43 protein-coding genes and 1 pseudogene (1 of these 44 running past the window's edge) are annotated in these 57,671 nt (G+C 37.2%); 24 read left to right on the forward strand and 20 right to left on the reverse strand.

Translation table 11 applies throughout. The annotated features are described in order from the left end of the window. A pseudogene (locus tag C7972_RS24050) lies at positions 1 to 206 on the reverse strand (hypothetical protein); the annotation flags it as partial. A gap of 130 nt (positions 207 to 336) precedes the next feature. Between C7972_RS24050 and C7972_RS03335 the strand changes: the two are divergent. The 5 genes from C7972_RS03335 to C7972_RS03355 all read left to right on the forward strand — a co-directional run bounded on the left by C7972_RS03335 (position 337) and on the right by C7972_RS03355 (position 3,610). Beyond that, entirely contained in the window at positions 337 to 1,011 is a 675-nt protein-coding gene (locus C7972_RS03335) for a hypothetical protein (RefSeq protein ID WP_110354821.1), read from the forward strand. Positions 1,012 to 1,138: 127 nt separating this feature from the next. Beyond that, positions 1,139 to 1,429, forward strand: a complete 291-nt coding sequence (locus C7972_RS03340; protein ID WP_181422806.1) for an AlpA family transcriptional regulator — start codon at positions 1,139 to 1,141, stop codon at positions 1,427 to 1,429. Positions 1,430 to 1,433: 4 nt separating this feature from the next. Then, a complete protein-coding gene (locus tag C7972_RS03345; protein ID WP_110354823.1) occupies positions 1,434 to 1,898 on the forward strand; it encodes a helix-turn-helix domain-containing protein in 465 nt (154 codons plus the stop codon). Positions 1,899 to 1,903: 5 nt separating this feature from the next. Continuing rightward, positions 1,904 to 2,566, forward strand: coding sequence for a hypothetical protein (locus C7972_RS03350; RefSeq protein ID WP_110354824.1), 663 nt, complete (start codon positions 1,904 to 1,906; stop codon positions 2,564 to 2,566). 462 nt (positions 2,567 to 3,028) lie between these two features. After that, a complete protein-coding gene (locus C7972_RS03355) occupies positions 3,029 to 3,610 on the forward strand; it encodes a BfmA/BtgA family mobilization protein (protein WP_146216258.1) in 582 nt (193 codons plus the stop codon). A 340-nt stretch (positions 3,611 to 3,950) separates the two neighbouring features. Here the strand turns inward: C7972_RS03355 and C7972_RS03360 are convergent, their stop codons facing one another. Beyond that, positions 3,951 to 4,937 (reverse strand): helix-turn-helix transcriptional regulator, encoded by a 987-nt coding sequence (locus C7972_RS03360; RefSeq protein ID WP_110354826.1) that lies wholly within the window; start codon positions 4,935 to 4,937, stop codon positions 3,951 to 3,953. Between the two features lie 270 nt (positions 4,938 to 5,207). On the opposite strand from C7972_RS03360, the gene C7972_RS03365 reads away from it, so the two are divergent. Beyond that, the gene (locus C7972_RS03365) at positions 5,208 to 6,017 is read left to right on the forward strand and encodes a hypothetical protein (RefSeq protein WP_110354827.1); all 810 of its coding nucleotides are present in this window, start codon (positions 5,208 to 5,210) and stop codon (positions 6,015 to 6,017) included. A 61-nt stretch (positions 6,018 to 6,078) separates the two neighbouring features. Continuing rightward, entirely contained in the window at positions 6,079 to 8,196 is a 2,118-nt protein-coding gene (locus tag C7972_RS03370; protein ID WP_110354828.1) for a plastocyanin/azurin family copper-binding protein, read from the forward strand. 38 nt (positions 8,197 to 8,234) lie between these two features. Here C7972_RS03370 and C7972_RS24135 read toward each other — a convergent pair whose 3' ends face one another. Next, a complete protein-coding gene (locus C7972_RS24135) occupies positions 8,235 to 8,438 on the reverse strand; it encodes a hypothetical protein (RefSeq protein ID WP_258364778.1) in 204 nt (67 codons plus the stop codon). Between C7972_RS24135 and C7972_RS03375 the strand changes: the two genes are divergently transcribed. The 5 genes from C7972_RS03375 (at position 8,353) to C7972_RS03395 (ending at position 16,307) form a co-directional block, all read left to right on the forward strand. Next, positions 8,353 to 9,525 carry a sugar MFS transporter gene (locus C7972_RS03375; RefSeq protein WP_258364775.1) on the forward strand — a complete coding sequence of 391 codons (1,173 nt, stop codon included), beginning with the start codon at positions 8,353 to 8,355 and terminating at the stop codon, positions 9,523 to 9,525. The two genes, C7972_RS24135 and C7972_RS03375, sit on opposite strands and share 86 nt — an antisense overlap. A gap of 58 nt (positions 9,526 to 9,583) precedes the next feature. Then, positions 9,584 to 10,432: a sugar phosphate isomerase/epimerase gene (locus tag C7972_RS03380; RefSeq protein ID WP_110354830.1), complete on the forward strand. Its 849-nt coding sequence runs from the start codon at positions 9,584 to 9,586 to the stop codon at positions 10,430 to 10,432. Between the two features lie 5 nt (positions 10,433 to 10,437). Continuing rightward, positions 10,438 to 11,412: a PmoA family protein gene (locus C7972_RS03385; protein ID WP_110354831.1), complete on the forward strand. Its 975-nt coding sequence runs from the start codon at positions 10,438 to 10,440 to the stop codon at positions 11,410 to 11,412. A gap of 120 nt (positions 11,413 to 11,532) precedes the next feature. Then, positions 11,533 to 14,724, forward strand: a complete 3,192-nt coding sequence (locus C7972_RS03390) for a TonB-dependent receptor (RefSeq protein ID WP_110354832.1) — start codon at positions 11,533 to 11,535, stop codon at positions 14,722 to 14,724. 14 nt (positions 14,725 to 14,738) lie between these two features. Further along, a complete protein-coding gene (locus C7972_RS03395; RefSeq protein ID WP_110354833.1) occupies positions 14,739 to 16,307 on the forward strand; it encodes a RagB/SusD family nutrient uptake outer membrane protein in 1,569 nt (522 codons plus the stop codon). A gap of 137 nt (positions 16,308 to 16,444) precedes the next feature. Here the strand turns inward: C7972_RS03395 and C7972_RS03400 are convergent, their stop codons facing one another. Genes C7972_RS03400 through C7972_RS03410 form a run of 3 tightly spaced genes read right to left on the reverse strand, consistent with a single transcriptional unit; the run spans position 16,445 to position 17,492 of the window. After that, a complete protein-coding gene (locus C7972_RS03400) occupies positions 16,445 to 16,762 on the reverse strand; it encodes a hypothetical protein (protein ID WP_258364762.1) in 318 nt (105 codons plus the stop codon). A 17-nt stretch (positions 16,763 to 16,779) separates the two neighbouring features. After that, positions 16,780 to 17,124: a hypothetical protein gene (locus C7972_RS03405; RefSeq protein ID WP_110354834.1), complete on the reverse strand. Its 345-nt coding sequence runs from the start codon at positions 17,122 to 17,124 to the stop codon at positions 16,780 to 16,782. Then, positions 17,121 to 17,492: a hypothetical protein gene (locus C7972_RS03410; protein WP_110354835.1), complete on the reverse strand. Its 372-nt coding sequence runs from the start codon at positions 17,490 to 17,492 to the stop codon at positions 17,121 to 17,123. Before C7972_RS03410 ends, C7972_RS03405 begins: the two co-directional genes overlap by 4 nt. Before the next feature lie 243 nt (positions 17,493 to 17,735). Here C7972_RS03410 and C7972_RS03415 point away from each other — a divergent pair, with 243 nt between their 5' ends. Beyond that, a complete protein-coding gene (locus tag C7972_RS03415) occupies positions 17,736 to 18,158 on the forward strand; it encodes a helix-turn-helix domain-containing protein (protein WP_110354836.1) in 423 nt (140 codons plus the stop codon). Between the two features lie 955 nt (positions 18,159 to 19,113). On the opposite strand, the gene C7972_RS03425 is transcribed toward C7972_RS03415, so the two are convergent. From C7972_RS03425 to C7972_RS03490, 13 genes are all read right to left on the reverse strand, one after another. Then, entirely contained in the window at positions 19,114 to 20,121 is a 1,008-nt protein-coding gene (locus C7972_RS03425; protein ID WP_110354838.1) for a cyclic GMP-AMP synthase DncV-like nucleotidyltransferase, read from the reverse strand. 38 nt (positions 20,122 to 20,159) lie between these two features. Further along, positions 20,160 to 21,140, reverse strand: coding sequence for a CBASS cGAMP-activated phospholipase (locus tag C7972_RS03430; protein ID WP_110354839.1), 981 nt, complete (start codon positions 21,138 to 21,140; stop codon positions 20,160 to 20,162). 133 nt (positions 21,141 to 21,273) lie between these two features. Next, the gene (locus C7972_RS03435; RefSeq protein WP_110354840.1) at positions 21,274 to 24,711 is read right to left on the reverse strand and encodes a DEAD/DEAH box helicase family protein; all 3,438 of its coding nucleotides are present in this window, start codon (positions 24,709 to 24,711) and stop codon (positions 21,274 to 21,276) included. Between the two features lie 5 nt (positions 24,712 to 24,716). Further along, positions 24,717 to 24,983, reverse strand: coding sequence for a hypothetical protein (locus C7972_RS03440; protein ID WP_110354841.1), 267 nt, complete (start codon positions 24,981 to 24,983; stop codon positions 24,717 to 24,719). A gap of 5 nt (positions 24,984 to 24,988) precedes the next feature. Beyond that, positions 24,989 to 26,149 (reverse strand): restriction endonuclease subunit S, encoded by a 1,161-nt coding sequence (locus C7972_RS03445; RefSeq protein ID WP_110354842.1) that lies wholly within the window; start codon positions 26,147 to 26,149, stop codon positions 24,989 to 24,991. Then, positions 26,146 to 27,621, reverse strand: a complete 1,476-nt coding sequence (locus C7972_RS03450; protein WP_110354843.1) for a class I SAM-dependent DNA methyltransferase — start codon at positions 27,619 to 27,621, stop codon at positions 26,146 to 26,148. Before C7972_RS03450 ends, C7972_RS03445 begins: the two co-directional genes overlap by 4 nt. Positions 27,622 to 27,643: 22 nt before the next feature. Beyond that, on the reverse strand, positions 27,644 to 28,816 hold the full coding sequence (locus C7972_RS03455; protein WP_110354844.1) for a hypothetical protein: 1,173 nt from the start codon (positions 28,814 to 28,816) through the stop codon (positions 27,644 to 27,646). Beyond that, positions 28,809 to 31,256, reverse strand: coding sequence for an N-6 DNA methylase (locus C7972_RS03460; RefSeq protein ID WP_110354845.1), 2,448 nt, complete (start codon positions 31,254 to 31,256; stop codon positions 28,809 to 28,811). The genes C7972_RS03455 and C7972_RS03460 overlap by 8 nt, the downstream gene beginning before the upstream one ends. A 62-nt stretch (positions 31,257 to 31,318) precedes the next feature. Further along, positions 31,319 to 32,356, reverse strand: a complete 1,038-nt coding sequence (locus tag C7972_RS03465; RefSeq protein WP_110354846.1) for a YafY family protein — start codon at positions 32,354 to 32,356, stop codon at positions 31,319 to 31,321. A 36-nt stretch (positions 32,357 to 32,392) separates the two neighbouring features. Continuing rightward, positions 32,393 to 33,181 carry a nucleotidyl transferase AbiEii/AbiGii toxin family protein gene (locus C7972_RS03470; protein ID WP_110354847.1) on the reverse strand — a complete coding sequence of 263 codons (789 nt, stop codon included), beginning with the start codon at positions 33,179 to 33,181 and terminating at the stop codon, positions 32,393 to 32,395. After that, positions 33,178 to 33,972: a type IV toxin-antitoxin system AbiEi family antitoxin gene (locus C7972_RS03475; RefSeq protein WP_110354848.1), complete on the reverse strand. Its 795-nt coding sequence runs from the start codon at positions 33,970 to 33,972 to the stop codon at positions 33,178 to 33,180. Before C7972_RS03475 ends, C7972_RS03470 begins: the two co-directional genes overlap by 4 nt. A 1,224-nt stretch (positions 33,973 to 35,196) precedes the next feature. Further along, positions 35,197 to 36,405, reverse strand: a complete 1,209-nt coding sequence (locus C7972_RS03480) for a site-specific integrase (RefSeq protein ID WP_110354849.1) — start codon at positions 36,403 to 36,405, stop codon at positions 35,197 to 35,199. A gap of 1,053 nt (positions 36,406 to 37,458) precedes the next feature. Further along, complete coding sequence (locus tag C7972_RS03490) at positions 37,459 to 38,388, reverse strand: helix-turn-helix transcriptional regulator (protein ID WP_146216259.1); 930 nt, start codon at positions 38,386 to 38,388, stop codon at positions 37,459 to 37,461. Between the two features lie 164 nt (positions 38,389 to 38,552). Between C7972_RS03490 and C7972_RS03495 the strand changes: the two genes are divergently transcribed. Then, complete coding sequence (locus C7972_RS03495; RefSeq protein WP_110355138.1) at positions 38,553 to 39,236, forward strand: hypothetical protein; 684 nt, start codon at positions 38,553 to 38,555, stop codon at positions 39,234 to 39,236. A 62-nt stretch (positions 39,237 to 39,298) separates the two neighbouring features. Here the strand turns inward: C7972_RS03495 and C7972_RS03500 are convergent, their stop codons facing one another. Next, positions 39,299 to 39,910, reverse strand: coding sequence for an RNA polymerase sigma factor (locus C7972_RS03500; protein WP_110354852.1), 612 nt, complete (start codon positions 39,908 to 39,910; stop codon positions 39,299 to 39,301). 113 nt (positions 39,911 to 40,023) lie between these two features. Here C7972_RS03500 and C7972_RS03505 point away from each other — a divergent pair, with 113 nt between their 5' ends. From C7972_RS03505 to C7972_RS03550, 10 genes are all read left to right on the forward strand, one after another. Further along, on the forward strand, positions 40,024 to 41,193 hold the full coding sequence (locus tag C7972_RS03505; protein WP_110354853.1) for a FecR family protein: 1,170 nt from the start codon (positions 40,024 to 40,026) through the stop codon (positions 41,191 to 41,193). A 166-nt stretch (positions 41,194 to 41,359) separates the two neighbouring features. Then, entirely contained in the window at positions 41,360 to 44,770 is a 3,411-nt protein-coding gene (locus C7972_RS03510; protein ID WP_181422808.1) for a TonB-dependent receptor, read from the forward strand. 13 nt (positions 44,771 to 44,783) lie between these two features. Then, positions 44,784 to 46,367, forward strand: coding sequence for a RagB/SusD family nutrient uptake outer membrane protein (locus C7972_RS03515; RefSeq protein ID WP_110354855.1), 1,584 nt, complete (start codon positions 44,784 to 44,786; stop codon positions 46,365 to 46,367). 404 nt (positions 46,368 to 46,771) lie between these two features. After that, entirely contained in the window at positions 46,772 to 48,337 is a 1,566-nt protein-coding gene (locus C7972_RS03520; protein ID WP_110354856.1) for an arylsulfatase, read from the forward strand. A 29-nt stretch (positions 48,338 to 48,366) separates the two neighbouring features. Further along, entirely contained in the window at positions 48,367 to 49,956 is a 1,590-nt protein-coding gene (locus C7972_RS03525; protein WP_110354857.1) for a sulfatase, read from the forward strand. 10 nt (positions 49,957 to 49,966) lie between these two features. Beyond that, positions 49,967 to 51,907 (forward strand): glycoside hydrolase family 97 protein, encoded by a 1,941-nt coding sequence (locus C7972_RS03530; protein WP_220020860.1) that lies wholly within the window; start codon positions 49,967 to 49,969, stop codon positions 51,905 to 51,907. A 404-nt stretch (positions 51,908 to 52,311) separates the two neighbouring features. After that, complete coding sequence (locus tag C7972_RS03535) at positions 52,312 to 54,219, forward strand: glycoside hydrolase family 97 protein (protein WP_220020861.1); 1,908 nt, start codon at positions 52,312 to 52,314, stop codon at positions 54,217 to 54,219. Positions 54,220 to 54,233: 14 nt separating this feature from the next. After that, positions 54,234 to 55,661 (forward strand): sulfatase, encoded by a 1,428-nt coding sequence (locus C7972_RS03540; RefSeq protein WP_181422809.1) that lies wholly within the window; start codon positions 54,234 to 54,236, stop codon positions 55,659 to 55,661. Positions 55,662 to 55,756: 95 nt separating this feature from the next. After that, positions 55,757 to 57,262 carry an arylsulfatase gene (locus tag C7972_RS03545; protein WP_110354861.1) on the forward strand — a complete coding sequence of 502 codons (1,506 nt, stop codon included), beginning with the start codon at positions 55,757 to 55,759 and terminating at the stop codon, positions 57,260 to 57,262. Positions 57,263 to 57,277: 15 nt separating this feature from the next. Further along, positions 57,278 to 57,671 carry the beginning of a sulfatase gene (locus tag C7972_RS03550; RefSeq protein ID WP_110354862.1) on the forward strand. It continues 1,133 nt past the right edge of the window, so 394 of the gene's 1,527 nt are visible here — the first part of the coding sequence; the start codon lies at positions 57,278 to 57,280; the stop codon falls past the right edge of the window.

The raw sequence follows: 57,671 nt of genomic DNA on the forward strand, positions 1-57,671 counted from the left end.
CGGGGCTCCATGAAGCCACTGGCTTTATACTTGCAATCCTTGTACTTGGATGGTATTTGTTTTTTCTCCTCCAAATATATCGTTAGACGGTTCTCGTATAAAACATGCTTTATAGGCTTCTTATCAAATCCAACAATATCAAAATAATCTAATATTCCTTCTGGTAATATTAAACTTAACAAGGATAACTCAGTGCCTTTATTCATCAATGTATTTTAAAGCACAAAGAAAATTATTTTTCTCTTTAGACCCAACTTTTGAGATTGATCCAACATTTCTTTTCCGTTCCATTTCTTCACTTTTGCTTATATTTATTGGTATGAAGATTGTATCCCAATGGAAAAATTCATCCAAAACGCCGGTAGGGCACTTGCCAGGGTACGGACCGCCACCAATGATTTTCTGAACGAACGGATCGGCGGCAATAGGGGAAACCTTATTTTTTTCCTTGTTTGCGTATATATCCTGTTCATACTTCTTGTTTCGGCCGTTATCAATTTTAGGTCGCTTATCGACCATTATGCGATATATCTTGGGTTGTTATTGGCCTTGGTTCTGGCCATACTTTGGGTGGCCGTTTTTTATGAGTCCGAATCCCATATGGCCAAGGACGGACATGGTTTTACAATGGAGCGGTTGAAAAGGTCAAGGATGAAGTTCCATCTTTTGGATCTGGACCCCGATGGGCGGAAGGAACTCGAACGCATACTCTTGGGCAGGAATGTCCTTACCAAGATCAATTTTACCATGGGCAACAAAAGTGGGGAATCTGCAAACCACCGTTTACTTTTTGTCCTGTTCGATGAGATCATTGTCGGGGGAATTACCGAGATTACCGGGGAACGGAAACTGGAATTCTTCCAATTTCTGCAAAACTCCTTTCTTATGAACGGTGAACCGATCAACCCCAATACCCTAAAGTCCAGTTTCTCCTCTTGGAAGGCCGATCAGGAAAAGACAAATTCCAAGAACCAACGGAAATTGGTAAAACAGATGCTGGGCAAAGCATAATTATAGCATAATCCTTCCCAAACCCCGATTATCGTATTGACATGTGCATATCTGTTGCCATATGTTTGTCCCGTACAAAAGAGCGATCGGCCGGTTGCACATTCTTCAAAATCCTAAAAATACGATAATGGAAAATCAACAGGATGTGGTAACACTACTTACAGAGATCAAGGGGCTATTGGCCCACAACAAAAAAACGCTCAATGTGGATGACCTGGCACGTTACACCGGTCTTTCAAAGAGCAAGATATATAAACTTACCCAACAGCGGCTCATCCCCATGGGGAACAATCCCCATATACGCCAGAAATTCTTCGACAAGGATACCATTGACGCCTGGCTCCTGGGGGAGCCCGATCTTTCCGATGAGACCTTGGAACATAGGTTCAATGAGTCTCTAATAAAGAATAGGAGGTAAACGGATGTCCATTGACATGGAACCCACGGAAAGGAATTTTCAGGGCATCTGGATACCCAGATCGATCTACCTGAACAAGGAGGTGAACTGGTATGCCAAGATCCTTTTCTTGGAGATACACAGCTTTACAGAAAATGGGAGGGAATGCTATATGTCCAACAGGTACATCGCCTCCTTCCTGCATATTTCCGAACGACAGGTCAGCAGGTACATTTCCGAACTGAAATCCCTGGGCTGGATAGAGGAGACCTCCTTCAACGGAAGGAAGCGATACCTGAGAAGTCTGCTCCGTTTTGGGTTTAAAATGGGCGACCCTGCCCCGACAAGAGTGTCCGGGCTGCCTAGACAAAAATGTCCAAGCAGCATGGACAAAAATGTCGAGTATACTAAACAAGTAACAAAACAAGGAAAAAAAGAATTTACCTTTTTAAAAGAAGGAAATAAAAATAGAAGTCCAATATTGGAATAATCGCTATGGAAAAGGGATGGTCGGAACAATTTCGGAGAAAGGAAACGCAACCAAGACCGTTATGCGCCCCAGAGCTTTTTAAAAAAGTTTTTTATAGGGCGGCACAGGAATTTTATGCCCGCATGGATCTCGATTTTGAAGTGGACGGGACCAACAAAAATTTCCTCGGGCATTTCTGCAGGTACTGGAACCGGGACCCTGCATTCGAACTTTTGGAAAATATCTCCCTGAGGAAGGGATTGATGGTCTTCGGTTCCTACGGCACCGGAAAGACATCGAGTTTTAAGATCATCCAGAACATGTCGAGACAATATGGCCTTCGGCCACTTTGGTTCCCATCCATCAGTGCCCAGGAAGTAGTGGACAAGTACAATGCCGAGAAGAACAAGGACGATGTCATAGACTACTATTCCAAGGGAACCTTCCTGTTCGATGACCTGGGATCGGAAACGGTGGCGAACAATGTATACCAATACGGAAAGGAGGATATATTCGTCAGGATCTTGCTCAACCGTTACCGCAATTTTGAGGACCTGGGGACAAAGACCCATATCACCACCAACCTGAACTCTTCCCAACTAGAGGACCGGTACGGGAGGCAGATATCGGACAGGTTCGTAAGGATGTTCAACCAGTTAAAGTTGGACGGCCCCAGTCGGAGAAAGTAGCTGGTGAAAAGAAAAATAGACTTAAAGTTCGTTGTTAAAGTTTAAAAGGGGATTATAGGCCATAAGAATAGAGACAAAAACGAAGCATATGATCCTACATAATTTTTCTTTGGTGCCTTCATTTTGGGGTATTCGAAAACCGGTAGCATAGCGTATAAGGTTTGAATAGCAAGAGGGTAACACGCCAAGGCGGTGTTACTGTTGCTAAATTATTGAATATCAATTATTTAAAATTAGCGTAAATGGATTTCACTGTGGCAAATTGACTAAAAATACCTGTAATCCATTGGATTCATTGACAAAAATTACTGTAGCCAAATTTTTTAAACATAAAACAGCACTTGTAAAATACTGATAATCAATGCGATAAAAATATTTCGCTAGTTGGTAAAAATAATTGGTATCGCAAATTTGCGTCATATGCCTGGCAAACCACAATGAATGCTGATAAAATTTACTGTAATGGAAAGAAATGTCAAGAGACAAAATACTTTTTCGGCTATTAGTATCAATAGAATAACAGCGGAACGTTTTAGGGAATATTCCAAGACCGTTGCAAAGTCTCATTCGGATACCATTGATACGATGATCGATTTTTTTGAGAAGGCCAATATTACCCCTAAGAGCCAGGTGATTATTAGCTTTATCAAGTATCAGGTTTATCTCGATGGCAGGTTCGATTATATTGAACAACTTTTAAGGGATCTGGAACGAAAATACCTTAAGCCTACACACGATATGCTTAAAAGTCTTTTCGACGGGGTAGCGCCCAAGAAGAAGGAAAAACAACAGCCTTTGCTTTTGGACCGGAACACCATTAAGATGACCAAGGCGGAATGGCGGATGGAGGAGGAAGTTGTTCCCATTGCCAAATACAATGAGGCTGTTAGGGGGAGGGATGAGGATAGAAAAAAGTTCAGGGAAGTATTGCGTAAAATTGCATTTGTGGAACCAACCTTTGGCAAGCACTATTTTAGAGTTGAAATGGAGGCCAATGAATTGGAAAGGTTAAAAAGAGAATATTTGGGCAGGTATATCTATTGAGCCACAGACAAGTGTAGGTGCGCCCTAATTCGATTTTATGTAACGCTTATCTTCCCGAACACTATAAAATCGAATCAGGGTCCATGCGCAGGTTAGTTATGGTTAGATTTGGGGTTAATAATTTTGTACTATTATTTTACAATTATCTGTTCAACTTCATTCTTAATGGACAATTCTAATACTCACTGTAAATTCTTATGTATGCCAGTTTACATCTACTATGTGAATTAATCCAGCGTATATGTAGCAAACAATTAAATATATCACCAAAACCAAAAAGGCTATAAATGTTCTTGTAAAGGGATTTGGGTATTAAAAAAGTCTAAGTTGGCCTAGTGATTTAGGGCAAGCTATATTGTTTATTAAATTGCTTTGGAGTACACCCATATTGCTTTTTAAATTGTGTGGCGAAATATTGACTTGATGTGAATCCGCAGTCATAAGCGACTTCTTGAATACTTAGTTGGTGGTCTTCATTAAGAAGTTTTGACGCTTTTTCTAGCCTTAAGTAATTTAGATATTCAACTGGAGTCATGTTTGTAATTTTTTTACAAAAATGAACAAATCTTGTTGTGCCAAGATTGCACTGATTTGCCATAGACTCTAATGTCCATGCTTTCTCAATATGGAATGGTAGTTCAGTCAAAAATAATTCCACAGTGCGTCTGCTTTCCATTAAAGTTTTGTCTAACGACACATTACCCTTTCTAAAAACGTTTAGAATACTCAACAATAGACTGTTAATAAGTATCACAAGCTCAGATTCTATATGTTCCAAATCGTTGCTGCTTACAACTTTTCCAATTTCATTGAAACATGATCTTATTTTAGAATCCGATTGCCAAATGACTTTTTCATTTTGTCTTAAGATTTTTGTAAGTTCTTTAAGGTCTTCACGAGAAATAACAATCCAATTCGGCCATTTCCATGCCTGGTGTGGGTTACGAACGTTAACATCAAGAATTAGCCAATAAAGTCGGCCTACACCAATATTTGGGTTTCCTAATTTATGAAGTTGCCATGGCCTCATTATTGTAAAATGGTTTGCCATAAGTTGTGCATTTTCAACATTTTCAGTTGAAATGGACATAGTTCCAGTCTCTAAATATGTAATTTCTATACCTTCATTTCTGTGCCAATCAAGACCCCAATTCTGTGGCATATGTGCATCCCAGTAGCCAACACTGTTAATACCTTTCAACATTTTAGTTGGTAGCGGCCTACCTGGATAATCCAAACGAACTAGGGACGATAGTTCAAGTTCACCTTTTTGCCACGCTTTCTTTAAAGGAGTACATGTGTCTGCTTTATAGTTTTTAAAGTCCATATGTTTAAAATTCTACATTGAAATATTTGAATGCATATAAATTAACATCTTAAAGTACCATGATTTATATAAATGTTAAAGCACATAAAATCAATAAGTTAGTTTGTTTTAATTTCGTGAATATAGTAAAATTAAGCTAATCGTATTTTTTTTTGTTTAAAATTATTCATTGTTTAATATTTAACAAGGGGAGTAAAAAATTATTGTATTCTTGTAATTGAGTAGTGATTATTATCATATTCATATTATTAAATAAATAGATAAAAAATAATGAATACGGGTAGTTTAAAGAAATTTGATTTCAATAAAAGATATAGGCTTTTTGTGCTAACTGAGAAGATTCCGATCCTAATAATGTGCTTTGTCAGTTTAACTTTTGGCACTCTTAGGGCACAGGATGACAAAGATGAGATAATCTTGGTGCCACAAAATCGGGCTATTGTTCAAAGGTGCTTTTTGGAGTTGGATGGTGTTAAGAAAACGTTCTGTGTGGCTGTTGGTGAACCAAATAAGGTCCATTATGCTTTAGACCTTTCAACTGGGGCAATTGTCAAGATTTGGAAGGGTGATTTCTTGGAAGCTACCACTATGTGGACAGGGAGAGGTCAGGAGCAGCTTGCGGAACCATTGGGGAATAAGATTTTGACAATCAAATCCAATTCTTCCATATTATTTGAAAATGGAAGTAAACACAAAAATGCAAATCAGTCATTAGAATATAAGGGATATACTTTGGATGTGAAAGGGAGTCCAACATTTAAATATGCCAATGACGGAATTGAAGTCGAGGACAGAATTTGGTCCACCGTGGAAGATACACAAAAATTGCATAGAGACATTCGATTTTCATTGAATTCCTCGAATGGTGAAAATATAAAATATAGGCTCGCTCAGGGGGCTTCAATTAGAAAAATTAAGAAGAATGTCTATAGTATAAATGATAAGAGCTATATCATAACAATTTCATCAAAACTTAAATCTGAGCCTGAAATTCAAAATACTTCCCATGGGCAAGATTTGGTTATTCCGCTGTCAAGTATAAAGAATAGTGATGTTTTGGAATACTACATAACATGGTGATTGTGGAATAACATTAGCTGTAAAAGTTGTCAATATAGAAATATACGTAAAGAAAATTGAAATGAAGAATATGAACTTTTTCGAGTTTAGATTTAAACAAAACATACATGCCATTTTAAGTGTTGGAGTTTATTTATGTTTTGCGCTAATTGTTTATGGTCAGGACCATAATCATATGCATCATGATTTGGGTGACGAGGAGGACAAATATTATAGAATTGCTACAGTAGCAATCCCCGATAGTATTAAACTCGAAGTTAGTGGAATGGCAGAATTACCAGATCAAAGGTTAGCAGTTTCTACCAGAATGGGCGAGCTCTGGATAATTGAGAATGCAACCATGGAAAATAATTCTAAACCTATTTTTAAATTGTTCGCTAGTGGGTTGCATACCCCTTTAGGTCTGGCATATAGAGATAAAGCATTCTTTGTGGCTCAGAGAGCGGAGCTTACGAAGATAACCGACACAAATGGCGATGATATCGCGGATAAATTTGAAACTATTACAACTTGGCCATTGTCCGGAAATTATTGTGAGTATAACCATGGCCCAATTCTGCCCCCTGATGGCAACTTCTATATAAATTTTAATTTGGGAGATAATGGCATGGGTGCCAGTAGCGAGCCATTTTATGGTGAAATGGGAAGTCATGCAGCTTGGCGCGGTTGGATGGTTCAGGTTACCCCAGAGGGTAAATTGAATCCTTACGCTGCGGGACTTAGATCGCCAGCTGGAATTGGAGTGAACTCTATTGGCGACGTATTTTATACAGAAAATCAAGGAGGATGGGTTGGCACGGGCTATCTTTCCCACGTTGAAAAGGGTGATTTTTTCGGTCATCCATCTAGCTTAAAATCGGCCAATCTTCCTGGTTCCCCTGTAAAAATTGATACTTCCCAAGTACCACGTGATAAACCATTACTTCATGAAATGGTGGATAGACTACCCGGCTTCAAAATGCCATCGGTTAGATTTCCACATGGAATTTTAGGAACGTCACTAACTGGTTTTGTACCTGATACTACGAATGGAAAGTTTGGGCCCTTTACCGATCAGCTCTTTGTCGGGGATGAAGGTCAGGCCAATATAATGCGTGTATTTCTTGAGAAGGTTAATGGAGCATACCAAGGTGCAGTATTCCCTTTCAAGAAAGGATTTGAATCAGGAATTTTAAGAATGAACTGGGCCTCGGATAATTCTATTTATGTAGGGATGTCGGACAGAGGTTGGCATTCATCTGGACCAAAAAGATATGGACTTCAAAGATTGGTTTGGACAGGAGAAATACCATTTGAAATCAAAACAATAAAGGCTCAATCTGATGGTTTTGAATTGGAGTTTACCATGCCAATTAATGAAAAAACCGCTATTGATCCCAATAACTATCAAATTACAAGTTTCGATTATGCTTACCAGCAAAAATATGGTAGTGATCTTTATGAAAAAAAAGAAGGAAAGATAAAGGCGGTTAAAATTTCCAATGGCGGTAAGAGTATAAGAATTGTTTTGGATGAACTTAGAAAAGGGTTCATTTATGAGATAAAATGTAGCGGAATTAAATCCACCCAAGGGAGTCCATTATTACATGATTTTGGCTTTTATAGTTTAAACAACGTTCCGATTGGAAATCCATTAACTCTTGATGATTCGGTCACACAATTCCATGATAAGGAGATTGAAGAAAAAACTGTAAAAAAAACACCCAAAAAACAGGTTGTCAAACAAGCCAATAATCAAAGGATATCGACAAAAACATCCTCGTTAAAAAAGAATCAAAATTCTGTTCCAGCCGATTGGGTTAATGGTCCTGATATGACTATAACTATAGGAGTGAAGCCTGGCTTAAAGTATGATTTGGAGAGTTTTAATATTAAACCGAATGCCAAGGTAAAATTGGAATTGGTAAATACGGATGACATGCAACATAATTTGGTCGGTACACTTCCGAAATCGGCAGATAAAGTTGGAAAAACGGCATTGAGCCTAGGTATTGACGGTACAGCAAAGAATTGGGTGCCTGATTTAAAAGAGGTTTTGTTTCATACAAAAATTGTTCAACCAGGTGCTACTGAGGTAATCTATTTCGTTGCTCCGGCAGCAGAAGGTGACTATGAATATGTTTGTACTTATCCCGGTCATTATATGAGTATGAGGGGGGTTATGAAAGTCTACAAATAATTTACAAATCAACAATAAGTAATACTAATCCAAGCTTTTTAGATATTGGGAATGGATACATATGTACTAAATAAATCAAGATTGTTTACAGCAGCCAGTGTCGCTTTGGTTGTAACGGCAATGACATTTGCCATTAGGGCCAATCTGTTGGGGCCATTGGGTGAGGAGTTTGGACTGTCACTTAGCGAAATAGGGGAGATTGCTTCTGCCGCATTTTGGGGTTTTACTGTGTCCATGCTCATAGGAGGTGCCATTTGTGATGTAGTAGGAATTCGTTTGATGTATTGGATAGCATTTTTAGGTCACATACTCGGGCTGATACTTACCATCCTATCTGTTGGTTATTGGTCCTTATTTCTATCCACATTGTTGGTGGGATTAGCGAATGGTTTTATTGAATCTGCGAGTTATACAATGGTAAGTAGTATGTATACCAATGAAAAAGCGAAAAAGATAAACGATTGGCATATTTGGTTTCCGATGGGGATAGTTATAGGGGGTGTAATTGCTTATGGATGTACGCTTTTGGATTTGGGTTGGAAAATACAAATGGCTGTAATGATTCCACCTACACTTGTGTATGGTTTTATGTTCTTAGGTCAAAAGTTTCCAAAATCCGAGAGAGTAACTATGGGCGTTAGCACTTCGGAGATGATCCGGGCATGCTTTGGGCCATTATTTATTTTTATGGTGTTTTGTATGTTGCTTACAGGAGCAACCGAATTGGGAACAAATCAATGGATCGCGGAGCTATTGTCCGCCGTTGGTGTTCCTTCAATTTTACTATTGGTATTCATTAATGGCATTATGGCAATTGGCAGGTACAATGCAGGGGCAATTTTAAAGAGAACGTCAAGTACTGGTTTGTTGTTTTTCTCAGCTGTTTTTTCCTTTATCGGACTTCAGTGGCTTGGTCTTGCCCAAGGATACGTTTCTTTCCTCGCGGCAGGTGTATTTGCAGTTGGGATATGTTTTTTCTGGCCTACAATGATCGGTTTTGTCTCTGAGAATATTCCTAAATCAGGACCACTGGGTTTATCTATTATGGGGTCGGTCGGATTACTTTCCACAGCTTTGATCATGCCAATATTTGGAAGAGTATATGAATCACAATTATCTAATGCTATACCACAAGGGGCAAATTATCAAGAAATGTTAAAAGCGGAAGTTGGGAGCTACAATCATAATATTTTAAATGAAGCAAAAGTAATTGCAGGGTCGGATACCTTAATGTATGCATCAATACTTCCTGCAATTCTAATTTTAGCTTTTGGCATATTGTTTTTCGTAAGGAAGAAACGTCGGACAATGGCTCCAAAACAAATCTGAACCAGTATTTGGGATTCTGATATCAACAAGAATAATTAATTAATAATCAATATAAATAATGGCAAAATTTAGAATTAGTTTAAATATGGAGTACTGCCGAAGTGCTGATAAAAGTTTTAGGGAAGGGGTTAAAATAGCCGCCGAATTAGGATATAAGTATATTGAGCCAATGGTCCATACCGGATGGGGCCTTTTGAGTGAGGTTGATTATTTTCATTCCTTTTCCATGGAAGAAGATACATTGCTTATGAAAGAGATATGTGATTCCCATGGTGTCAAAGTAAGTAGTATAAGTGGTCATAGTCCATTAATGAAACCGGAGGCAGCAGTATCAAGACTTACACGATCCATTATTTTGGCCGATGCATGCGGAGCCAGGTTCGTCAATAGTGATGAAATGATAAAGGATGATTGGATGGATGACAAGTTAGCGTTTGAGGCTATGAATTACACGTTGACAAAAGCAGAAATGGTTGCAAGAAGGCATAAAGTCTATTTATGTATTGAACCTCACGGTATTTATACCAAAACTGCGGAGGGGTTAATGCAGATTGTCAATTTGGTGAAATCACCATGGATTCAGGTAAATTGGGACACTGGAAACTCTTATTTGGCAGGTGTTGAAGACCCCTATGATGGGCTCATGCATGTACGGGACAGCGTTTACCATATCCATGCTAAAGATATAAGTATGGAACAAAGTGAGATGGAAAGAGGTAGTGTTACAGGTACACCTGTTGGGTGTGCATGTGGGGAAGGCATGGTGAATTGGGATAAGGTATTTGAAATTCTAGAACCAATTGACAGGGAAATATTTCTGAGTGTGGAATGTGGAAAGATCGATGAGGCTAAAAGAAGTATAAAGTTCTTGGAGAAGGTTCTAGGAAATAGACTTATTAAAGATTAATACTTATGAAACATTATAACTGCGTTCTTCTGTTTGGCATTTTAATGGTTGTGAGTTCGTGTGGTTTTGGTACGGCGGGCTCTGGTTCTGGTTCCAAAAAGAATAACCAGCCTACTTGGCAATGGGAACAAACAGACAAGTCCCTCACTTTACTAAATGGTGAAAATAGGGTCTTATGGAAGTTAAATTTCGATTCAGAGCAGGACAAGCCTTATTTTCATCCCTTACGAACTCCAAAGGGATATAACCTAACATTGGAAAGGCCAAAGGACCATCCTTGGCATAGGGGGCTATGGTTTTCCTGGAAGGATATTAACGGTGTTAACTATTGGGAGGAAGATCCAGAGATAGGTGTGGCTGAAGGCAGAAGTATAATCAAGGCTGTCAGTATTGAAAAACTTAAAAACTTCTCGGCCAAGATTATTTTAAATATTTCATATGAGGAAAAAGGGGTTCCGCAAATAACTGAAAAACGGGTTATTGAGATTAGTTCTCCCCAGGATAGGGAGGAGTATACTATCCAATTCCATCAAAGTTTTGAAATCTTAGAGGATCTACGTCTTTACCTTGAGAAACCTGCAAAGCACGGTGGTGTTGAATGGGGCGGGTATGCCGGTCTATCGTTTAGAGCCTCTGATTCTTTGGTAAATCACCAGTTTACCACATCCTCAGGATGGGTCAATAGCGATAATATTACGGGATACGGAGAAAAAGAACGCTGGATGGACATGACAGCAAAAGTAATGGGTTCGCAAGAGTATGTAGGATTGACCATATTTGATTCACCCGACAACCCTCGATTTCCATCTCCCTATTATGTTTGGTTTGCAAAGGGAGAGCATGCATTTTTTACACCTTCTTTATTGTTCGATGGACCGATGGATCTTAAAAAAGGGGAGTCATTATTACTTAACTATTTGGTTTTGGTACATGATGGAAAAAAATCAAATGAACAATTAAGTCAATTTGAAAAATTTTAAGTCCCATACGGGATCCAAGTAAAGGTGAATTTCCAAATAAACTTGGAAAAACCCTAGGCAGCTTTATAGTAATTTGAAGAATAAATAATCACTTGATAACCTTTTAAACAATATGAACTTATGGAAAAACTTCAAAAATGTCATGTCTTTGATGTGACCAAATTTAATTTAAACTTTAAACTGACTTTTGTTTTGGCAGTTTTCAGTTTATGCAATGGCCTAGCACATCCCAAGATAGAAGAAGGGATTATGGAAAATAAATTGTCCAAAGGAATTACAATTCATGATGATTTATTTGGAAATACTAAAACGCAGAATATAATTACAGGTACGGTAATTGACGAAAGTGGAAACCCCTTAGCTGGAGCATCAGTTGTAGTAAAGGGTACAATACAAGGAGTACAGACGGATTTTGATGGGAAATTCACCTTAAGCTATGAGGGGGATGCAACCATTTTGGTGGTGTCATATATCGGATATGGCACCAAAGAAATAACTGTCGATAACGCTACAGAGTTAAACATTCAGCTAATGCCAGAGGCATCTTCATTGGATGAGGTGGTAGTTGTGGGTTATGGGACCTCGAAAAAAAGTGAGATTACCGGCTCTGTGGGTATGATTACAAGTGAAGATATAGCTCAGCAGCCTAGTGTTAATCCACTTCAAAACCTTAGAGGTAAAATTGCTGGTGTAACTGTTTTTTCAAATTCCGGTGCTCCTGGAGGAAACAATAAAGTTTTGATTAGGGGGCAAGGGACCATCAATGCTTCCACACAGCCATTATACGTGGTGGATGGGGTGCAAACCGACAATATTGACTATTTAAACCCAAGCGATATTGTAAGTATGGAAGTTTTAAAAGACGCTTCTTCTGCAGCCATTTACGGAGCAAGGGGTGCAAACGGAGTAGTATTGATTACAACGCAAGGAGGATTGGAAGGTAAAGGCCTAATAGTGGAGTATAAATCCAACTTAAGTGTTGGAAGGTTGGCCAAAAAAAGAAACTCCAAATATAGAGCTATGAATTCATCAGAATTTATGGATGTTCAAAGAATTGCCGTTGAGAATGCTCCTTATTTCAGGGACTATGCACCTGGTGAAGAGCCTACCTTGGTTCTGAATAATGAACTTCTCTTTGATAGTAACGGTAACCCTTTATACGATACCAATTGGGAAAAAGAGGTGACAAGAACGGCCTTTTCCCAGGACCATCATATCAGTATTCGTTCCGGTAGTGAGAATTCCTCAACTGGTCTTTTTCTAAACTATACTGATCAGAATGGGATCATTCTAAACTCATATTTGAAAAGAGCTGATATGAAATTATCATATGATGTTGATCTGAACGATTGGCTATCAACAGGGCTTATACTTCGTTTAAACCATGTATGGGAGAATGTTCCGGAGGTTGAGGGTAGTGGTGTCGCAGCCATATCCCGAGCCATACATGAATTCCCTTCTATTTTCCCTATTAGATGGCCAGATGGCACTTATTCGAACTCGACCCAGACTCAAGGTACCAGCCTAATATTGGAAGGTGCGCCCAACCCTGTTTCAGTTCTTAATGAGGTAGAAAACCTGAATAATAGAACTAATATCAATGGGAATATTTTTGTCGACTTAAAACTTTCTCCTGAACTATCGTTCAGGTCCCAATTCGGACTGGTCAATAGGGGTTTAAAAAATAGGTATTATGGTCCAACCAATATTCTAACTATGGGCTTTCCGGATGGTAGGGCATCTATAACCAATCTGAATTCTACATTTTGGCAGAACGAAAACTTTTTGACCTATGACAAAGAATTCGAATCAGGTAATTTTAAAGCTATGTTAGGTGCCAGTTGGCAGGAATTTACACAAGATCAAAATAGTTCCTCAGTGACTGGATTTAAAAATAATTTTTTTAAGTACAACAATTTAGGTGTTGCTGAAATTACGAATCCGGCACAATCTGACTATACGGATTGGTCTATGAATTCCTATTTTTTTAGGGGTAATTATACACATAATGGGAAATACACAGCGACTATTACTGGTCGGATGGACGGTTCTTCCAGATTTGGTGACAATAATAAGTATGCATTTTTTCCTTCTGGTGGTGTGTCTTGGTTTGTTTCCGAAGAGGACTTTATGTCTGAGGTTAAGGCAATTAATATGTTGCGACTTAGAGCCTCTTATGGTGTTACCGGAAATACTGAAATAGGATCATACAATTCATTAGCTACCATAAGTTCAGGTACCAATTTAATAGGTGGAGAATTAAGGTCTACCAGTGAAGTTACTCGGTTGGCAAACCCTGACCTTAAGTGGGAAAGGAGTAGCCAGGTTAATTTAGGTCTTAATTTAAGGGCATTTAATGATGTATTATCTGTTGAGGCCGATTACTACTATAAATTGACCACAGATTTATTATTAGATAGACCTATACCTTCAACTACTGGTTTCACCTCAATTACGGATAATATAGGAGAAGTTTCCAATAGAGGGGTTGATTTATTGATTACCACAAGAAATTTGGAAACTCCGAACTTTTCATGGAATACTTCCTTTTCTGTTAATTATAATAAAAACAAGGTTGAAGCCTTAGGAGAGAATGATGAAGATATTTTTCCTGGTCCGTTTTGGGTTGGTGGAAGTCAGACCGTTTTGAGGGTAGGAGAGCCGGTTAGCTCATTTTGGGGCCAAGTGAGATTGGGAACTTATGGAACTGATGAGGCCGATGAAGCAGCGGCTTTAGGTAAATTGCCTGGTCAAATCAAGAGAAGTGATAATCAACAGATTATTGGCAAAGGATTACCTGATTATAGGGGTAGCTTAATTAACAAGTTTTCTTTTGGACGTTTTGATGCTATCGTGGATATGCAGTTTTCGTATGGAGCGGACATATTGCAACAATTTGTTACAACGGCTGAAGATCGACAGGCATTGACAAATGGCTTTAAAACACAGCTTTATGATAGCTGGACGCCTAACAATCAAGATACATCTGTTCCTATTATTAGACATACTGTAATTTCTGGTCAGGACTTGGCTGTGGATAGCCATTGGGTAGCAGACGGATCATACCTCAGGGCCAATTTAATTTCTTTGGGGTACAACTTCAACAATAACGTACTAGATGCTTTGGGATTGAAACACTTTAGAATGAACCTGAGTTTGGAAAACGCTTTTGTTATACAATCCAAAGATTTTAAAGGATATGATCCTGAATCAAATGGTCAGTGGGATAGTTCAAATTTTGGACAAAACATATTCTTTTATTCTTATCCAAAGGCACGAACCTTAACCATGGGCCTTGCCGTGAAATTCTAAAAAAGACAATAATCATGAAAAAAACAGCAATATTATTATCATCGTTTTTGATTCTTCTAATTTGTTCATGTGATAAATTTCTTGAAGAAAATCCTAAAAACCAGATTTCTGTCGATCAATATTTTAATGAACCGGATGACGTTAGGTCTGTTGTCAATTCACTTTATGGCATAGGAGCTTTACAGCGATATATTTCCGGTGATTTTCAAATTAATGCAATGTTGGGAGGCTATTTATCTGGCTTTTTTGAGAATGAACGTACCGAACGTCCAGGACCTTTTGAAGCGAATAACTTAACGTTGAACCCCAATAATATGGATGAGTATCTTTTTAATTATTGGAGGGATGCCTATGACGCTATTGCCAAGGCCAATACAGCTATTAAATATATTCCTGATGTACCAGGACTTTCGGCGGAAGAAGCAAATCTTCTCTTAGCGGAGGCGCGATTCTTTAGGGCATTCAATTATTTTGCTTTGGTGAGGGATTTTGGAGATGTTCCCTTGGTAACTGAACCATCGGAGAATTTGGATAATATATATGTGGCCCGTACTTCGTCCGATCTGGTATACGACTTTATAATCGAAGACCTGGAGTGGGCAATTGATAATGGTGGATTGTCCGATCTTCCATTTCATTCGAATGGCTATCGAATTACTGAAGGAGCCGTGGCTGTGACCTTAGCTAATGTACAGCTGCAGAAGGCTGGTTATCCACTACAAGGAGGGACCGAAAGTTATGCCAGGGCAGCTGAGGCGGCCAAGCTAATTATTACAAGTGGAAATTATTCACTTATTCCTAATGGGAATACTGCAGAGGAAAGCGCATATAATGTAATGCGTAATTCGGAGACTGAAAACGAATATATATTTTCCATAGAAGCCGATGAGCAGTATAGAAGGACAAATTATTTTCAACTTACATTGCCTAAATATGCTGCCGTTCCAGATGTAATTCCTGGTGATGTTTGGATCGTTTATAGACCATTGGATGAATATTTGAGGGTGTATGACCCCAGTTTAGACATTAGGATACAAAATCGTCAGATCTGGCACAACTCAATAGAGCGTAATGGGGAAGTTTATGATTTCAATGGGAACTGGGCTCCTTATACCTGGTATGATGAAGTTGCTTTGTTCGAAACCGGTAGGGGAGGCAAAAATATTAACATCAATCTTTATTCGGAAGTACTCTTAATTGCAGCGGAAGGAATAGCACAATCAGAAGGAGTAACTAGTGAAGCGGTTGGATATCTTGCCGATGTGAGAAGCCGTGGGTACTGGCAGACAGATCGAAATCAAATTGAATCTGAATTGGCAGCACTCACAAAGGAGCAATTTGTGGAAGAGGTATGGAAAGAAAGACTTAGAGAATTACCCTTGATTTTTAAGACTTGGTCGGACATTCAAAGAACAAGATTATATCCTATCACTTCAGAAACTAACCTAGGGGAGGTGAATTTTGTGAATGTAGTTGGTTCAGTAAATCCTTATGGAGCTACTTTTCAAGAAAAACATTTATTACTTCCAATAGCGACAAGGGTAAAAGACAGAAACCCAGAAATAACTGGAAATGGTTATTAGTCTGAGTTAATATTTTAAGTAGTTAGTTTATTTGTTGAGTTAGTTTAAGAACCGGTGTCTACATGGCATCGGTTTTTATTTGTATTTAAACCAACAGCAAAAAAAATTATGATTAAAAATGGGATTCTTAGTAATGATCACTTTAATTTGTTCTGAACAAATAGGCAATATGCTTGATCAAGAAATTCTCCCTCATCAAAAGGCAAAAGTTGATTTGCCAATTCCAGCGTTTTCCGAATATCCAGTCCGGGATCGTTAAAATCCCCTTCCACATGGCTGGCCAAAATGCAAACGTTTATCAAGGACTCTATGGTGCTGAACAGATCTGTATAGCCATCAAACTGAAGGAACGAAGCTTTAAATTTATTCTTGTGAATATCAGAGGTGTGCAATGTTGTTAGTTGATACTTTGCTGATTCTTTCAACATTTTTAATTGTTTCTTTTTTATTCCCATGGTCATAAGTTTTACGATTATGTTAAACCCTCCCTCAATTTATCTTTCCTATAATAGAGGTTGAGATCATCCAAGAGCGCCTCCTCCCCTTGTGGTAAAAGTCTATTGGCAATGGTTAGTATTTGACGGATGTATTCCTTTTCATATCTATCATTGATCTCATCACACAATTCAGGGTCGATTGTCTTCATAGCTAGGTAGAGCATGGCTCGGACGGTCAACATCAAATCCACATGATTTTCTACATAGAAAAGACTTACCTCAAACTTATTTTTAAAGAAGGTGTGGGGTTTTAAGGTAGGATGGTGGTCCATTGCCTGATGCTTTAAGCTATTGATCAGTTTTTCTTCGTTCGGGTTCATAGCTGGTGATCTTTAGGAGATTTTGTAGTGGTATTGTATAAATTGGTCAGCTTTTCGGTTAGGTAGTCCATAAAATCCATTTGACTATGTGGCAATATATTTAGGGCCAATTCAAGCACCCTGCAAACGCTGTCATGTTTGGTCACATTTTGATTGTTTGGGGACAAAAGCATTCCGTTCCCATCCAGAGCAAATACACATACTTCCAGAAGGCTCGCTATGTTCAATAGCAGATCAATGTTGTCCCTTACCTCTAAGGATATCGTATGATTTCCTAATGGATTACCAGGATCCTGTTTTAACAGCCCCAAAAGGTTTTGATAGCGTTTATGAATGTCCTTCAAGGTATTTAATTTTTTCTTTTTCATGGGCTGTTTATTAGGGTAGGTTCGAGGTTTCTATTTCCGTTAATGTTGATTAATTCTATTATGAGCAATTCCCTAGTGTCATAATTTTTAATTAATTCTTATGAAGTAACTCTATAATTACAATGTACCGAACCAAAACAGATTGTATATTACCAATTGAATTTGGTATTTTACCAATGGCATTTGGAGATTTTCCATTATCTTTATTAATCAAAAAAAGACAACAAAAAGTAAATTTCACACATGAGCACTGCAACAAAACCAAACCATATTGGAAGGAAGATTGGCCGAATAAGGGAATTACGAGGAATGAAGCAGGAAGCTTTGGCCATGGAGCTCGGCATTAGCCAACAAAGCGTTTCTTTAATGGAGCAAAGTGAAACTATTGATGAAGACAAACTGGAAAATGTAGCCAAAGCCTTAGGTGTAACCGCAGAGGTAATCAAGAATTTCTCTGAGGAATCTATGATTTACAACATTCAGAATAACTATGAAGGCTCTAACAAAGGAGCAAATTCTATAAGTGTATCTAACTTTAACTGTACATTCAATCCACTTGACAAATTATTGGATGCACATGAGGAAAACAAAAAACTCTACGAACGATTGTTAGCTGCTGAAAAGGAAAAAATAAGTTACTTGGAAAAATTGTTGGATAAAAAATAATACTATTTCTTATAGAGACTTATAAGTTTAAAACCATAAGTGATTTCACATTAGACGAATCTCTTATGGTTTTCTTGTTTTGTTTCGGAAATGATTTCCATAATTCTAAATAAGGATTGCTTGAGTATCCAAAGAAAAAGATAAGTAGGGGGAAATATTGAACTAGTCCTGAACCAGTTCTTGCGGGAGTTGAAAAACCCAAAAGTTTTCCAACCCCCTCGGAACCGCTGATAAAAGCATGTAGCATAGAAAAAAATGCCCCATACCTTTATCTTTCCCCACGCGCAGTTGGTTGCACTGAGTAAATATGGGGAACGCTTAAAATAGCCAACAAGTGTGGATTCTGCGGTTTTCCTTAACGAATATCTTTTGGAACACTACAAAAATTGCATTGGATCCAGGTGTAAAGTTTAAGGGTAAGTACTAGGGGACATTTTAAGGAAGACTTAATCTATCTATAGCACAACTAGCTTATAATTTTTGATGAATGAAGACCCCTAACCCTTAATTATAATTTAGCCTATGATCTATATGTGGATGCTCCCATTTACCGCTAATTAAGTATAGCTCGTAATAAATAAACCATTCCAATGCCCATGGGATTATAGTATCGTATAAATTATGTTTTCGAAAATTCCAATAAAAGTTATCTGTCTCACGATGAAATAAACATAGACTCATGTCATTCGAAAACATATGAATTTCATCATTATAAATAATTTCAGGGCTATTAATAAACACCCTTGGACTATATATACCGTCATAGACAATTTTAAATTCGTACTCAACTGAGTAAGGGGTTGGCTTAGTTTTGCCGATACAGATTAATTTATTATTCAAAATATGACAATTCAAAAAGCCATAATTTATTTCAATTAGCTTTTTCTCTCTTACTAGAATTACTCGAGAAGAGAGAAAAGATTGAGACCTATTGAATCTATTTTTATGAAATTTTCTACCAGCCATAATTTGTGTGAGGTTTATTTTTTACACCATTGCTGGATGAAATAGAACCATCTTTTTGTGTGAATGCAGTACCGCTTAAAACTTTTTCGGAAAGCTTTCTTAATGCAGATTCTTTTGCATCGATGTCTTCATCAGCACCAAATGGAAACTTGTCCCCCATATGCTTTCTCCATAATTTACTTGCTTTAAGTTGATTAGGCTCATCATTACAAGCCTTTTTTGCATCCTCTATAAAATCCTTTAAATTAGAAAGAAAGTTATTCTTTCTTGCATCGTCATAGCCTTCAAAAAGATCATCATAAGGTGTACTAGGTACGATACATTCAAACTTCTTAGTTAAGGATTCTTGAATTTTTATTAATGTATCTTTTAAGGAAATATCATCTCTATCATCAAATTGAATGTTTTCTGCCGCAAGAATGGACATGGCTAAACCACTTGGCATTTTATTCCTTTTAAAGTCTCCCCAAGCTTTCAAAGATTTGGTGGTTCTATGAAATTGTCCATTTGTATCTTTTTGATTAAAATACCATTGCACCACTTCTTTAGGGTCACTCTCTTGTAAGTCTTTATTTTTAACAGCTAGAAATGGATGATCCTTATCCTTTGGAAAATAATAAGCCGGAAAATCAATATGATAGTCGGATTGATAAATTACCCTTATACATTTACTTCGATGTTCTGGTGGTGTCATTGTGGCATCTTCAACAGCATTTTTAATCCAGGTTTGCAGTGTAGTGCCAGAAACACCAATTTCCCTTTTAAAATATACCCCATCGTCCAAATCACATTCATCATCCTTAGTTAATATTGTCGTTCCCATTTTATAGGAGCCTTGAATATAAAATTCAGGTTTGTACTCTGGGTGATTATCTTTAAAATACTTTCTGATTTTATTTCTAAGTACTTCTTTTGAGTTCATTAAACCCTCTTTTTTCTTTTTTTTGATGTTTAAATTCTTATCAAAATCCAAGAATAGTTTATTACAATTCGCCATTTTTTTTATTTTTTAAATTAATACCGGATTAGAATTTGTTATTTAGTTGAGAAAAATGAATTCAGGACTTCCTTACCTTCAAATTGAAATATTCGTGAGGCCTTCTCGGCTAATTTATTCAGCTTGTTAGGGCAAGTTTCATCCATAGCTACGTTGAAGTTTTGGTCAAAATCCAAATCAATTCTCTTATATAAAAAGCCTTCATTGAATTTTTTCAAAACGGAAATAGAATTATGGGCCAATTGAGATTGTCCTTGCATAAAGAGCTCAAGAATTCGCTTTTTTGACAGCCAGTATGTTACTGACCATAGTTTTTTATTTCTGGTTTCTGAATATTTATACTGACCAGTACCCAATGATAATAATTCAATATCAGCAAGCTCTTTTTCAAAGCGTGTTCTTGCTTCAATTATACCAAGCATACTAGGGTTGTTGGCGTAAACCCCACCATCAACTTTATTTGAAAAAGACTCTAATGTATTTGAATCTATCCTTTTGAAGGTGTTCGAATATGCGTTAAAATATGTAGGTGCTGCAGACGTTGCCATGGCAGCCATATAAATGGGTATATGCTTATCTATAATTAAATCTGTTGCGTGAGGGGTTTTTAATACTTGCGTAGCACCATCTATCAAACTATAAGTAGGAATTAGAACCTTGGTCTCTTTTATATCATCAATTCTCGGATCAGTATCCATTGAATGATACTTTTTAAAAATGTCTCTAATTAATTTTTCTAGAGGTTTGTTACAATAAAATGGTTTCTTAAATAAATTGTACCTCTTTTTTCCAAATATAGTATTTGCGTTTTTTTGGTATAGGTTCAAGATTTCTTTAGCCGGTATTCCTAGTGATAAGGCAAGCGCGATTATACCTCCAGTAGAAGTTCCACATATTAAATCGAAATGTTTATGAATTTGACCTTCACCAATTTCCTCCTCTATGCTAGTTAAAAATTTAGCAGGAAAGACTCCTTTCATACCCCCACCATCAATAGATAAAATTTTAAATTTTTTCATAAACCATTACAGTATTTAAGATTAATACTGCAAATATCACAACTAGATGTGCAATCTAATTGCACATCAAAAAATAATTAAAATTTTACCTTCTCGTAATTAAAAAAATGGACTGTAAGAAATACTAAAATAGCTATGCCATCATGGCATTACCGTTGATACGTTCTATAATGCTTATTACTTTATAGGCATCACGATCATTAAAAATACCCAAAAGACCTTGATCATTCATATCTGTAAATGGTGGTTCAAAAAGCAAACTTGGCTCAATAGTACCATTCTGGGTTAAATAGGAAATAATATTCTGTATAAAAGTTATTTGGTCTGCCCTTAAATTACCTGCTTGTAGAAACTCAGAAAAAGCCTCTTGGGCAGCTTTGACATCTAGCCCAATGATACCTCTAATAAATACACCTAATGGTTCTTCACCAAATTCCTTAACATAGTCCTTATATGTTCCTCTTTCTGTACCATCGAACAGAATAGATTCTAATAGCTTCAATTCTTTTGCAGTTATAGGCTCGTTGGTAAGTAATTTTGAAATTGTTAACTGATGCTTATTCTCTCTTACAAAACTCTCAACTCTTCTTCTGTATGCGTTTCCATAATTGGAGGATATATCAGGTTCTTTAATTGTCATGGTTATATCAGAATCTTGAAGATTTGAGTAAATAATTGCTCTGTTATTACTTTCAAGATATTGTATTAATTCTCTTAATTCTTCTCGAATACTCTCTAACTTTTTTTGAGAAATATCTTTGTAAAAATCTTGTCTTTTAATGTCTTCAATAAGCGGTTTTGCTCTAAGCACTACTGGAATTGTATACTTAAGACTTAACCCTTCAGCAATATCAATAAGGGTTTCTTCGTATTTCCTTTTTGTACTTGACATCATTAGGGTGGCAATTTGAAGCTTTAACATCATTAAGTCAAAACGCCTTGCCATTTCATTAATAGTTTCAGGTATTGGTAGCTCTGATAAATATTCCTCTATAATATGAGCATCATTGCTATCAAGAGTATTCCATCTTGCCCGATCATTAAATTCGTCTACATATTTCAAATTCATGGAAACTTGAAATCTTTTTCTATCCAATTGTTGAATAGTATTATGCAAGATATCAAGTAATGAATTAGCCAATTCTATATTTTCTGTTTCTCCATCCTCGGCAAGCAACCTACTTAAATGTAATCTCGATTCAAAAATCTGTTGTGTTATTGGCTTTCCAACTAAAGACTCTTTACCTTTTTTCTGAACTTCAAAGAAATCAAAATTGCCACATACATCAAAAATCAAGAATTCCTCTTTGGGCTGATTTGGTCCAAAAACATCATCGCATAGCCTTGTACCTCTACCAATCATTTGCCAGAATTTTGCATAGGATCGCACCACTTTGAAGAATACCAAATTTAATATCCTAACAGCATCTATCCCTGTGTCCATCATATCTACAGAAACCGCAATTTGGGGATTGTTCTCTTTATACCTATCACAAAATGAATCTATTAGGCTCTGTGCGTGAGACACCTCATTATGTATCATTGAGATAAAACCAGCAGGTAATTCAGGATATCTTTCTGTAAAACATTCTACGATAAATTTTGCATGATTCTGATTTACTGCAAAAATGATAGTTCTACCTAGTTTATCTCCGCCCTCTATTTTTAACCCATTTTGCATTAAAGCGTCCAAGACCTTGTTTACAGTATCTTTATTAAATAACCATTTATTCATGGCATTTGCCCTAATTTCTTCAGGGAATAACCCAGTAGTTTGATCTTGAAAAGTTGCTTCGTATTTCTCTTTTTCTTTTCTAGATAAATCTTTATATTTTATACCTTCTCTTAAAAAATCAGTAGTAATATCAATGTTTTTATAGGATTTTAAATATAAAGGAACAGCTTGGTTTAGTTCATAAAGGAATGTTGGATCCTCATTACTACAGCCAAAAAGTTCAAAAGTATTGTGGTCGATACCGTCTTTAGGAGTTGCCGTAAGTCCAACAATACTTGCATCAAAATAATCAAATATAGCTCTATACCGATTATAAACAGAACGATGTGCTTCGTCAATAATGATTAAATCGAAATGACCTACACCATAAAATCGTTCATCAGTAGTTCTAACATTATCAATCTTGTTCATCATACTTGGGTAAGTACTAAAAACCAATCTTGTAGTGTCATTCTCTTTTTCCTCGGTTAAATCTATAGAGGATAAATTTGGTAAATGCTCATTAAAACTATTTTTTGCTTGACGAACCAAAGCATTTCTATCGGCAAGAAACAACGCTCTTTTAACCCAATTATTTTTAAAAAGTACATCTACCAAAGCAGCTGCCGTTCTAGTTTTACCGCTACCGGTCGCCATAACCAATAAGGCTCTTCTCTTATTGCCACAAATTCCATTTTCACTATCTGTAACAAAAGTTTCTGCAACCCTATTTATTGCTTCAAACTGATACGGCCGGTTAACAATACTCGTATTAATCGTGGCGTTTCTTAAGTCCTTTATAGTGGACCTTTTTTGAATCATCCACTGTAATTCCTCTTTGGTGTAAAAACCGAAAACTCGACGTGGATAACTATAGAATTTATCATCCCATAATTTGCTTTCGTAACCATTGGTATAAAAAATAACAGGTCTTTGACCGTGCATTTGTTCTAAACAATTGGCATATAAGTAGGCCTGGTGTTTACCAATTTCAACATCTTTGGTGGTTCTTTTAGCTTCTACTAGTGCCAACGGCTTTCCGTTATCATCCCAAAGTACGTAATCTACGGAACCGTTACCTTTTGGATTATCAACTGTAATGGGCATGCCAATAACTGGGTATTCTATTTCTCTACCGATATTCAAATCACCCCAACCAGCTTCTTTTAAATCAACATCTATTATATGTTGTCTTGTTTCAGCTTCCGTAAACTCTAAGGAAATAGGCTTTAATCGAGCTTGCTTTTGCTCTTTAAGTTTAGCTACTGCAACCAACTTTTGCTGTTCAAAGTTTCGGAAAGAAATTTCACTTTCTTGAGCTTTAGCCAAAATAGCTTCTTTTTCCTTTTCAAGATTCGCAATTTGTTCTAGTAAAAGATTATGGGCTTTTTCTTGTTCTAATTGTTGTTCTGTTAATTGACGTTGTTTTTGACCTAATTTAGGAATAATGGCTTCATTAAAGGATCCTGGTAATTCTGGAAAAGATTTACTGTAATTTCTTGAAAACCATTTCAAGAAATCAAAGCAATATCGTATGCTAATTAGAGCATCTTTATTCGTCACACGCCGACCATAATGAGAGGCATTATTCCCAGTTTTTCTAACGATATGTAAACCGTTATTAAGTTGATAGGGTATGAGACTTTTAATTTTTTCATGTGTCATTAATTGTACAAGATCGGCATTAAAAGGCTTTTCTATATACTCCAAATCATACATTAGGTGCATACATTCCTCCAATACTAAACGGCAGTAACTGGCAGTTGATACAGGCTCTGTATAAACTCTGTCTTCTGCTTTTTTTAATTTATTATAGAGTGATATCCACTCGACTTGAAGAAACTGAAAGTTGCCCATCTATTTTACATATTTCTTAATCTTTCAATAAAATCACTAGTTAAATTATCATTAGGGATTACATTAAAATCACTATAAGTTCCTAAAGTACCCAGAAAGTTTTGAACCGAAGTGATATGCTCTTCAATAGTCTTATCTGCTAATGTTTCTAAAGGAGTAGCTTCTTCTCCAATAATAGTAGTAACATAAAGTTTATGATGACTGTTAAATAGTAAAATAACTGGATATTTTTCTCCGGATACTTTTGTGATGACTAAACTAATTTTTAACATATTTCTTAATTTTGGACCAACTCGCCTTTAAACGCCTTTTGTAAAAGACTATTAAACAATTCTTCTGATTTTTTTAAACTCTTTTGTGTGATAGATTTTTGCTGTTCAATAATGGATAATTGATTTATAAATTGATGTTGTAACTCAATTGGCGGGTCAATAATAGGAAAATCCTCAATGTGACCTTTGTTAAGTTGCCTTTTATCAATACCACCTACACATACATTTCTAATATGACCTCTATATTCCTTTGTTGTCAGTATATGCAAAACAAACTCATTTATAATTTCTTTTTTAAGCCTTATAAAATAAACGTGGCCATTTACATTTGCTTTATCATCCTCACCTAAATACATTGCAGCTCTACCCAAACTACTATTTTCCGTATTAATTCTACCCGTTTTTGTCATTAAAATGTCTCTGTGCTTTAGGCTGCTTTTCATCATTTTATCATGAGTCGCTTGATTTATAAAAGCTATATCTTCATGCACTAATCTATTCTTCCAAACATTTTGACTTCTAAAAAATGTAATACCTTCTTGAACATAAACTGCACTTCCGCCTTTCGGCGTATTCCCACTATGTATTTTTGTTGAAATTTCCTTTAATTTTTTAACTTTCCACCCTTTAGGATTACTTACAGGGTCCCCAAACATATCCAAAAATAGGGCATGTGAGAGATCACCATATTTTGCCAGAAGTGTTAGGTCTTTTTGTTTTATTGAATCTGCTGCATCCAGTATATTGGCAATTTTTTGTTGTTGAAATATTGGAGGTAACGGTATTTGTAGGCTTTCTAATATTGGTCTTGAAATGTGAGGAATAGTTGCTCCGGTACAATTTTCCCTTAAATACTTAAACTTTGATTGTAAAAACCTACCTACATAATCAACATTAACACCTTCAACTTTTGGAGTTAATTTAGCCAAAGTACTTCCAACAACACCTTTTAAATTATACCCTATAGTTCCTGCATTAGCGCCATCCCAGGCTATAAGGATATCATTTAAATCACACAAAACGTTTGAAGGACTTTTGACGGCAAATTTTAAAATATCATCATTTCTAAGGTCACCTATTTGAATATATCTAAGTCCAGTATCGTTGTCTGATTCTTTCGCTTTTTTGCCTTTGGAAATTTTAAATAGATTACTTAATTTTCTCATTTCAACAATACTTCTAAAGTTTGTAAAGCTGCATCTCTCTCTCTGTTCAGTTCCTTTATTTCCTCAATAATAGTTGCTGGTGGTGCATAAAACACTTCATCATATATTACTTCTTTGTATCGGCTAATAGATAAATCCCAATCATTAGCAATAATTTCCGCAACTGGAACAAGAAAGCTTTTATCCTTTCGTTTTCTTTTAGCTTCCCCAGTTAAATTGTAATAACGGTTTACAATATCTGGTATATCATTTTCTTTTGTTTCAGTTCGTTGATCATTTAAAGAATATCCATCAGATTGCATGTCATAAAACCAAACATTATCCGTTCCTGCCGTGCCTGTTTTAGTGAAAAACAGAACGGCAGTACTAACTCCCGCATAAGGCTTAAACACCCCACTTGGCATAGATATCACGGCATCTAATTTGTGTTTTTCTATTATCTCTTTTCTAATTTGCTTGTGTGCATTAGAGCTGCCAAATAGCACTCCATCCGGTACTATTACCGCGCATCTACCACCGGTTTTAAGCATACGTAACATCAAACCTAAAAATAGTAATTCTGTCTTTTTAGATTTTACGGTTTTCAGTATCGACGTTTCTACCCCATCATAATCTAAACTCCCTTTAAAGGGTGGGTTCGCTAATATTAATGAGAACTGGTCTCTTAAATCTCCATTGCTTTCACTCAAGGCATCTTTACTAATGAGTATTGGGTTTTCTATACCGTGTAATTGTAGGTTCATTGCGCCAATACGTAACATGGTACTATCAAACTCTACACCTGTAAACATATTACTATTGTAGTGCTCTCTAAAGGCTTTATTATGAAACCAATCGGGGTGTTTTTCATGTATATACTCTCCTGCTGCCACCAGGAATCCCGCAGTTCCTGCCGAAGGATCGCAGATGGAATCTTCTTTTTTAGGCTGTACCATATCGACAATCATTTTTATGATATGTCTTGGGGTTCTAAATTGCCCATTTCTTCCAGCAGTAGAAATTTTAGATAGTAGATATTCATACACATCTCCTTTAGTATCCCTATCGTCCATTTTGATTTTATCAATTAATTGTACAACTTGGTCTAGCAACCTAGGTGTAGGAATCATAAATGTAGCTCCGCTCATGTATTTAGCAAATACGCCGCTGGCATCACCTACCTGTTTCATATGCTCGAACACAGAAAGGTCATCTACTACCTGTTTCGTGAACAAATCGAACATTGCTTGTGGCTCTTTATTTTTGAAAGAATTCCAACGTAATTCAGACTGTTCTTTTGTAAATATTATGTTGCCAATAGGCTTTTTTATCATTGCTGATTTTCGCTCTTCTAGCAATTGAATTTCATCTAACCTACGTATAAAAAGTAGGTAAGTAAACTGCTCAATTACAGTTAATGGGTTAGATACTCCGCCAGTGGCAAAGCTGTCCCATATCTTATCTACTTGTGATTTAATATCTCCTGTAATCATTTATTCTATAGGTTTTGTACTCTTATAATTTAGTTACTTCTTGAGCCATTTGATTTTCTCTAACAACAAATTTTATTTTATCATTTCGAGACAATTTCAAATTTACAATGTCGTTCTTATGTATACTAACCTTTTTACCTTCTCTATTAATTTCGGCTGTCCCCCAACCATTATTAGCAATTTGTAATATTCTAGAAATTTCATATTTATTACCAAATTGGTCAAATTCTATATCCTCCCAAAAACTTTTGTTTAATGCCTTATTACTGTTTGTTTTTGAATATTCTGAAAACCATATTAAAACATCCATAAGTTTATAGGCTAAGCTGTATAGCAAATATGGAGATTTAATGATTTTCCTATAATCTTGATAATCCATATTCTGTGTAATGTCTACTTTAGAAGTATGTGAAGCTGCTCCAGTTACCAAAATAATAGATTTCACATTTTCAGATATAATTTTCGGAAAATGCGTTTTACTGCACTTTACCTTTGAGTGTCTAGCATCTTGTCCAGAAAGGAATAAACCCGATTCTGTTATATTAACTTGACTGCCTCCTTTTTGCACACATGCATCATGAAGCAAAGATAATTCATTGGCTTTCCTGAAAAAATGTTCTAAAACTATTCTTAATTTGGTAAAATAAAGTTCATCTTCAAAGTTTGCGAACCCGTTCTTTACTCCATTTAAAATTTGTAATAATGTCTTTTCAACTTCAGGTTCATAATCCTTTACGACTTTAAAAATTATCGGATTTTCATGTCTAATCTGAGTTTCTATTTGTTTTGAAGAAGCATCGACCAGCATCTGAAAAAGCTTATCCTCATCGTCACTTTTTCCTTTTTCAAAAACGTTTTTAAATGCATTGTTAAACTCCTCCGAAGCATATGCTTTTGCCTGCCCAGTTAAAACAAAATATTCAAATTTTTTTGGTAACTGAAGTATTCTATCCTTAGTTTGATGTACCCATTTTGTATCTTCAGAACCTGGGCTATCGTTTTCATTTTCAAAAAATTTAGCATCCAACAAAACAGAATCATATAAATGATGATTTCTTTCAAGCTCACCGCATCCTCCATTCATTGATTTAAAGGGCACAAGAGTAATATCATAATCTATTGCCGTTTTATGTAATGCAGACAACTCTTCATGTTGATCATCTATCCAAAGTATATTGTATTTCGTATTATTCATTTAATAATGGTATTATCGGAAAATTAAACTTAAAGGTAACTGGATAAATATCATTTTCATCCAAAATCAAATGCCAATCAGGATTTCCAAAATGACTAGCTATTCTATTAATGTCATATCCTCCCAATCCAGTACCCTTTTTATTATTAGCAGTACTAAATTTAGCTACAAACTTATTTTTGTCGAAATTTTTCGGAAAGGGAAGGCCATTGTTTTTAATTGTTAGTTCTAAAAAGTCCTCAAAAACTTTAGCCTCAATGGAAACTACATTTCCCGTTCTTTTTTCTTCAAAAGCATATTTTTCAGTATTTGATATAATGTTATCTAATAAAATTTTCATTAAAGTTAAATTACAACTTATTGCCTTATTACTAATTTCCATCCTGGTCAAAGGTTGGTAATCAATCTTGAATTTCAAACCAGTATCAGGGTAATTTTTAATCATACTATTAATCTGTTCTAATGAAGCAATGGAACTTTGATAATTGGTTAAAACAAGACCACCTTCCCCCTTCTCTAACATTGCACTTATATGATTAATATCGTCACGGATTTCTTCAAAAGTTTTAAGTAAATCAACTTTATAATGATTTCTAAACTTCTTTTTTACTTCCTCAAATGCTTCGGAGTTATTGCTATCAAAAAATCTTAAAAGACTTTTTGCATTAGATAAAATATTTTGACGGGGAGCACCGATTGAATGTTTTAAGGACGCAAATTCATCAAATTGATTAACTGTTTTCCCATGTAATAGAGCATTTCTTTCCTTTTCGAGATTATCTAATTTTTTAGATAATTCTTTTAAACCTTTTACCTTTCCTCGTTGTTCTTCAATTGTAGGTAATTCGACTTTAATATTTAAAAAATCACTTCTTTTAAGAGAAGGGATCACGCCTGAAACTCGAAATAAATCAACTTGCTCCGAAATAATCTCAGCATGCATCTCATTTATTAGATAATATTGATCAACTATATTTTGATCTACATTGAATGCTAAAATATCTGGTGTTATATAAATTGATTCTCCTTGAAAATCAAAATAAGTAGCCTTCAAAGTTTTAAACCGTAAAGAAATAAGAACACATGATTCTGAAATACGCTTGGAGTGTCCGGGTAAAACTTGCAATTCAATTTGATTCAAATTCAGAAAGTAATCCTGACTTTCGTTTTTGAGATTTCGAATTTTAACTAACTTTCCTAATTTCCCCTTCTCAGTTCTCTTACCTTGAATAGGCGTTATAATAGCTTTTAATGGCAATCCACTGAAATCTCTTGCAAAATAACGTTGTACACTTAAATTATACTCGAAATCTCTTACCTTAAAATTAGGAACAAAGCGTACAAATTTCGAGTCTAAATTATCATCAAGAATATCTAATAATCTTTCAAAATCTAGTTTGTTGCCTTTAACATTTTTTGAAATAATAAAATCCTTGGCATTTACCATTCGAATCTTTCCATGATTTTGAGAATTATGGCTTAAGATCACTATGCATGTTGGTATCGCTGTATGACTAAGTAATCCTGTGGGTAAAGAAATAATTGTATCAATCTTTTCTTGTTCGACTAGTCTTTTACGAAGTTCATATTCATTACCTCCTCGAAACAAAATACCTTCAGATAAAACTGCAATAACCTTTCCATCATTATGTATGCTTTCAAGTCCTCTATCTAATAAAAACTGTTCAAATGAAATATTTCTAAATCCATAACTTGGGTAATCTGTATTCTTCATTTTTAATCCATAAGGTGGATTGGAAACAATTAAATCATATTGTATCTCAGAAGGCCAATTCTCTATAGAATCTTCTAATTTGTATTCAACATTTCTTAAACTGTTAATTCTGAAATCTCTATTACTCAATAATCGTAACATACCAAGAGCCCATGTGGTTTTATTTAGTTCTTGGGCAAAATATTTTTGATCAGAATTTATATTGGCACTAAATGACGCTAAACCAGCAAATGGATTATATATTCTAGCATATTCAGGTACTGCTGCCAATTCCATAACAAGCTTAGTAATTTCAATTGGAAGCAAAAATTCACCAGATCGCTTACCTTGAGATTCACTTAGATGATATAGTAAATTTTCAAAAATCAATTCAAATTTGATTTCTAATTCTTTTTTATCAATTTGGATTAAATTATAATAAAAATCTTCAAAATTTTCTTCGTTAATATTTTGAATTATTGGCTCGTATATTTCAAATATTCTGGCATAATAACCCTCAATTTTCAACGAGTTTTTCAATCTAATAATAATATGATCCTTTTTAGTGCTAAAATCATCGATAATGTTATCGTTGTAAGCAGAAAGTAAAAACAATACTACGTGAAAATCATCAACAGGTATAGCTCCTCTAAGAATATTAAAACACTTCCAAATTTTATTGGAAATATACTTTACATCTTCATTTTCTTCATGACCAAAATCCATAATAATTTATTTAAGTTCTACCTTACAAAGTAAAAACTTAGATACGCAACTTAATTGCACACCTAGGTAGTATAATATTTATTCATTTCAATCGCGTGCTTTTTTATTTCATCCTTTACAATATCAGGAGAAATCACTTCCAAGTCCGAACCGAATGATAACAAGGTCTGATAAAGCTCTCTGTTAGGGATTACCAAAATAGTTATTGTCCTGTTTTCCGGATCTGACTTATCTACTTTTTGTGTTGCCCCGTGGATTGGTTTTGTAAGAACATAATTTATTCTTTCTAATGAAAACCTCAGTTTGATTTCAACGGGGTTTATGTCTTTATCCCTTGATACGCCAATAATCTCGTCAAAGTAGTCGCCCCAGTCAATTTCATTTTGTATAATGTCCAAGTTTAATTCGCTGAAGCCTAAGATTCGATCTAAAGCTAAGGTTGTCACTCCATTATACTTAACTCCCTCTTGGAATCCAAACAAGAACCATCTGTTATTATACTGCTTAAGATGGTAAGGATGAATAATTCTTTTTGAACTTTTACTTTCTTTGAATGACTGATATTCGATTTCTAAAACTTTTTTTCTAACCAATTGATTATAAATCTTACCAACTAATGGTTGACCGGTATAATCTCTATTGCTTTGATAACTAATTAACCCACTAAAATCTTCATGTACCAAATCGAATGCAGATTCAATTCTGGGGAATAGTTCATCTAGCCAATTAAATTCTTCACGATTGCGATATCTTGATAGAATTGATAAGGTCTCTGAAAGCTGTTCTTGATCTGATTTGTTAAGTAAGTGATTCCCAAGAGCGTACTCGGAACGTGAGTATTTAAAAATGGTTTTTTTTGTATCAAAAAGGCCTTTTTGAAATACCGGGAACTCTTCCATGTCATAATTCCTACCTATCCCTTCTTCAATTTTCTCTTTTATATATTTAATATCGTTCTGAATAGTTTTTCTTGAAACACTATCATCAAGTGCTTCGGTAATGTGCTCTATTAATTTTTCCAATGTCCATTTAGCTGCAGGACTTGAAAAACACTCATCCAAAATTGTAATACGTTTCTGAAAATTTTTATTTAATGGCATTATCTTATTTAATGATTCTTAATAGCTAAATGTTGATTATACCAATTTAATCAACTGGGTCTTTAGCCACTCAAAAGCAGCTCCTTGGTCATATTCAATTTCAGGTCGCAATAAAGCCTCCATATCTCCTGAAAAGTTGGGGTCAATTTCCTTTTGCTCCATATTCTGTAAAAACTCTTTTTGGGTAGGAGATTTGCCAACCGAAAAATTCATATACGCCTTAAAGCATTTAAGAATATGGCCATGGTCTAATTCCAGATGTGATCTGGAATAATCCAAATCGAACAAATCCCGGCCTTTACTGCGTTGGTATAAAGCGCGTAGCTTGGTGCCAAGAAGTTCATTGATGTTATAGGTTCTAATATTGGCGCTCCCTGTAAACCAATCGCTTTTAACCTCAAATGGGAACTCTACCCAGCGTAAAACATTAAAGTGCTCTTTACAATTAATTTCTAATTTGAGGCGTAACCGTATGTCCTCGTATTCAGAAGTAAATCTATAAAACGCTTTTGCTCCATGACCGCTGACTTTGGTGTTTCGGGGTTCTTCAAAAAATGTAATTACCTCACCAATTCGTTCCATAATTGGTTTGATGGGACCTTCCTTAATTTGAACCAAATCAATATCTTCAGAATATCTAGGTGCGGGGTGGAGGTATAGTTTGTGTAATGCCGTGCCACCTCTAAAAGCTAGATTCTCTCTTAGAAAATCATCGGAAAACAACTCTACCAGGGTTCTGCTAATGACCAAATCTTGTTCTACTTGTGAAAATGATTTCCATGGGGCATGTTCTTGCCACTCTGCTATGTAGGGTCTTGGAATCATATATCGCTCTCTAGTTTGATGTTTTCATCAACTTTCCAAAAATTAGTTACGGCTCCAGCACTTTTTTTGGATGATGGGTTGAGCAAGACAGGATAATATTTTACTGTTTTGAAATATTCAGTAAGTACTTGAATTAACTTCTCATTATCGTTTTCGAATCCATCAATGAAATATCCCAATCTTTGTAAAGTGCTTTTGTGCGGATACCAGGACAATAAATCTGATAAATTGGAGTAGGTGATACTGTCCATAAGCTCTTCTAGGACAGAGAGCATTCTATTCAATCCGCCCAATTTATTTTGATAGTGAATTAGGTCCACAGCGGTCAATACTGGATCTGAAATTTTGAAAATTCCAGCATCCGATTTTTTAGTAAGGATATTTTTTTCAGGCCAATTGGTGGTAGTAAAAAAACGTATATCCAATGCCCCTTTGTTTATGTCCAATAGGGTTGGCTTTGTAGTAATTATATAATCACGCTGAATTTGCTGATGACTTGCACCATGAAATTTTGCTGCGGAGTATAAACCGATATAATAGGGCCTTTCTAAGTATTTAAATAGCTTTTCGCTATATAATTGAATCGGCAGTTTGGTCTGTTTCGAGTACCTAGGGGGGATAATGAGAAAAAATTCCCTTCTTAGCGGAATAATATCCCCTTTTTTAGTTAAGTATGATAAATCCGTTGTTAGGTCCTCCTTATCTTTCTGGATCACCTCTTGGAGCTCATCCTTGGAAAAGGAGTATTCTTCAAGTGAGAGTTTTTCTTTTATGAAATCGGCGAGATACAATTATAGTAATTTTCCGAGAAAGTTAGTAATAATTACTAATTATCTCGCATTTTTACTAAAGTATTTTTAATTGAGTTGTTGAACTTCAATAACACTTCCAGACCTTTTTCTACAATATCAGTATCTAACTCTTTAAGATTGGCTAGGTAAAGGCCGGAGTCTAATAATCAGAAGTTGTTAATGAAGGGCCTGTGATGGCTATGTATTTAGCCTAAAATCTAAGATTTCAAAAATGTCTTTTTGTTTATAAAATTCCACCGTTTTTCACTTTTGCACTATTTTCATGTAACATGAAAAAGCGAAATAATTGAAAAGTGAACGTTAAGATAAAAGCAATTATAAGTAATATTCAAATGAAACTATGAAAATTTGCGCCAACACAAAAGAACGTGCGCAAATCTTAAATTGGTATGAAAAACATGTGCAATTGCCATTAATTACTTTATGCAATCGTAGGCTTTAAATTGAACTGGCCTTAAACCGCCATATCTAAAGTATCAACAAGGTAGAGTCTATTTTTGGCTAACCCTACACCAAAGCGGAAAGGGATATCAATGAATTGGATTCAACAAAAGCTAAATGGGAGACAAGGTTATCCAAGTCCCTGCGGAAGTTGTAAAACTTCTGGATTTTTCAATCTCCTCAGGACCGCTCATAAAAACATGGCACTATTACTTTGAAATTACTTAAATTAGATTGTTAAATAATTTATACTGAATGATAATTCATGTATTAAATATAAAATTGAATCTTAATGAATGATAAATCATTCACAAGTTGGCATGCAAATCGTGATTGGCTAATGACATCTGTTTCAACACCTTTTTGTTTGAGGCAATTGGTAAAACTATGCCGGGCAACAGAATTGCTTGAATTTTCAGGTTACAGTAATATGGACTTGAAAATAGCTTGAAGAGTTTTTAGTAAAATTGTCCGTGTTCATTCATTTTGACTGTTCATTGTCCATGAACATTATAAAAAAATGAACGGTTGTGATAGAATATCGCAAAAAGGATTTCATTTATGACGTTATTTCAATGCTATTTTTTTCTATTAATTGTTCGCTTTGAAAAGTTAGTGAGTATTTGCATTAGTAAGTTGCTTATTGTAAAAACATAGGATATTTTGCATTAACATTATTCTTATTGCAAATTTTCGCGATATTTTGCAATAGTAAAAAGTACCTGCATCCAATCATTTTAACTTGTCTTTTCGCTAATCTATTTATAACAACACCTCAAGCGCCTTATCCACAATCTCAGTATCCAGTTCTTTTAGATAGGCTTGTGTAACCGCTAGATTCTGATGCCCTAAGGATTCACTAATGACATCGGTGGCCACACCTTTTTGCTTAAGGCAATTGGCAAAACTATGCCGGGCCACATAACTGCTGACATTTTTCGTGATATTACATAGTTTGGCGATCTCTTTGAGCTCCTTATTGTAAATACCGAGCATTTTATGTTTCCTATCAGCAAGTTGGGTGGGGGTATAGTCTTCGCGAAACAATAAGGGGAATACATATTTGTTGCCATAGCCGTGAACGCGATAATAGTCCAAAATTTTCTTTACTGGGGGCATAATGGCTATGGAGAAGTTTCCTTTGGTCTTCGCTCTGGTGTAATAGATGACGTTAGCCTCAACATCTTTCCATTCCAAGCACATCATATCGGCAAAATTCATTCCTCTGGTATAGAAGCTAAAAACAAAATAGTTCTTACAATTTATTAAGTGCGGATGGTCTGACAAATCTAAATTGATGATGCGCATAATCTCTTCAAAATCCAAAGCACGTTTAAATCCTTTGCCTCTTAAGTTTGATATTTTATAGGTTTTAAAGGGATATAAGCTTTCTTTTATTACACCGCGCTCTATAGCTTTATTAAACAATGCCCTTATGGCCCTCATTTTAACACCAACGCCACCATCTGTACCACCTCGGGACCTAAGAAAGGCATCATATTTACTTAAAAAAGCAGGGTTTACCTCTCTAAAATTTAACTTCTTCATTTTATGAAAAATTTGAATGGAGGTTTTGGCATCTTTATAGGATTTTGCATTGCCGATGCGTCCAGCAAAGGTCATTTCTTGAATAATCTCATCAAAAAAAGCAAAAACATCATTGCTTACTGGGTTAAATGTAACTCTATATCTAGAATCAAATTCCTGTATACTGTAATCGGGATTTTCAATTTCCAAATCAGTTATAATTTGGTAAGCTCTTTCTTTGAACTTTACAAGTAGTCTGTTGAATTGGACATGGTTAGGATTTCTTTTATTGAAACTTCCTGTGGAATCTATCCATTCATCCAATTTTGCATTGAATGGTGTTTTGTAGTGCCTACATTGCCTTTCTTTTGTTACGCGCAAACAGACGGGATAGGTTCCATCCGATAACAATTTTTTCTTGAGAACGATTTTAAGTGTAATCATATTTTATAAATTTGGGGACAACATTTAAACTTTCAAACCCTTCTATATCCTATTGAATATGGTAGAAATGGGGACAACATAGGGACAACAAATGGGTTATTAAATGTAAAAATTGTATTTCTAAATACAAAACAAATTTTCATAAAACATTGATAATCAATACATAAGTTGCTAAATGGCACTACATGAAAGCACGTCTTTAGCGCCTGTTAATCAGAGGGTCCTTGGTTCGAGCCCAAGAGGGGGAGCAAAAAATAAAAGAGCTGCACGAAAGTGTGGCTCTTTTATTTATTACCCGTTTGGAGCGAGAAGTTTACCCTGAGCGGAGTCGAAGGGAGCCCAAGAGGGGGAGCAGATAAGCCCGGTAGAACACTAGTTTTACTGGGTTTTTTCGTTTTTAGATTTTAGTCTATCCCAAATTCATGATTAAAGTCAGCAAATAATCGTTCAATCTGGATTTCTGAAGTAGCCATACCCTACTTTATTCCTTTTTGTAAGTTATTTACATTTTTAGGCGATAATTTGATGTGATTATAAATTGGTTTTAATAAATTTGAAAACCACTTAATAAATAACCATAACCAATTGGAATCTAGCAAATTTGTACTATATACAGCGGATAATAAATATGTGGTTGAGTATCTACTAAAACAACTCATATTGAGTGATAGTATTACAGAGGCGCTTATTTTTGATAATCACGAAATAGCCATTGGGTTTAGGAAAATGTTGGCGACTGATTGCCAATTGCAATGTTCTATTAATACCTACATTGAGTAATGAGTTTGTGATAGGAAAATATTTTGTTTTTTAACTGGGCAAAATTCTCATCAAACCTTTCCTGTCCCTACCTCTAATTTTTGATTTCCTTGCACTCCAAAGTACTGTCTGTGCTAAGGATTTGGTCTTAATCAAAATGATACTATTATTTAGGCATTACATTGGATTAGGCCCAACTTCCAGAGATTTGAATTTTACTGGTTTGAACCCATGTTCGAATGATAAGTTTTTTGGTTTCCGAATTTTTCGCAAGAATAGCTTGTATGCATTCCACTACTGTCCATTCACCATTTGTACTAATTTCATTCGGCTTTTTATACCGATTTTGGTGTATATCCTATGCGTATGGTCCTTAACCGTCTGTAGACTAATAAACAATTCATCTGCTATTTGTTGGTTGGTCTTACCCAGGCAGATTTGTTCAATAACCTCCTTTTCACGATTCGAGATTTCATACATACTAAAAATTAATTCCTTTTTATCTTGATTGGGGTTTTCGGTATGGAAAGGGACAAATAACAAATGGGCATTGCGTTTCAGATAAAATAAGGGGGCAAAATTTGAAATAAAATACACCAATATCACCAGGCCAACAATCCATTGGCTTGAAAAGGCAAAGGGCAGTGCCCCCAGTCTTAATACAAGGGCCAAAAGCATTAAAATTACAAAGCGGGCCACTATTTTGTTATGTGTTCGTTTCTGCCTTTTTAAATAGTGCCATACAATCCCAGAAAATAGGAGCATATAACCAAGTTCCAAAACAGCAAATATGGCCATTTCAGTATAAATAACATGTGCTTCAATGATTACTGGAAGGTTGTCCTTAAAAAAGAAAATTCCGGAAACCATGATAATTACAATTGCCAAATAAACTAGATAAATACGAAATGCCCTGTTATCCAACTTTACGGCGACCAGCGTATATCCCATTTTAACCAACATGAACCAGGAAATAAGCAAAAAGGGCACGCCAAGTACAGGTAAAAAATTGGTTACCGTTTCCACGGTATCATCATCAACCTCAATTGAAGTGAGTATAACCCGCATAATGATCGGTGCCCATATGCCATAAAAGGCAAATGAAAAAGAGGTGACCAAAAAATAAAAATAGTTGCGGTGAAACTCGGTATTGTAGGTAGTGATGAATTGGTGGGCCACTAATATACTTGCCGATGTTATGGCGGCACAAAAAATAAATATCACTATGAAGGTTAAACTTAGCAAGTGCTGGATTGTTATAGGTTAAAAGTATGAAAATGCAGCTAATACCTACCCCTACCTTAGTAGTGATTTTAAATTCACTACTAAAGTTGGAACGCTTTTTAACAAGACACCCTTAAATTTATATGAATTTAAAATTGAAGCTCATGGAAGTCATAAAAGAAGGGAAAAAACCTGAAGCAACTATATCTGGAAGTTACGGTTATGGTTGGCAGCAAATGTGGAAACACTTTTTATATTTGTTTTTAGTGATGGTCATTGTGGGTATTGCCGAATCTCCTGCTTCCATTGTTCGGGATTCCGATGCCGATAATTCCCCAGTGATGATAGTTTTACAGATTTTGGCCGCAGCCTATTGGTTGCTTTTCTTTTCCGTGGTGAAGTATGGTGGCGATTTAATGTACCTCCGTGCCATTCGTAATGAAAAATTCGAAATCAGTGAAATGTTCAACGGCTTTAAAAAGAATTATACCAATATCATCCTTGCTAATTTGCTCACCTTTGCCATTGTAGGATTAGGGTTTGTTTTGTTAATTGTACCAGGAATTATTTTGGCCTGTAGGTTGGTATTCGTTTCCTATCTGGTCATGGATAAAAATATGGAGCCCGTTGCGGCTGTTGAAAAAAGCTGGGAAATGACCAGAGGGCACGGTTGGCAGATTTTTGGAATGGGATTGCTTGTAATTCCTATAGTAATTGGGGGACTCATTTGTTTTATTGTTGGTATTGTTTTCTCCATTATATGGATTTCCGCTGCTTTTGCCTCCATGTACCATGCGGTCGACCTGAAGGAAAAAGAACAATTGAATGAATTTGGCGCTGTGAATTAAAGTGCCTATACTGTGATCAAAATGTTCAACGAGAACTTTTGATAACGTGGGATTATTTTGAGCTATTCCTTTCCAGCAGATAGTTGATCGTTTTTTAGGGTCCTAAATAGTAGGAATAGTACCTGATGCATTTCCTCTCCTATTGATTGTCTTAGTATGGAAAAGGCTTTGGTGATATGTGCCTCGACCGATTTAACAGAAACTTGTTTATATTCGGCAATTTCCAAATTGGTGAGTCCATCATGTTTGCTCAACATAAATATTTCTTTGCATTTCGGAGGAAGGTTTTGGATGGCCCGTTTTACTAATTTTATTCTTCGTTCCAGGGCATATTCATCTTTATTTTCCACCATAGTGGTTAGCGCATCAATATATTTTTTCTCTAAGGGAACTACTAATTTCTGCTTTCTATATTCATCTATAAATTCATTGTAAACCGATTTATAAAGAAAACTACTAATTTCAAAATCCGGATTTAAACGATTTCGTTTCTTCCAGGTACGTATAAAAACATTTTGGACAATGTCTTCAGCAGCTTTCTCATCATTTATAAGACTATAGGCATAAAGACATAGCTTGTGATGATAGTTGTCCACCAGGAAGGTATACGCTTTAGAATCTCCTGATTTAAGAGCTTCAATCAATTGTAGGTTGTCAAAATATTCAAATGGCATATGGTAATTTGGTAATAATTGTCGGTTAATTTGGGCAATTTATAAAAAAAATGCATTTAAAAGTTAGGGTATTGTAAAATACATACGTATTAATTGTAAATAGTACGTTTCTAATGGGCAATAAAAAAGCAAAGGAACTAATTACCAAATTCCTAACACGTCAAGCCTCGGCAGCCGAGTTGGATATGTTAGCAGTATGGTTGCAGGATGCTGAAAACGAAAAATTGTTCATCGACTATATCAAAACAAATTACGCCATTGAACACGAAATGAGACAATTCGACGCCAATAATCTAAAGAATAGGTTACAGCAATTAATGGATGAAGAGATTAAGGCTGTCAGACTAAAGAAGATCCGTAAAATAATTAGTTATGCGGCAGCAGCAGTGGTCACCGGTTTATTGGTCACTGGTTATTTCCTTAGGGAAAATTTTTTCTCCAAGACAATAGAAACGAATACAAGAATAATTAGCAATAATGTTAATATTGGATCGGAAAAAGCCACTTTGACCTTGGAAGATGGCTCTCAAGTTGTATTGGAAAAAGGGAACACTTATCAAACACAAAATGCAAGTAGTAATGGAGAGGAAATAGTATATGGAGCAACTAATAGTACTGTGGCAGAAGTAGTTTATAATTTTTTGACCGTTCCAAGGGGAGGTCAGTTTCACTTAGTTTTATCCGATGGTACCGAAGTTTGGTTAAATTCCGAATCCCAACTTAAATATCCGGTGAATTTTATTAAAGGTCAAATCCGAAAAGTGGAGCTGGCATATGGTGAAGGATACTTTGCTGTTTCCCCGAGTACGGAACATGAAGGTTCAAAATTTGTGGTGTCCAATCAATCCCAAGAAATAGAGGTTTTGGGAACTGAATTCAATATGAAGGCATATAAGGAGGAAGCTAATATTTATACCACCTTGGTGGAGGGCAAGGTGGTAATTAGTACCGCAAATGGAAAACGCGAACTGCAACCCTCACAACAGGCAAACCTAAATCTTAATGATAACAGTATGGAAGTTGCTACTGTTAAAGTTTATCACGAGATTTCCTGGAAAGATGGTGTTTTTAGTTTTCGAAAAAAACCTTTAGTGGAGATCATGAAGGTGTTATCTCGCTGGTATGATATGGATGTTAATTTCGAAAACCCTGAATTGGAAAAAGCAGGGTTTAATGGGGTACTGGGAAAAGATCAAAGTATAGAGGATATATTGAATACAATAAAAAATTTCGGGGTCATCAAGGACTACGAAATAATTAATAAAACAATACTCTTAAAATAAAATTTTTTAAAAAAAGGGAACGAAGGAGAACATTTAGCGGTGCATCAACTTCGTCCCTTTAAAGCGTATTACTTAAACAAATGTTCAACCAATACTATGTAAATTTATGAAAATTAAATTAATTCAGTCCCGGTCGTTCGTCCGAATGCGGGTATTATTCATGATTATGAGAACCTTTATTTTTCTATTGTGCACAACCGTTTTTGGGATTACAACGGAAAAGTCATTTTCTCAAGAGAAAATAATTATAGACGCCAACAAGGTAGTCTCTGTAGATGAGGTCTTTGATATTATTCAAAACCAGACCAAGTATCGTTTTTTATATCCAGACGATTTGTTTGCAGATGCTCCTCAAGTGCAATTACAGAAAGGAGTGATTGGAGTAGATGAGCTTTTAAAGCAAAGTTTATCCAAGAGTGCTGTTGAATTTGAGCTGTCCAGAAAAAATCGTATCGTAATCCGTGAACGGCACATCAATTCCGTGTCAACAGAAGAAGTTTTGCTCCCACAGCAATATGAAGTTTCAGGAACAGTGACGGATCAGACGGGTCAACCCTTACCGGGTGCCAATATTGTTGAAAAAGGAACAGCCAACGGGGTAACAGCCGATTTTGACGGGAATTTTTCAATAGATGTTGCTAATGAAAACGTAACCTTAGTGGTTTCCTACATTGGCTATGCTACAAAAGAAGTTCCCATTAGGGGAGAGTTCAATCTTAATGTTGTGTTGGAGGAAAGTGCTGCTGGCCTTGAGGAGGTGGTAGTAGTAGGTTATGGTACACAAAGTAAAGATGCATTAACAGGTTCTGTTGCGCAAATAAAATCGGATGATTTTAATAAAAGACCTTTGACAAATGCAAGTCAAGCCTTGCAGGGTTTAGCTGCTGGAGTACATGTAAGTCAATTATCAGGTGAGCCTGGACAAGATGTAACACAAATTACCATAAGGGGTATTTCATCGTTTACAGGAAGTAATTCAGCCTTAGTACTAGTAGACGGTATTGAGGCTGACCTTAATGCGGTAAATCCTGACGATATAGATACGATTTCGGTTTTAAAAGATGCTTCTGCAACCGCCATTTATGGGTCTCGTGCAGCGAACGGAGTAATATTGGTAACTACCAAAAGAGGTAAAAAAGGAGAGGGACAACTTAACATTGATATGTACTCTGGATTTCAAACGGCTACAAGATTACCCCAACAAGTCTCGGATCCCCTGACCTATATAAATGTACATAATATGGCCTTCGAAGTACCAACTACCGGAGACCTCAATGGGCCTATAGGAGCCCCCTTTTTATCGGATGCGGCTTTAGCACGATATCAGGCATTTTTGGATGAAACCGGTTTTCAAGGAACAGATTGGATAGATGAAGTATTTAATACCGCACCCATAAATAGAATCAATGTTAGTGCAAGGGGTGGCTCAGAAAAATCAAATTATTTTGCTTCAGCATCTTACTTGGATCAAGAGGGTATTTCCATAGGGACCGGATCAAAACAAGGTACTTTTAGGTTAAATTTAGATTCGCAGATTACTGAAAAAATACAGATAGGTGCCACGGTTACCGGTAATTATAGAGAGAATATTAGACCTAATATCAGTTCTGGGGGAGGCCAATTATTTTTAGCCATTCGACGACACCCTACAGTACCCGTCCAATTGGATAACGGCGCTTGGACAGGGAATAAATTTGAGCAGGGAGGATTTGGAGCAGATTGGGATAATCCAATTGCCATTGCGAACGAAACTAAAAATACGGCTAAAGAGTTGAGAACTCTGGGAAATGTCTATATTCAATACGAGCCAATTAAAGATTTAAAAATAAAGGGCTTAGCTTCAGGTAATATGACCAATATTGACATTACAGCCGTAAATAATGCATACGACTATTGGCGTGTTAGGGATTATTTTGAAGATGGGACTTTTTCACGCGCAGGGGGTAATTTTAATAATAGCTTGAACAAGGAGCATACAACAAGTTTTAATACCCTTCTGCAAACAACAATAAACTACGATTTTGATATAAATCAAATTCACTATTTTGAAATTCTTGGAGGATATTCTGAAGAGTTGCAGAGATCAGAATCTTTGAATGCCGGTACTAGTCAGTATAATCAGCCTGGTATTGAGGTTATCGGCAATTTGAATCCAGAAAATGAAATAGCTGGAGGTAGTGCTAACCATATTGCTTTTAGGTCTTATTTTGGACGTTTAAATTACGATTTCGAGGGGAAATATTTATTGACCGCAAACTTTAGGGCAGATGCGACTTCTCGTTTTGCTCCAGAAAACCGATGGGGTTATTTTCCTTCTTTTTCTGCAGGTTGGATTCTTTCTAAAGAGAATTTTTTTAATACGGACGGGTTAATAAACTTTTTAAAGCTTAGAGGATCTTGGGGTGAGGTCGGTAATCAAGATACAGGAGGACTTTACCTGTACCAATCCTCAGTTGCACAAAATGCCGGATTAAGTTATGTTTTTGATAATCAGCAAGCACTCGGCGCCGGACCTACAAGTTTAGCTAATAGGGATGCCATTTGGGAAACTGCTGTTAAAAAAGACATAGCATTGGAAGGACGTCTATTTAAGAATAGATTGAATTTTAATTTTAATTATTTCTTTGAAACACGTAAAGATCAATTGTTGGGGTTTCCGGTGCCTGGATTGGCTGGGGGTTTGGGAAACCCAGTTGTTAATCTGGCAGAGGTTGATGCATGGGGCTGGGATTTTGCGCTAGGATATTCCAATAGCGTGGGAGATTTTAATTATAGCGTTAGTGGTAATTTATCCCACGCAGAAAATGAAGTGATAAAGATAGCCGGAGATGTGGACAGGATTATACGGGGTCCTGTTGGAACCCAACTTGTTGAAGTGGGATATCCTATTGATCAACCTTTTTTAATTGTAGCTGATGGTTTGTTTGAATCTCACGAGGAAGCACAGGCGGCGCCAATTACAGATGGTAGAGGTAATCAAACCGCAGGTGATATTAAATATATTGATCAGAATGGTGATGGGGTCATAAGCCAACAAGCAGCAGCAGATGATAAAGTGCCTGTTGGTAAGCCTTATCCTGATCTGGTCTACGGTTTTAATATTGATTTTAACTACAAAGGAATCGACTTGTCAATTCAGGCTAATGGCGTAGCGGGTGTCGATTATTGGGCTACTTATCATGCAGTTGAGCCATTTTCCTCCCAAGGAGGTATACCTAAACGTTACCTAGAGGAATCTGTTAGTTTTAATCCTAATGGAACATTGCCTAGAGTGGTATTTCAGGGAGTATATCACGGTAATGAAGGATTAAGGTTTCCTTCTACTTTCGATCTTTACCCTGGCGGTTATTTAAGAATTAAAAATATCCAAATTGGATATTCCTTTCCGCAGAGCGTGATTTCCACAATTGGGCTATCCAAGTTTAGGATTTATGCAAATGCTCAGAACCCATTTTTGATTACAAATTTGTTTGACGGGATTGACCCAGAAAGACCATTGGGTAATGGAGGGTCGGTTGATTTTAACCGCATTCCAACTACGAAAATCATTTCCTTAGGATTTAATATTGCACTTTAAAAAAGAACACAAGATGAACACAAAGTATATATATAAAACTATATTATTAAACCTTGCAATGGGTTTATTGTTATTGGGTTGTAATAATGATTTTTTAGATAGGAATGATTTAAATGGGCTGGCAGAAGGTAATTTCTTTAAAACAGAAAGTGATGCTACCCAGGCATTGAATGCTGTTTACGGGGTTTTACAGGAAAACACCTTTGCGCTTTATGCCCCTTTGTTAGGTTCGGCAACCGATGAGATTGTAAGGGGGCCAGGGAGTCAAGGTTTTTCTGATTTATCAGATGGTACGGAAGCTCCAGGTAATTCTGATACCGCTATCCAAAGACGTTGGAACCATTGTTATGAGGGGGTTTTTAGAGCCAACTACTTTATAGAAAATGTCCAGAACGTTGAAATGGATGAGGCATTAAAGAATAAAATGGTGGCGGAAGCCCGTTTTTTAAGAGGGTTTTTCCATGCCAATCTTGTACCATATTTTGGAGATGTGCCCTTGTTGCTTAATACTGTGTCCATAGACGAGGCAGTTAATATGGTTAGAACTCCAAAAGCAGATGTTATGGCTTCAGCCATTAGTGATATTCAATTTGGAATCGATAATTTGCCAACAACGGTATCAGAAAATGGTCGATTGACAAAAGGAGCAGCAGCTGGCTTTTTAGCTCGTGTTCTTTTGAATGAAAAAAATTATGATGCAACTATAAATGTGACGCAAGATATAATAAATGGGGTATATGGTTCTTACAGTTTATTTCCAAACTTTTCAACTCTTTTGTATGAGGAGAATGAAGGCAATTCTGAAATATTATTTGATATTCATTTTAGTAATGTAGAACCAAGCGTTGGTGAGTCTATTAATTGGCATTCAGTAACGCAGTCTTCAGCTCAAGGTTCTGCTACTTTTAAAGAATTAGTGGACGCTTTTGAAAGCACTAATGGACTTACGATAGATGATCCCAATAATACCTTATTCGATTCTGCAAATGAATATGCAAATAGGGATCCAAGACTTTGGGCGTCCATTCAATATCCAGGTGCAATTTACGGCATTAAGGATAATGATGGTAATTTCGTATATAACAGAGGTGTTTGGCCCGAATGGTTAACTGGCGATTCCAATGATTACCCTTGGTCCAACCGTTATCACATGAAAAAATATCTAAACCCTTTGACAGATCCTCCTAGACAGGATGGACTTACACTGCCTGATGGTACCAATTTTGTTGTAGTTCGTTATGCAGATGTTTTGTTAATGTATGCAGAAGCAAAAATAGAATCTGGATCCATAGATCAATCTGTTTTAGATGCTATTAACACTGTGAGGGCAAGGGCATATGGAACAATTAAAGAAGATACTTCCAATTACCCTGCAATAACAACTATGGATCAATCGGAATTAAGGGTTGTTTTGAGAAGGGAAAGGAGGGTAGAATTGGCATTTGAAGGATTGCGCTGGTTAGACTTGGTAAGATGGGGTACTCTAAAGGAAGCTAAGGCAGCAGTAGGCAAAGGATGGCAGGCTAATATTTGGCCTATACCAGAATCAGAGATAGAACGTGCAAAAGGGCTGACACAAAATGCGCCATGGAACTAATTCATATTCTTTAATCTGATGAAAATATTCAAAGCTCTGGGTATTAAAAATAGGAACTATACAATATTGTTTAACTAATTTATTCAAAAGGGCAGACCAAAGAATCTGCCCTTTTTTTACCTATTATGCTCTTTTGCATTTCTTTAACATGACCGGATATAGGGGTAACATAGGTAATAATAGATATTTTTCATTTAAAGAGATTTTGTTATAGTCATGAAAATTTCAACATTTAAGTCTTTAAAGTCATTCGTTCATGCAAAAAAGTACCATAAGAGGTACTTTTACTAGTGGCAGTATCAATATCCTTTGTCGAATTTTAAAAAATTTAAAAAATGCTTTTTTTGAGAAAAATCTTAGGATTCTTAAAAGCAAATTATACACCTTACTAAAGTATTTCACACATGAAAAGAGTATTCAATTTTATTACAATACTGTTCGTTTTCTCCCAACCCTCCGTCCATGCGCAAAGAAATAAGGCAACAACCCAAACCCCCAATATCATCTACATCCTTGCAGATGACCTGGGGTACGGCGATGTAAAAGCTTTTAACCCCGAAGGTAAAATTGCTACCCCTAACCTGGACGCCATGGCAGCCAATGGCGTTAAGTTTACCGACGCCCATACGTCATCGGCGGTATGTACTCCAACTCGATACGGCATACTGACCGGGCGATATAATTGGAGATCTTCCTTAAAGAGCTTTGTGTTGAGTGGTTATTCCAAATCCTTGATAAAACAAGAACGTACCACCATTGCCGAAATGCTAAAAACACAAGGCTACAATACAGCCTACGTAGGCAAATGGCACTTGGGCTGGGACTGGGATATTCAGGATCAGAATCCCAACTTAGAGCATAATAAACTTAATGCAAACCCAGAGGTGAACTTTGCCTCTCCTGTCAAAAATGGCCCCGCTACCCATGGGTTCGACTATTCCTTTGGTTTTTGTGGTTCCTTGGATATGGCGCCATATGTTTACGTGGAGAATGATATGCCTACTATGGTGCCGACCAAGACTACGGTATCGGTCGATGAAAAAGGCATTTGGAGAAAAGGACCTACCTCGGACGATTTTGTTCATGCAACCGTGCTTCAGGATCTGACGAATAAGGCCGTGCAGTATATAGATGAAAAGTCCAAGGGCAAATCGCCCTTCTTCTTATATTTTCCATTGCCTGCCCCCCACACCCCTATTTTACCTACCACGGAATTTTTAGGCAAGAGCAATACCAATATGTACGGCGATTTTGTGATGCAGGTGGATGATGTGGTAGGCCAAATAAGGACCGCCCTTAAAAAACAGGGTATATCCGAAAATACGCTTTTGGTGTTTACCAGTGACAATGGCTGTTCTCCAAAGGCCGACTTTGAGGAGCTTGCCAAAGTAGATCATGATCCCAGCTATACTTTTAGGGGTACCAAAGCGGATATCTTTGAAGGAGGGCACCACGTACCCTTTATAGTAGAATGGCCTAATAATGCTCCAAAAAATACAAGTACGGACAAAATTATCTGTACCACCGATTTTTTTGCTACTTGCGCTGAATTAACAGGGTATAAAATTAAAGATACCGAAGCGGAGGACAGTTATAGTATGCTGTCTCTTATAAATGGGGAAAAGGATGAGGAAATACGTGAATATACCGTACATCATTCCATAAATGGGTCTTTTGCCATCAGACAGGGCTCTTGGAAATTAAGTATTTGTCCCGGATCCGGGGGTTGGAGCTATCCAAGGCCACAGGACATAAAACAAGAGAATCTGGATTTACCTGCTATGCAGCTATACAATTTGGCGGCCGATATTGGGGAAACAAAAAATTTGATAGCCCAATTCCCGGAGAAGGCTACCGAGCTTAAGTCGGCCCTTAAAAAAATCATTCTCGATGGGAGAAGTACTCCTGGGGCCAAACAGGAAAATGAAGGTATGATGGGCTGGGAACAAATTGAAGGTATTATAAATTAAATTTTCAAGAATTCAAACTACACAAATCCATGCGAAGGTTTTATATATCCATTCTCTCTTGTCTTGCGATATTACATGTTTCTTGTCAAAAACAGGAAAGTAAGGGGCAACCTAATATTGTTTTCATCCTTGCCGATGATTTGGGCTATACAGACCTGAGTTGTATGGGCAGTACCTACTATGAAACACCCAACATAGACAGGATAGCGGATCAAGGAACTATTTTTACCAACGGATATGCCGCCAGCAGGGTCTGTAGTCCCTCACGGGCAAGTATAATGTCAGGCAAATTTACTGCTAGACACGATATTACAGTACATATTGGGTCTCCTTCTGGTGAAGCATGGCGAAAAAGGAATCGCTTTACAAAACTGCTTCCTGCAGAATATACCCATAACCTACCCAAGAAGTATATTACCATGCCCGAAGCGTTGAAACAGCAAGGTTATAAAACTTTTTTTGCCGGGAAATGGCATTTGGGGGACAAGGGTTCTTGGCCCGAAGATCATGGATTTGATATCAATGTTGGCGGCTGGACGTCTGGAGGGCCAAGGGGAGGTTATTTTTCTCCCTATGACAATCCAAAATTGGAAAACCTGAAGGATGGTGATAACCTATCGCACCGCCTTGCAAATGAAACGGTTAAATTCATTCAGGAAAATAATCCGCAGAAAACCGGAAAACCCTTTTTTGCCTATCTCTCCTTTTATGCGGTGCATTCGCCCATTCAGACTACTCGTGAAAAATGGAAGAAATACCGGGACAAGGCAGTGCAACAAGGAGTGGCGGAAAGCGCCTATAGCATGGGAAATTTTTTGCCCATTCGCCAGGTGCAGGACAACCCAATTTATGCTGGCTTGGTAGAGCAAATGGATGAGGCTGTTGGGCAGGTGCTTTCTGCCCTCGATGAGTTGGGGCTTGAGGAAAGTACTATTGTTGTGTTTACGTCCGACAATGGAGGGGTGGCAGCCGGAGATAATTTTTCTACCAGTAACAAACCCTTGCGAGCTGGTAAAGGATATCAGTTTGAAGGTGGTATAAGGGAACCCTATTTTATCAAAATCCCTGGTCTATCCAAAGGAGGGGAGAAAATTGACTACCCAGTTTCGGGAACAGATTTTTATCCCACATTTTTGGAGTTGGCTGGTGCCCAACAACTTCCCAAGGAACATAACGATGGAATTAGCCTTCTCCCTTTGTTTAAAGGGGAACCATTGGCCGAGCGTGCCCTTATCTGGCACTTTCCACACTATGGTAACCAAGGGGGGGAACCTTCTTCCATTATTCGTCGGGGCAACTGGAAACTCATTCATTACTATGAGGATGGAAGAAAAGAACTCTATAACCTGTCTAAAGACCTTGGGGAGGCAACGGATCTCGTGGCGGACTATCCTGATAAGGTACAGGAACTTAACATGGAGTTGTTCGACTATCTAACAGAGGTGGGGGCCAAATACGCAAAGCCCGACCCGGAATATTCTGAAGAGAAGGCTAGGGAATTTTTGCACAAAATGGAATATGAAAAAATGCCCGCACTGGAGAAACAACGGATGGAGATGTTATCCAATGATTTTGATCCCAACAACAATTGGTGGGGCAGTATGGTGACCAAAGATTAAAAATGTAAAAATGAAAATTATAATGATAGTGCGAAGAATCTTCTTTATTATTGCCTTGCTGACAGGGTTGGTGTCCTGCCAAAAATCCCTTGATAATTTCAACTTAACTTCCCCAGATGATAATATTGACTTGAGAATTTCATTGATTGATAGTACCCTTACTTATCAGCTTAATTGGTCTGGAAAAGAAATACTTGGAATTTCTGAATTGGAAATATTCACTGAGTCTGCAGTAACTGTATTGGATTCCCGGATTGTTGAACACGATAGTACATGGACTACTGCGTGGGGGCAGCAAAGTAGCATCCGTGACCATTATAAAGAACTTCAATTGGATTTAAATATCGATGGAGTGGGAGGGAAAATGCTGGCGAGGGCCTATAACGAAGGTGTGGCTTTCCGTTTTGTGCTTGCAGATGGTCCAAAACCAAAGGAGGCAGTACTTAGTTGTTCGTACGCCTTGCCAGATGGGAGTGCCTTTTTTGCGCCTCGGGGTGAACACGAACCTATGGGCCCCCTTAGCCTTAAGGATTTAAACACCTATCATTCGGGAGAAATGGATAAGGGTCTAAAAACAACAATTAGTGTGCCTTTACTTGTTGAAACACCAGACCATTTGTATATAGCGCTTTTGGAATCGGACTTGTATGCAGCAAATGGCTTTAAGTCTATGAATCTTGGAGTTAATTTGGAGGCTGGAAATGTTGAATCTATTAACAAAGTTGAATTAAGTGAGGAAGGTCTTACTACACCATGGAGGTTAATTCTTTTAGGCAAATCTGCTGGCGATTTAGTCGTAAACACCACTGCTATAAACTTGGCAACCCCATGTCAATTAGAGAATACAGACTGGATAAGACCAGGAAAGTGTTTATGGGATTTCCGTGTAAATGGATATACCGCTCCTGATGGTTTCGTCTATGGTATCAATACAGAAAGTTACCTTCGTTTTATTGACTATGCGGCTGCTACAAGTATTGAGTATTTTATGATCGATGGTGGATGGTATAGCGGGCATTCTGATGGAGAATTCAAAGTTAAGGAGGATCTAGATATTGCCAGAGTCATGGATTACGCGAAGGAAAAAAAAGTTGATGTTATTTTATATTATGACAGAAAAAGAGGGGATTTTGGGGACACTCAATTATATCCCTATTTTCAATCGCTCGGCGCCAAAGGGATAAAGTATGGATTTATGGGTGATAACCCGGACTTTTCTCGAGGAGCCATTAAGAAAAGTGCTGAAAGTGAGTTGCTCATCGACTTTCATGATGGGCCAGTTCCTTTTACCGGTATACACAGGACCTTTCCAAACGCAGTCACCCGCGAATATTGTCACGCCCAACAAGATTCAAGAAGAGCCTTTACTCCCGAGTCCTTTATTAAAATGGCATTGATTAATGCCATAACGGGTCCATTGGATATGAACAACGGTAATTTTGATATAACGGGGATAAATAGTGGTTTGCGGCATAAAAGCCCGCTTGAAACAAATACTTATTATTCAACAGTGGCCTCTGAAGCCGCCCGAACGCTAGTAATTTTCAGTGGATTGGTTTGTATTCCTGATGCCCCTGAGGCTTACGAATCCAAGAAAGATCTATTTGAATTTATCCAAAAACAACCTGTAGGGAAATGGAACGAAACCCGAATTCTTCATTCAAAAATTGGGGAGTACATCACAACTGCCCGACGCCATGGGAAAGATTGGTTTATTGGCAGTGTGTACAACCAACAAGGTGGGGAATTGGATATTGAGCTCAACTTTCTGGATGCAGGGACGGAGTATAAGGTAACGTATTATGAAGATGCCCCAGAAACCCATTGTAAGACCAATCCAGAAGCTTACCAAGTGAGGAATGGTAAAGTAAAAAAGGATGATGTAATTAGTGCAATAATGGCCCCTGGTGGGGGACATTGTATGTGGATAAGGCCTGTATGGAGTGAATAAACATTAATTAAATGACATTGGTAGATCTGTTTCATATACTTTTGGTTTTGGCTGATATTCCAATTCGTTCCCACTACCATGCCGATGGCGTAAGTTTTGAACCGATACCTAAAGAAAATAGTATAAGGATAAGATACCCAGTTTTATCAATATCCATATGATCAAATTAGGGAGAACCTTGTTCGACTATCGGATAAAATTGTAGAGCAAAATATGTACGGCCTACCTTGTTTATTCAGAAAAAGAGGCCAGGGAGTTTTTGCACAAAATGCAATATGACAAGAAGCCTGCACTGGAAAAACAACGTATCGACCTGTTATCCAATGATATTGACCCCAAAAACAACTGGTGGGGCAGTATGGAGACCAAAGATTAAAAATGTAAAAATTAAAATTATAATGATAATGCGAAGAATATTCTTTTTTATTGCCTTGCTGACAGCTTTGGTATCTTGCCAAAAATCCCTGGATAATATCAACCTTACTTCTCCAGATGGTAATCGTTCCATTGGGATACAGCTTGTTGATAATAAGTTGAATTATCAGGTTGGTTCTCAAGGTGTAGAATTTATAAGGACTTCGGAATTGGAAATAGTACCAAACGCGAAGGTGACCATCTTGAATGCCACAGAAATTGAAAACGACGATAGCTGGAATCCGGTTTGGGGGCAGCAAAGCAACATCCGTGACCATTATAAAGAACTTCAATTGGATCTAAATATCGATGGTGTAGAGGGAAAATTGTTGGCCAGGGCGTACAATGAAGGAGTTGCTTTTAGATTTGTCCTCAACGAAGGCGAAAAACCTAAGGAGGCCATTTTTAAATGTACTTACAATTTGCCCAACGGCAGTAATTATTTTTCACCAGCAGGCGAAAGTGAACCATTGGGCCCCGTGGATTATAAAGGACTGACCGATTATTTACAGGACAAAGGTCCTAAAAAGAGAAAAATTAGTGTGCCTTTAGTTGTTGAATCGACAGACCAATCTTTTATGGCATTATTGGAGTCGGATCTTTATGTGGCCAATGGTATGGATCCCATGCATCTTGATGTTGGGGAGATTGAAGGAAAAATTGTATCAATTAACAAAGTAGCATTAAGTGAGAAGGAATGGACCAGTCCTTGGCGGGTAATTCTTTTTGGGAAATCGGCTGGCGACCTTGTGGTGAACACAGTGCCCATCAATTTGGCAAGTCCGTCAAAACTTGATAATACGGATTGGATAAAGCCAGGAAAGACGTTGTGGGATTGGCGTGTTCATGGTTATACCGCTCCTGATGGGTTTGTCTATGGCATTAATACCGAAAGCTATTTCCGTTTCATCGACTTTGCCGCTGAAAAGGGTATCGACTATTTTCTTATCGATGATTCCTGGTATAAGGAGGTTACCAAAGGGCATTTTGAGCTTTCCGATAAACTGGACCTGAAAAAAGTGATCGATTATGCCGCGGAAAAGGAGGTAGATCTAATGTTGTACTATGACAGGAGGCATGGAGAATATGGCGATGATGAACTTTTTCCTTATTATCAGTCTTTGGGAATGAAAGGAATCAAATACGGATTTATGGGTAGTAATGTGGATTTTACCAGGGAGGCCATTCAGAAAAGTGCAGCAAGTGAGTTGCTGATCGATTTCCATGACAGTCCGGTACCTTTTACAGGAATACGACGTACTTACCCTAATGCCATTACTCGCGAATACTGCCATGCCCAGCAAGATTCACGTAGGGCCTTCACACCTGAATCGTTCATTAAAATGGCACTGATAAACGCCATTACCGGCCCTTTGGATATGAACAACGGCAATTTTGATCTAACGGGGATCAACAGCGGGCTCCGACAAAAAGGCCCAAGGGAAACAAATACTTATTTTTCAACCGTGACCTCCGAAGCAGCTAGAACGCTGATCATTTTCAGTGGTCTAGTCTGTATCCCAGATGCCCCGGAAGCTTATGAAACCAAGGCCGATCTTTTCGAATTCATTCAAAAATTGCCTGTTGGGAAATGGGACGAGAGCAAGATCCTGCATTCCAAAATAGGCGAATATATTACAACGGCAAGGCGCCACGGTAAAGAATGGTTCATTGGAAGCGTTTATAACCAACAGGGAGGAACTCTGGAAATTGATCTCGACTTTTTGGAGGCCGATAAGGAATACAATATTACCTTTTATGAGGACACCCCTGAAACCCATTGCAAAACCAATCCTGAGGCTTACCAGGTGCGGAACGGCAAAGTTAAAAAAGGAGATGTTATTAAGGCTGCAATGGCACCAGGAGGCGGGCATTGTATGTGGATAAGACCTAATTAATTAAGAAAATGAGGGTGAAAATTATTGTAACGATCAGTATTTTATTTTTTTTGGCAGCGGTCTGTATGCAAAAAAAACAAGATCCAGCCGCTAAGCCAAATTTCATCATTATCTTAACCGATGATCAGGGCTACAGTGATGTAGGCTGTTACGGTTCCCCAAATATCAAGACCCCTAACCTGGATAAAATGGCAAGTGAGGGAATGAAGTTTTCCAACTTTTATGCCCAAACAGTTTGTGGGCCATCACGTGCGGCATTAATGACGGGTCGTTACCCTATGCGTAATGCACGAAACGACAACGGAGAGGTGCCGCATCCCAAACTATCGTTAAGTGAAGTTACTATTGCCGAAGTATCAAAGCCATTAGGATATAAAACGGGAATGATTGGAAAATGGGATTTGGCAGGTCACAGTCCAGAACAATTCAATCCAAATTTATTGCCCATGCACCAAGGGTTTGACGAATCCTTTTTTACACCCACAAGTAACGATTCCAAAGTGCATTTGTTGCGAAATGAAACGTTGGTAGAACCTAAGGCCGATATGTCCACACTTACCAAAAGATATACGGATGAAGCGATTGATTTTATTGAAAAGAATAAGGACCAGTCATTCTTCCTTTACTTGGCTCATACCATGCCGCATACCCATTTGGCCGTTTCCGATGAATTTAAGGGAAAATCGGAAGGTGGCTTTTATGGCGATGTTATTGAAGAAATAGATTATAATGTTGGACGAATTTTTAAAAATCTTAAAGATAATGGATTGGATGAAAATACCTATGTGATTTTCGCCAGCGACAATGGCCCGTGGTGGATACAAGGGGACCATGGCGGAAACGCCGCACCCCTTAGAGGGGCTAAAACTTCGGCATGGGAAGGCGGACTTCGGGTACCATGTATAGTTAGGGCCCCAGGAAAAGTGCCGACTGGAAAAACTTCGGATTTGGTAACGGTCACCATCGATTTGTTGCCCACATTGGCCAAAATAGCAGGGGCAACAATTCCTATGGACAGGGTGATTGATGGCTTGGATATTTCCGACATTATTCATGGAAAATCAACAGATTTGGAAAGATCTTTTTTCTACTACCAACATCATATATTGCGAGCCGTACGAAAAGGCAAATGGAAATTGCATTTACCGCACCAACCCGATTCGACATCCATAGTTTATGAAAAGTGGCCCGTTCACTCTGCGCCAGAAGACCGCGTTCTATATACAAAATACACGCTGTACAATTTAGAAAATGATATTGCGGAAACTACCGATGTCTCTGCCGAAAACCCGGAAGTTGTTACTGAACTGACAAAACTTTTGGATTGGGCAAAGGAGGATATTGGCTATTTGGGGGCAAGAGGTTTAAACGTAGGCTCCCTAGGAACAGAGCCTTATTTTACTCCAAATGAGTTTTTTCCTGAACATATGGATATTAAATGATCTGTAATATGCTTTTCAAAATGAAATATTGTCGAAAATTACCTAACACACTAATTGTTGCTTTTATTCTTTTATATTGCTTAAGCCCCATAATAATGCAGGCTCAAGATAATCCCAATGTGGTCTATATTTTAGTGGATGATTTGGGTTATGGTGATATAGGTTGTTATGGTGCAACAAAAGTAAAAACGCCAAACATAGACAAATTGGCAAGTGAAGGTAAAATTTTTACAGATGCACATTCGGCTTCGGCGGTATGTACTCCATCCCGTTATGCTTTAATTACTGGGCAATATCCTGTTCGTGGGAATAACGGAAAAGGAATTTGGGGGCCCGCGCCCGTTACTTCAGAACTATTGATAGACCCGGATACATTTACCATAGCGGATGTATTCAAAAACAAGGGTTATGCAACGGCCGCCTTGGGAAAATGGCATTTAGGATTTGGCAAGGGAGAAAACACTTGGAATGAACCATTGCGCCCTGGACCGAACGATTTAGGGTTCGATTATTACTACGGTATTCCCGTTGTAAACAGTGCACCACCTTTTGTATATGTAGAAAATGACCGTGTGGTGGGAGAAGATTCAAACGACCCTTTGGTGTATGTAGGAAGAGGAAAAGAGAAAGAGGTTACTCCAATTACTCCTATACCACCAGAAGCTTCACAAAGAACGGCCAATATGTTTAAAGGGGCAGTTGCCGCGCATAAGATGTACAACGATTATACCGTAGGAACCGTTTTGGCAGGAAAGGCTGTGGAGTGGATTACAGAGAATACCACCAATGACAAGCAAAATCCTTTCTTTTTGTACTTGGCCACCACCCATATTCATCACCCCTTTACTCCTGGAAAAAACTTTCAAGGAAAAAGCGATGCCGAACTTTATGGAGATTTTATTCAAGAACTTGATTGGATGGTAGGACAAGTAACTTCTATATTGGACAAACAAGGAGTAGCCAAAAATACCTTAGTAATCTTTACCAGTGATAACGGAGCAATGTTGAATCTGGGAGGTCGCAATGCCGTGAAAGCCGGACACAAAATTAATGGAGATCTATTGGGTTTTAAGTTCGGGGTTTGGGAAGGTGGACACCGTGTGCCTTTCATTGCCAAATGGCCGGGTAAAATTGAGGTGGGAACTGTATCCGATCTATTGATCTGTAATGTGGATATGTTGGCTACTTTTATGGAAGTTACAGGTCAAGACCCCAATAGCTTGAAGAATTCTGACAGCAAAAATATTTTGCCGGCTTTATTGGGCAATCCGGAAATGCCTATTCGCAATGAATTGCTGTTGGCGGCAAGCAAACCCACCCATTTATCACTCCGAAAAGGGAAATGGATGTACATTCCAGCAAAAGGTAGTGGGGGTTTTAATGGCTCAAAACCTCAGCATCATGCTTGGGGCGGTGCCCCTGGGGTAGACTTTGTAGGAGGAACAAATAGCGATATTGTGAACGGGCAAATAAAAGAAAATGCGCCTTCGGGACAGCTATACGACTTGGAAGCGGATAAATATCAAACCACCAATGTGTACAATCAGTATCCGGAAGTGGTGAAAGAAATGGTGGCTGTTTTAGATACCTATAAACCCTAAGAGTAATTTTGAAGTATGATTAAAAAACAATCGACTATTATAAGGTGTCTTGCCAGTGTTTTGTTCTCCGGTTTACTAACGATATCATGTACATCCAAAGTCAAAACTGATAGGGAAATCAGGCCTAATTTCATCTTTATTATGGCAGATGACCTGGGTTGGCAAGATGTGGGCTTTATGGGAAGCAAATGGTTTGAAACCCCCAACCTGGATAAGTTGGCCGGGGAAAGCCTTGTTTTTAACAATGCCTATATGTACCCAACCTGCTCCCCATCAAGAGCGGCTTTGTTAACGGGGAAACAGTCTTTTAGAACAGGAATCTATAATGTGCCTGTATTGGAAAAAGGGGATAACCAACACAATATATTTTCGCGTTGGACGGTTGGCCTGGAACATACCATGTATGCAG

This window comes from Arenibacter sp. ARW7G5Y1 (assembly GCF_003201775.1).
Taxonomy (GTDB): Bacteria; Bacteroidota; Bacteroidia; order Flavobacteriales; family Flavobacteriaceae; genus Arenibacter.

Excerpts from the sequence above, each read along its gene's own strand:
- C7972_RS03335 (WP_110354821.1), top strand. The coding sequence starts at position 337 with ATGGAAAAATTCATCCAAAACGCCGGTAGGGCACTTGCCAGGGTACGG.
- C7972_RS03340 (WP_181422806.1), top strand. The coding sequence starts at position 1,139 with ATGGAAAATCAACAGGATGTGGTAACACTACTTACAGAGATCAAGGGG.
- C7972_RS03345 (WP_110354823.1), top strand. The coding sequence starts at position 1,434 with ATGTCCATTGACATGGAACCCACGGAAAGGAATTTTCAGGGCATCTGG.
- C7972_RS03350 (WP_110354824.1), top strand. The coding sequence starts at position 1,904 with ATGGAAAAGGGATGGTCGGAACAATTTCGGAGAAAGGAAACGCAACCA.
- C7972_RS03355 (WP_146216258.1), top strand. The coding sequence starts at position 3,029 with ATGGAAAGAAATGTCAAGAGACAAAATACTTTTTCGGCTATTAGTATC.
- C7972_RS03360 (WP_110354826.1), bottom strand. The coding sequence starts at position 4,937 with ATGGACTTTAAAAACTATAAAGCAGACACATGTACTCCTTTAAAGAAA.
- C7972_RS03365 (WP_110354827.1), top strand. The coding sequence starts at position 5,208 with ATGAATACGGGTAGTTTAAAGAAATTTGATTTCAATAAAAGATATAGG.
- C7972_RS03370 (WP_110354828.1), top strand. The coding sequence starts at position 6,079 with ATGAAGAATATGAACTTTTTCGAGTTTAGATTTAAACAAAACATACAT.
- C7972_RS24135 (WP_258364778.1), bottom strand. The coding sequence starts at position 8,438 with ATGAGCATGGACACAGTAAAACCCCAAAATGCGGCAGAAGCAATCTCC.
- C7972_RS03380 (WP_110354830.1), top strand. The coding sequence starts at position 9,584 with ATGGCAAAATTTAGAATTAGTTTAAATATGGAGTACTGCCGAAGTGCT.
- C7972_RS03385 (WP_110354831.1), top strand. The coding sequence starts at position 10,438 with ATGAAACATTATAACTGCGTTCTTCTGTTTGGCATTTTAATGGTTGTG.
- C7972_RS03390 (WP_110354832.1), top strand. The coding sequence starts at position 11,533 with ATGGAAAAACTTCAAAAATGTCATGTCTTTGATGTGACCAAATTTAAT.
- C7972_RS03395 (WP_110354833.1), top strand. The coding sequence starts at position 14,739 with ATGAAAAAAACAGCAATATTATTATCATCGTTTTTGATTCTTCTAATT.
- C7972_RS03400 (WP_258364762.1), bottom strand. The coding sequence starts at position 16,762 with ATGGGAATAAAAAAGAAACAATTAAAAATGTTGAAAGAATCAGCAAAG.
- C7972_RS03405 (WP_110354834.1), bottom strand. The coding sequence starts at position 17,124 with ATGAACCCGAACGAAGAAAAACTGATCAATAGCTTAAAGCATCAGGCA.
- C7972_RS03410 (WP_110354835.1), bottom strand. The coding sequence starts at position 17,492 with ATGAAAAAGAAAAAATTAAATACCTTGAAGGACATTCATAAACGCTAT.
- C7972_RS03415 (WP_110354836.1), top strand. The coding sequence starts at position 17,736 with ATGAGCACTGCAACAAAACCAAACCATATTGGAAGGAAGATTGGCCGA.
- C7972_RS03425 (WP_110354838.1), bottom strand. The coding sequence starts at position 20,121 with ATGGCGAATTGTAATAAACTATTCTTGGATTTTGATAAGAATTTAAAC.
- C7972_RS03430 (WP_110354839.1), bottom strand. The coding sequence starts at position 21,140 with ATGAAAAAATTTAAAATTTTATCTATTGATGGTGGGGGTATGAAAGGA.
- C7972_RS03435 (WP_110354840.1), bottom strand. The coding sequence starts at position 24,711 with ATGGGCAACTTTCAGTTTCTTCAAGTCGAGTGGATATCACTCTATAAT.
- C7972_RS03440 (WP_110354841.1), bottom strand. The coding sequence starts at position 24,983 with ATGTTAAAAATTAGTTTAGTCATCACAAAAGTATCCGGAGAAAAATAT.
- C7972_RS03445 (WP_110354842.1), bottom strand. The coding sequence starts at position 26,149 with ATGAGAAAATTAAGTAATCTATTTAAAATTTCCAAAGGCAAAAAAGCG.
- C7972_RS03450 (WP_110354843.1), bottom strand. The coding sequence starts at position 27,621 with ATGATTACAGGAGATATTAAATCACAAGTAGATAAGATATGGGACAGC.
- C7972_RS03455 (WP_110354844.1), bottom strand. The coding sequence starts at position 28,816 with ATGAATAATACGAAATACAATATACTTTGGATAGATGATCAACATGAA.
- C7972_RS03460 (WP_110354845.1), bottom strand. The coding sequence starts at position 31,256 with ATGGATTTTGGTCATGAAGAAAATGAAGATGTAAAGTATATTTCCAAT.
- C7972_RS03465 (WP_110354846.1), bottom strand. The coding sequence starts at position 32,356 with ATGCCATTAAATAAAAATTTTCAGAAACGTATTACAATTTTGGATGAG.
- C7972_RS03470 (WP_110354847.1), bottom strand. The coding sequence starts at position 33,181 with ATGATTCCAAGACCCTACATAGCAGAGTGGCAAGAACATGCCCCATGG.
- C7972_RS03480 (WP_110354849.1), bottom strand. The coding sequence starts at position 36,405 with ATGATTACACTTAAAATCGTTCTCAAGAAAAAATTGTTATCGGATGGA.
- C7972_RS03495 (WP_110355138.1), top strand. The coding sequence starts at position 38,553 with ATGGAAGTCATAAAAGAAGGGAAAAAACCTGAAGCAACTATATCTGGA.
- C7972_RS03500 (WP_110354852.1), bottom strand. The coding sequence starts at position 39,910 with ATGCCATTTGAATATTTTGACAACCTACAATTGATTGAAGCTCTTAAA.
- C7972_RS03505 (WP_110354853.1), top strand. The coding sequence starts at position 40,024 with ATGGGCAATAAAAAAGCAAAGGAACTAATTACCAAATTCCTAACACGT.
- C7972_RS03510 (WP_181422808.1), top strand. The coding sequence starts at position 41,360 with ATGAGAACCTTTATTTTTCTATTGTGCACAACCGTTTTTGGGATTACA.
- C7972_RS03515 (WP_110354855.1), top strand. The coding sequence starts at position 44,784 with ATGAACACAAAGTATATATATAAAACTATATTATTAAACCTTGCAATG.
- C7972_RS03520 (WP_110354856.1), top strand. The coding sequence starts at position 46,772 with ATGAAAAGAGTATTCAATTTTATTACAATACTGTTCGTTTTCTCCCAA.
- C7972_RS03525 (WP_110354857.1), top strand. The coding sequence starts at position 48,367 with ATGCGAAGGTTTTATATATCCATTCTCTCTTGTCTTGCGATATTACAT.
- C7972_RS03530 (WP_220020860.1), top strand. The coding sequence starts at position 49,967 with ATGAAAATTATAATGATAGTGCGAAGAATCTTCTTTATTATTGCCTTG.
- C7972_RS03535 (WP_220020861.1), top strand. The coding sequence starts at position 52,312 with ATGCGAAGAATATTCTTTTTTATTGCCTTGCTGACAGCTTTGGTATCT.
- C7972_RS03545 (WP_110354861.1), top strand. The coding sequence starts at position 55,757 with ATGCAGGCTCAAGATAATCCCAATGTGGTCTATATTTTAGTGGATGAT.